This is a genomic window from Paenibacillus tundrae (assembly GCF_036884255.1).
Classification (GTDB): domain Bacteria; phylum Bacillota; class Bacilli; order Paenibacillales; family Paenibacillaceae; genus Paenibacillus.
Window position 1 is genome coordinate 5,512,672 of record NZ_CP145605.1, and the last position, 57,671, is coordinate 5,570,342.

A 57,671-nucleotide genomic window follows, 5' to 3' on the forward strand; every position below is an offset into this window, starting at 1 on the left:
TCCAGATATCGCTCGCGAAGTAGAACAGGAGCTTGAAGCTGCGTATCCTGCTGAACGATTGAATCAAGTGATCCAGCAAGCCATTGCGCACGGTACCAATGCCGAAGAATTTGTGGAACGTCGTCGTCAGCTCGAAGGTGCTGAGCTTGAAGAAGCTCTAAACAGCACAGATTGGAATGTACGCTACGCAGCGTTCGATGGTATGGAGCCGACACCGGAGCGATTGCCTCTGGTAGCTCATGCGCTTAAGGACGAGAAAATGCAAATACGGCGATTAGCTGTTGTATATTTAGGTGACATTCGTACACCAGAAGCCATGGAGCTGTTATATGAAGCACTACAAGACAGCTCCCCTGCTGTACGTCGTACCGCAGGAGATACCCTATCTGATATCGGAGATCCGGCTGCAACTGCAGCTATGACAGCGACGTTAACTGATAGCAGCAAGCTTGTACGCTGGCGTGCAGCCCGTTTCCTCTATGAAGTTGGGACGGAAGAAGCAGAAGAAGCTCTACGCCTAGCTGCTGAAGATCCCGAATTCGAAGTAAGCCTGCAAGCGAAGATGGCCTTGGAACGCATTGAATCAGGTGAACAAGCAGCAGGTACGGTATGGCAGCAAATGGCTGGTCGAAACAAAAAAACGGAATAGCCCAAAATGTCGTATCCAATATTTGTTATTGCACTAGGGAACATTGAGCGTTATACTGAGTCTCTGTTCAGGAAACCAAACAAAGCTTGTCATGTTTGGAATCCATAAAAATTTCATAGACATATAGATACACCTCATCCATTGATGATGAGGTAGAGGTCGCGGGTGCGATCAGTATGCTGAAGGAGGCGCTAAGGAGCCGCTTAAGATCTCAGCAGAAAGGTGCACCCGCCGAAGCTCATTGGACGCTTCCTTATTTTGTCCAGTGTCGCTGGGGCTGTTGCCGAAAGGTGCAGAACTGTCACGGTTGGAACATACAACGCTTCAAGCAAGTATGATTTCTACTGTGTTGAGCTATCTTAAACATCGGGGACAATGTGGTGCGGACTAGATAAAGAGACCGCAGGCGAATGCCTGTGGTCTTTGTTATTGTTACGTATCCCTTACCTATATGAACAACTCAGTAATTGAATGAAGGAGTGTTACCATGCAAGACCGCAACAATACTACATCAACTGGATCATCACTAAAAAAAGGGCTTCGCGCCCGGCACATGACCATGATCGCTCTTGGTGGATCGATCGGTACCGGACTGTTTCTTGCAAGTGGTACTGCCATCTCTACCGCTGGCCCAGGCGGCGCACTCATTGCTTATGCAGCCGTAGGAATCATGGTATATTTCCTTATGACAAGTCTCGGAGAGCTGGCTACATTCTTGCCTGACTCCGGTTCATTTAATACGTATGCCGCCCGCTACGTTGACCCTGCACTTGGGTTCGCGATGGGCTGGAATTTCTGGTACAACTGGGCTGTTACCATTGCCGCAGAACTTGCTGCAGCTACAGTGCTTATTAAATACTGGTTCCCTGATAGCAATTCTATGCTGTGGAGTTTGTTATTTCTCGTATTGATCTTCTCCTTAAATATTCTGTCGGTTAAGGGATACGGAGAATCGGAATACTGGTTCGCCATCATCAAGGTAGCTACCGTCATTATCTTCCTTACGGTGGGTGTACTTATGATCTTTGGTATTATGGGCGGAGAAGCTGTTGGGTTCAGCAACTTTACCATAGGCGATGCACCCTTCCATGGTGGATTCTTCACTGTACTTGGTGTATTTATGGCAGCAGGATTCTCCTTCCAAGGGACGGAGCTGATTGGTGTGGCTGCCGGGGAAAGTGAAAACCCTCGTGAAAATGTACCTCGTGCGATTCGGCAAGTATTCTGGCGCATCCTTATTTTTTACATTTTGGCGATTACAGTGATCAGTCTAATCATTCCATACACACACCCGAATCTGCTCAAAGGTGAGCTGAATAATATCGGTGTCAGTCCGTTTACCCTTGTGTTTGAGAAGGCCGGGCTAGCGATTGCCGCTTCTGTCATGAATGCCGTAATTTTGACTTCTGTACTGTCTGCAGGTAACTCAGGTATGTATGCCTCTAGCCGTGTACTCTACGCTCTCGCTCGGGATGGCAAAGCACCACGCTTCTTGGCACGATTGAACAAAAGAGGTATTCCTATGAACGCGCTGCTCATCACGACTGCAGTCGGAATGCTGGCTTTCCTTGCCTCCCTATTTGGAGATGGGATCGTGTACACATGGTTGCTTAATGCATCAGGTATGTGTGGTTTCATCACCTGGCTCGGTATTGCCATCAGTCATTATCGCTTCCGTAAGGCTTACGTTGCTCAAGGCAGAGATCTGAACGAACTACCTTACCGTGCACGCTGGTTCCCATTTGGCCCGATTTTTGCTTTTGTATTGTGCATTATCGTCATAATCGGCCAGAACTATCAGGCATTTACAGGCGATCAGATTGATTGGAGCGGCGCATTAGTTGCTTACTTAAGTGTACCGTTGTTCCTAATTTTGTGGCTCGGGTACAAATGGATTAAGAAAACCAAGGTGGTGCCTTTGCAAGAATGTGATTTCACCTCTACAACAGATTAAATTAAAGACAGCTTTCCTACCGTGCGGAGGGAAGGCTGTCTTTTGTTATATTGAGATTTGCGATCTGCAATTGTTTGAACCAACTGTTTCTCCTTCGGACATAAAAAAGAACGCTTCTGCATGAAGCGTCCTCGTTCGAATTAGTGAATCCGTTCTAATTCATATCGTTAGCAAATGATGGTCAGCGATTACAACGTCCATGTAATTTTCACACGCAAATCAGTGGTGTCTGCCATGTTCGAAACGTAATAGGATATCGACTTCATCCCTAGCTGATATAAATCCTGTAGATCCTGAACTAAACCTTGCTCTGTTCCTTTATATCTGAATGTTAGCGATGTCCCGCCGTCCTTCATTACCGTTTGTACTTTCTTCTTCAAGGCAGCATGTTCCCGAATCGCATCACTCTCGTTATACAAGGAATAATCCAGGGTATGGTACAGCTTCTGATAAGCAGCCGTTTTACTACCTCCCTCGGTAATTAGGCCATGCAGCACTTCACGGTATAACGTTGAAGCTGCGGGATACTTACCATTGTTCGTCCAGAAGTGGTCACGCGCCATTTCAGTATCACTCAGCAAGTAATAATTATAGCTAACCTTTCCTTTACGGTCAGGCGTAGGATCATCCCACGTTGTGTCCATGTGATACCATTTTCCATCCAGTTTAACCAGATTCCAAGCATGCAGCTGATCACCAGCTGTACCTTCAACGATCCGATTCTCAATGCCCACTTGCTCTAACATCCGGTAAGCCAGCAAAGAATATCCCTGACACACGGTGCTGCCCGTTACCAGTCCATCGTATGCTGTATATTTCTTTAGCGAGGTATCATAGGCGAGGTTAAGCACAATCCAGTCATGGATTACTTTGACCTTCTCATGATTGGACATGCCTGGAACGATAATCTCCTTCAGGACGCTTGTGACTTTTCGGTTCACATAGTCTGTCTGTGCCTTCGTTTCCCGATAGGACAATGTAATATGTACCTCTGCCGACACGTTGGAGCCTTTATAATTAAATGCGTAACTCTTCACCGTATATTGAATATAAGGGTCGCTCTTCATCGCTTCATCGATAGAGCTCTGCAACTGTTTTTTGAGGCCTTTCACATTACCCTTGTATGTAAAAACAAGTTCCTCTGTACGCTGAGACATCGCCGTTAACAACGTCTTGCGCAATTCTGCAGTCGTAGATATGTCCGTCGTTCCGGATGCAGCATATAATTGGTCCAGATCAACCGTCCGAGGTAAAGCCACAGCAATTAAGCAGCTAGCTAGCAAAATGGTGATGATTCGTTTCCCATTCTTGCCCATGAAAGGATACCACCTCTCTTCGCAAAGTTCTCATGCCTCATTGTATCACAAAAGCAACTGACATCAGGCTTCTAGTTTTGTCGAAAAGAATCAAAAGAGACCTTCCACAGAAGGTCCCTCTTATCTTCAGTAAAATAAACATCATTCCGTTATTTTTATCCTATGAACTTAACACGGATTTATGACATCATGCTCTCGTTTAATACAGGCGGTTACCACTCATAAACGTGTCTGTCTTGCCTTGCAGCTTCGCAAGTCGTTCTAATACCTGTGCAGCTTCTGCAACGGTTACCTTACGAGCCGGCATGAAGCGGCCTTCAATGGAAGGTAGCAGGCCTAGCTTCAGGCTGAGCGAAACTGCGCCTTTGTTCGTCACAGCTCCTGCATCTGCGATGTTAGGCAGATCAGAAGGTAGCGTGTAGAATCCAGCCAATTTCTCATACCGCAAGATCCGAACGAGTAATACAGCCAACTCTTCACGTGTCATTTCTTCTTGAGGGTTCAAGTTCTTCTCTGGATCAGATCCACCTAACCAACGTTGATCAAGCAATGTTCGAATCGCTGGATAGTAAGGACTATCGGACGTAATGTCAGCGAAAGGCTTGTCATCACTGTCTCCCCCGTAATACATATCCATACTCGGATTGATTGCTCTGGCCAAATAGTTGAACCAGTCCCCTTTTGTAATGACACGATCTGGAAGAATGCGCCCCTGCTCATCAGCAATGAATACACCATGCTCAATCATGCTTGTAAGAGCTGTCTCTGCAACATGCCCTGCAATATCCGTAGGCTGTGTCTTGGAGGATGAATTCAAGTCTCCATACATACTTCTCCACTCACCCGTGTTCGCATCCAGTACCTCATACAGACCATAGATCGAGTTTTCACTACGTGTTGGCACATATGCCAATTTGATTCCCATAGGGACTGCTTCCCCATTCGTCATACCATATCCACCATAACGGGAATAGGCCAGAATCAATTGAATCTCTTGAAGATAAGTTGCCTTGGCATCCTCATAACTGATGGCAGGCTTCGTATCTGTAGGTAACTGCTCTGGAGTTGCAGTTACTCTCGCATAATATTCCGTAATAGAACCATCCTTCGCCACTTGAACCTGTAGAGAATCGTCTTTTACTAAAATTTCATTCATATATCGTTTAAACAGGAACGTTCTTGCTCCATCCATTTCAATGACTGTGGACAGGCGGAACTGCTTCGCTGCATCTGGAGCAAGTGCAATAGCCGTATTGACCGCCAGCTTCTCCGCCTCTGCTTTGGTTACAGACTTACGGCTTGTCTCCTCCGTAGCTTCCACTTCTGTCGTTCCTGGCATGATGCGCTGATACACGTTAAAACTGTAGATCTGCCCTGTCACTGCATCAACCTGTGCCGAGATATCTCTCATGAACATGTATGAAGCACTCGCATTGCGATTACTCCAGCTCAAACTCCAGACCTGACTGTTAGGGCTTGCATAATAACCTTTGATCAGCTGGCTATGATCTAATTGATATCCTTTTGGAATGTCGAAATTCTTCTTAATTAAGCTCTCGGCTTGAGATGCATTCAATTTCTGTCCTGTATTTGGAACAAAAGCAGCCACACTTCCCTTTAAGGGTTTGTCTTGTTGCTCTGAATCGGACGTTATTTCTTCACCAGTCATCGGGTTAATTGGATTCAGCGTGTTAGCATCCAGCCCATTGCCTGAACTTTTGGGTAAATAACCAAGATAATACTTCTGCCCTTTGCGGGATGAGAAGCCATCTGGGGAAATATAAGCAAGCTCAACATCGAATTGCTCGTCGAATTTCTTCTTGGCCTGCTCGGCAGATAATTCCGGCTTCGATGAAGGGTAGTCGCTCTCAATGGTGCTTCGTGAGTAACCTGTGATTCTTCCCTGGTCATCAACGTTCACATAAGCTGTTTCAGCCTCTGATAACAGACCTTCATGCTTCAATTGGTACCGATACTGATATTCGGTTCTGCCGAATAACGATTGTTGTACAGCGTATGGATAGGATTCAGAAATAGCTAAAAATGCGCCTTTCTCTAAATCTGGTATCGCTTCATATAAAAATGCTTCAGCCAACTTCTCTGCTTCGGCCTCTGTAACCTGGCTGTCTGCTTCAGTACGCTGTTTGTCCAGCAGCTCCGAAGGCAGATGCACACTGAGTACCTCACCTGTGCCAGCATGTACGGTGGCGCTGAACCCCATGGAACTATTGCCTTCACGAATTCCAAAACCAATCTCCCACGCTTTATAATCTGGCGGCGGAAAAGAGTTCGGTGAATCGAAATTGGCAGATGTAATGGTTGCCTTTTGGAGCAACGGAAATAGTTTCAATATGTTATCACTGGCTTGCTTAGAGGAGATCTTAGCTCCTTCCGGCACATCACTGTTTACGACACTTAATACATCTTCCCCCGTTGAAGCTTCGGTTACCTGTTCCGCTGTTGCTGCTGACACGCTGCCTGCAAACCCTGGAGCTTGTGATGCCAGAAGCAAGGTTGCCATTGCAGCTGTTGCTGCTTTAGCGGTCATCATTTTGAATCGAACGTGAAAACTCAAATCTGTACCTCTCCCTTCAATCTCATACATGGACACACATCAAATAACCCCGCATGAATATTGCTAGTCTATTCTATGATACCATAAGCTTCCTTTTTAATCGTCCTTTTCCCAACAATTTTACAAATGTGAATTTTGGCAAATTATCCGAAAACGTTAGAAAAACACCTATCGACGTACTTTCAAAGAAGATATACTGCGCTTAGCTGAGATTTATTTTGCGATAATCGAATGGTTCAGGTCCGCTAAAAACTTATGAATTCTTTTAACTACAAAAAAACGCCAACATCGTTGGCGTTTCACTTTCATACTTTTATTAGTTCGTATGCAAAAACCTCTATATCATTGTCTGGGATATTAATCATCACTCGCTGCCGCTTGGGTCTGCTCTTGTACTTGAACATGCTTCTGCAGGAAAGGAATAACTGTCTCCCAGAATGCTGGATCTTCCTCTGAGCAGCTATGTCCACCACTGTTCACCCATAGATGCTCTACCGGGGGATCGGCTTTGGTCATAAAATACTCCAGCTCGCTAGGAGGGATAAAATTATCTCCTTTCGAATGAACCATAAGCAGTGGTAACTGCATCCCTTTACGTCGTTCATTCAACAACATTACAGGCTCGCGCTGTCGATAGGACTTCAGCGACTCTCCGAGTCGCCAGAACCAGATTCGCGGTATAAGCTGAGCCAGCGGAAATAATGGGAGGCGCCGCCGTCTTAGTTCCGAACTTACGATAACTTCAAATTGGGATGGCATTGAGTCCGTAATCACTGCAGAAACAGGAAGATTCTCCGTTACAGCCAGAATGGTACCTAATCCTCCAAGTGAATGTCCCAACACCCCGATGGCTTGCGGATCAATCTCAGGTCTCGTGGACATATATTTTAACGCCGAGAGTAGATCATCACGGAATAAATAGGCTGAAGCCGCTCGAACGGCATCACTCTCTCCATGACTGCGAACGTCATACATAAATAGAGCGTATCCCGCTTCCCAGATTGGGCGTGCATAGCGGAGTACCCGGGAGCGATTAGAGCCCCAACCATGCGCAATGATGACTAACGGCCACGGCTTCGGTACATGTGCAGCAGCAGGAATGAACCAGCCATGCACTCTCCCTCCACCACTATCAAAGGTTACATCTTCAAAGGGCATAGGTGGCGTCAACGTGATCGGAATTTTCTTGGGTGTCTGGCTGTTCACCGCGGCTTTCCACAGCCCTCCTGCAGTTAAGGCAGCAAAAGCAATCATTCCCCCAACCATCGTTCTCGTCTTCACAGGCATCTCTCCTCTCCGGCTCTTGGCATACCTTCATCATAAGATAGGATTATTATCTACAGATTAAGGGTCATCGGTAAAATGGATCATTTTTATCCACTCACATATTCTTTTGTCAAACTTATACTTACCCAATTTACGAATGGCTTGTCACTATTCTTTAATTTTAGCCGCGTCTACAAATGCACGTGTACATGCCGCAATCTGCTCATGATTACCACTTGCTAATGCCTCTTTAGGAAGAAGCGCGCTTCCCAAGCCTACCGCAGCTGCACCAGCAGCGTAATACTCCGCTATATTGTCTAAGTTCGCGCCACCAGTCGCAAGCAGTGGAATATGATTCAATGGCGCCTTGATCTCTCGCAAATACGGAATACCTAGACTTGCCATTGGGAACAGCTTCACGACCTTGGCACCTGCTTCATAGGCAGCAACAATCTCCGTGGGTGTCATTGCCCCAGGCCAGATCTCTACACCCTGTTCTACAGCATATTCAATAACGGATAGATCGACATTGGGCGAGACCAAAAATTGTGCACCTGCAGCAACCGCCTCTCGTGCCATCTGTACATTTAATACGGTTCCCGCTCCTACATAGGCTTGTCCTTCATGTCGTTCTCGCCAATCAGCAATAATATCATGTGCACCCGTCGTATTGAGCGTAACCTCCATCAGACGTATTCCACCCTCAGTCATTCCTTGCCCTGCAGTAACAGCAGCCTCTCGGCTAATTCCACGTACAATCGCGACCAGCCTTGATTCTAATAATGTTTCCGTCAAATTCATATTCCTATTCCCCTCACTTCATCAATTCGTCTCAATATCAACTCTAATGCCGATGAACCCATTAGGCACTCTTTATAATCAATGTAGACTTCTTACACAACCTCTTAGGAACTATTGTAAAACATATCTTCCCTTGGTTGAACTACGAAAAGAATAGAAAAACGATGATAACCGTTTCAACTCTTCTAGAGAGCTGTCCCGATCACCATCGTTGATATCTAACGTTATAAGGTTTGTTTACGCATTTTCTAACACACTGTCTTGATCCATCTCTCGAAAATACTTTTCGTTATACAGCATACTTGGATGTGTTGGATGGTAAGCCAGAGCAATCGTATTGTGCTCTTTCGCCTTCGTCCGATTACCCAGCCTGTCATAACACACACATAGCTGTAGGTGCGGCATCCAAGTCCAAGCGGCTTCATTCACGGAAACGATGGGGTCAGCGGGTCGTATAGCCTGAGTCGCCTGTTCATACCAGAACACCGCTTTGCGGTAATCCTCACGATCGGCAAAATATCCCCCTAGACGGCAGCATATTTCTGCTCTCGGTAAGTCATAAGCGAATGATCTTAGCAGTGCAGCAATCTCTTGATCTGGACGTTTCCGTGCAGCTTCGCAATCGGCCATCTTTTGACATGCAGCAATCTGATCCTCCACCCACCCTAATCCGGTATTCAAAAACTTCGTATAATATGCTACCGCATCCTCATACTGTCCGTGATCATTAAGCTCATTCCCAAAATAATATAAATCACGCGGAGAAAAGACCTCGCCTGCCTGTTCCCGCTTGCGATAAATGTTCAGGTTACGATCGGTATATACTTTATCTTTCTTATGGGTAACAGCCACATCGCTATGCAGCAAATACCCGCTCACTTCCAAATATTCATGCACTGCACCAATCCAGCGGAATTGGCGATCCCGACGAACCAATCGATTCCGCCGTAGACTGTATGCTACCTGGCCATCTGCTGTAAATGAAAGATTATAATTCATCGTCACACTGTCCACCGCTGGATCAAGAGAGCGCTTCAGGGCAATAAGCTTCTCCCGATCTTGAGGTTCAAACACATCGTCGGCATCGAGCCAGAGAATATATTCACTCGTCGCCTGATCAAAGGCAAAATTTCGCGCAGCCGCAAAATCATCCACCCACTCAAAATCTATAATATGCTCCGTATACCTTGCTGCAATCTGGCGGGTACGGTCAGTCGAGCCAGTATCCACAATAACTATCTCATCAGCAATGCCGTTAACCGAGTCTAGACAGCGCGCAAGGGAATTCTCTTCATTTTTCACAATCATACATAGCGTTATCGTTATCGTCTCTTCTGCACGTCTGACCCTCCGATTATAAGCGGCCACCCCTGGCAGTTCAGATAAACGATAGATGTGATAGGCAGGATGATGTGTATCAACAAACAATGAAAACCCTAGTGCTTGAGCTCGAATGCAGAAGTGACGATCCTCCCCCCAAAATGAAACATTAGGGATCTGATCAAACGTAACACCTGCCTCCAATACATTCCTGCGTATGAGCGTACATGCCCCCAGACCCCCAACTTCATAACAGCCTGGATGATGCAATTGCTGTAAAAAAACCTCTGTCTGAATCGTGTGATTATCCGCTTCCGTTCCCTCAGCTACCTTCACACCTCGGCGGTACAACTGGTACTCATCCTGTAGCCAAACTTGGGGCATCTCTCTTGCGCCTGGTTGCCAGCGCGTCCAAAAGATATTGGATACAATCTCTTTCTCCGTGGAAACGAGCTGTTCCAGTGTTCTAGGATGTAACACCAGATCAGAATCGATGAGAAATACAGCATCATACCGGTGTTCACACACGTATTTCAAAATCTGATTCTTCAAGCCAGCTACCCGCCAGACTTGTTCATCCTGCCAATAGTGTCCACCCTCATCCTTGGTGTATGAACCTTTCTGAAAATCTTCATCTTCATTCAGCACCGCGTCTACGGTAATAATGGTACCTTCATTTTCTGTTACAAAATCTCGAAGCATATCCGAAGAGGCAATTTCCTCATTATCGTCCACAAATAAATAGTCTGTTCTTACCGTGGTTCGCTCCAGTGCACATAGAGATTCAAGGAATTCTCGGAGCACGGGTGCAGTTTGACGCACTGGACTTGCAATCAGTATGTTTTGCTTAGTTTTTCCCTTCTTCAATCTTATTCCTCCTCCCTTATTCTAACCATGGCAGAAGTCTGGGCTCTGGGTCCAAAATAGACTCATACTGTTCCTTCCACCCATATCTCGCATCCGGATCTAGTGCCTGATAGCGCTCCACCTTACGAATTCGGTCTTCTTCCCTTGCCCAGCCATAATGCTTCACCCGAGGTACATGACAAGCGTAGGAAAAATGCTGAATCGTTAACGGGAAGCGGCCGCAATGCTGAGGTGTTTCCTTCCACTCATAGTCCCAGTCATGACGATATCGAATAAGAAATGGACGATAGTATGCATGAGCCTGCCAATACTGATCTTCTCGATATGAAGTCTCGTTCCACATATCAAACAAGCGGAAGTAGATCGCATCCTCTTCTCCACTTAACAGTTGGTCACGTATAACTCCAAAATCAGGTGTTAATATCTCATCAGCATCCAAATTCAGAATCCACTCTGGTTTGGTAGAGATGGTTGCCTGCCACTGCTGTTTCCGTAGGCTGACTTCATCCGCAAACTGGGGTGTAGAATTTTCTACTAATAGTAGCGGTATATCCTGGAGTACCTCCCGACACATTGCAACTGTCCCATCTGTACTGCCGTCATCAATGATAACTGCCCGATCAATCCAAGGCCGATGCGTCTCCAGTGCCTGCCTTAAATAACGGTGCTCCTCATTACGTACAATCATCGATAAGGTCATATGCGGTCTACTGTTGTCCTGATGCTCTGTCAAAGCTTCACCTCCACCCTTCAGATCGTGACATGTATGTATGCCCATTCATTAGACAATAGAATGGGGTCTAATCCTTAACGGGATGAATCATATATCAGATAAACCATTCATGTTGTACACCATCATCAATGCTCATTGGAACAGATCGTGCCCCCATAGCTACTGTATGCATAGGAGGATTAAGGTTATGTCAGGCATACTCATTTCGTACATGTGCGGTGTGTACTACTTGTTTATGTGCTATGCGATTGGCAAGTGTATATGGCAAAAAAGCACCCGCTTTCGCGGGTGCTTAAGGATATCGAAAAGGTTTAATGTATGAATTCACTCACTGATTCTTTGATTAGCGATATTGAGCCAAACGATCATTCAGACTGCGCGTCTGTCCATACACCTCTTGGTACAATGCGAATAACCCGTCATATACTGCAACTGTTTCTGGGTTAGGATCATAGGATTTCGCTGGACGAAGGAACGCTGTAGCACATGCTTGCAATGATGGGAACCAGCCACATCCATAAGCTGCCAACATCGCTGCTCCCATCGCTGGACCTTGTTCACTCTCCAACTTCACGATGGTTGCGTTGAAGATATCTGCTTGCATTTGCAGCCAAGCTTCATTCTTAGCACCACCGCCGATGGAGATAACTTCTGTCACGGTCTTACCAGACCCACGCAAAATATCAATGGATTCGCGAAGCGAGAACGTAATGCCTTCCATTACTGCGCGTCCAAAGTGCTCCAGCTTATGCCCAGCATCCATTCCAATAAAGCTACCACGAATGTTAGCATCAGGGTGTGGGGTACGCTCCCCTACAATGTACGGCGTGAATAATAAGCCTTGGCTTCCAGCGGGTACCTGATCAATGCCCTGTAAGAGCACATCAAATGATTTGTCCGCTGCAAATGTATCCTTAAACCAGGATAAGCTATATCCTGCCGCTAGGGTTACCCCCATAATATAGAAGGCGTCCTTCTCACCATGGTTGAAAAAGTGAACTTTTCCTTCGAAATCGAGATCTTTGCGCTCCTCGTAGGACAGAATCACCCCAGATGTGCCAATACTGCACATCGTCTGCCCTTCACTCAGGATACCTGCACCAATCGCGCCGCAGGCATTGTCAGCACCACCTGCAAATACTTTGGTCGCTGCTGCCAGCCCCGTTTGATCCGCAATCTCCGGCAACAGTGTCCCCACTTCCTCGAAAGATTCCACAAGTCGTGGACAGAGTGAGATCGGCAGTTCAAACGCTTCTGCAATCTCTTGGCTCCATTGCTTGCCTGCAACGTCAAGCAGCAACGTACCCGCCGCGTCGGAATAATCCATCGCGTAATCTCCGGTTAGGCGATAACGCACATAATCCTTCGGCAATAGGAATACAGCTGCTTGTTGCAACACCTCTGGCTCGTTTTCTTGAACCCACAAGATTTTAGGTAATGTAAATCCTTCAAGCGCACGATTCCGGGCGATGCTTAACAGCTTACTGTCCAGCACCTTCTCGATACGGCGGCACTGTGCCGTTGTGCGTGTATCATTCCATAGAATAGCATTGCGAAGTGGCTTGCCTGCGGCATCTACCAATACAAGTCCATGCATCTGTCCGGAGAAGCTCAAACCTTCAATTTCGGAAGGCTGTACGCCAGATACCTCCAACAATTTGCGAAGCGACACAATCGTCTGCTCTACCCAATCCTCTGGATTCTGTTCGCTGTATCCAGCCTTAGGCTGGTAGAGCGGATATGACTCAGATGCTTCAAATGCCACTTTACCTCTACGGTTAACCAGCACAGTCTTAACTGCGCTCGTTCCCAGATCGACACCAATTACGTAACTCATAAGTATACTCCTTTCGTTTGTAGCAGGATTGAATAAAAAAATTGGGCATGTAAGGTCACTCCGTAATCAGAAGACCCTTGGATCGCCGTTATCCCTGAATTTCCTTGATTCCCTTTTGAAAAGGGAGAAATTCCGGGATAAATGCGCACGCTTCGCTTCCTAGGGTTCTTTCTGATCACTCCGTTATGCATGCCCTTTATACATTCATTCAAACGGTACAACGTACTCGTTTTGGGCAGCTAGGACGCTCCAATGACATCACACCGTCATTGGTTGTGAACGATGTAAACCTCAGACATGTACGGTCACTCCGTGGTCAGAAGACCCTCCGATCGCCGTTATCCCTGAATTTCCTTGATTCCCTTTTGAAAAGGGAGAAATTCCGGGATAAATGCGAGCACTTCGTTTCTCCGGGTTCTTTCTGCCCACTTCGTTCCGCATGCCCTTTCTACATTTCATTGTGAGATCGCCATATCTCGTGCTACTCACATTTCAAAAAAAACCGTCCCCGCCTTCCCAGAGGAAAGCGGGGACGGTTTGAATGTCACGCTTATTCAACGTCCAGGGTGCAAGATGTTCCTGCACCGAGTAGGAAGAGGTATTCATGCTTTGCTGTAAGCTCGCTTATGATTTGCTCATAGGCAACGCCACTACCAGAGCATGAATCCATCTTGCTCTATGACTGTCTTAGTCAGCCAGGATGTATTGGTTGAGTTTTGCTCTCAGCAATTCCTGACGTCCAGATTGGTTTTTGCGTGGGCTTTCGTTGTTCAGTGCATACTCAGCAAGGGAAGCAAGTGTCGCTTTACCTTCAACCACTTCTGCACCAATGCCTTCGCTGAAGCTGCTGTAACGTTTTTCGATGAAGTCATCGAATACGCGATCTTCAATCAGTTTTGCAGCTACTTTCAGACCTTTTGCATATGTGTCCATACCAGCGATGTGTGCCAAGAACAGATCTTCAGGCTCGAAGGAACCACGACGAACTTTCGCGTCAAAGTTTACACCACCACGGCCGATACCACCGTTTTTCAATACTTCATACATCGTCAATGTTGCATCGTACATGTCCACTGGGAACTCATCCGTATCCCAACCGATCAGCAGATCACCTTGGTTTGCATCCAGGGAACCGAGCATGCCGTTGATACGTGCTACGCGGATCTCATGATCAAACGTATGACCTGCCAGTGTAGCGTGGTTCGCTTCCAGGTTCAGCTTGAACTGTTTGTCCAGATCATACTTTTGCAAGAATGCAATGGAAGTAGCTGCATCGAAGTCATATTGATGCTTCGTTGGCTCTTTTGGTTTAGGCTCGATCAGGAATTGCGCGTCGAACCCGATTTCCTTCGCATAATCAACAGCCATATGGAACATGCGAGCAATGTTGTCTTGCTCCAGTTGCATGTCTGTATTCAGCAATGTGTCGTAACCTTCACGACCGCCCCAGAATACATAGTTTTCTGCACCCAGACGTTTACCAACTTCCAGACCTTTCTTAATCTGTGCTGCTGCATGAGCATACACATCAGCGTTACAAGTAGATGCTGCACCAAACATGAAGCGTGGGTTGGAGAACATGTTCGCCGTGTTCCAGAGCAGCTTTTTGCCGCTAGCTTTCATGTGCTCTTCCAGCAGATCAACGATCGTATCGATGTTGCTGTAGAATTCGCGCAGCGTTGCGCCTTCTGGAGCGATGTCCACATCGTGGAAACAGAAGTACGGGAGATTCATTTTTTCCATAAATTCAAAAGCCGCTTCAACGCGAACCTTCGCTTTATCCAGACCGGAGTAGCTATCCCAAGAACGAACAGCGGTCTCCGCACCAAACGGATCACTGCCGCCTGCAGTTAATGTATGCCAGTAAGCCATGCCGAAACGGAAGTGATCTTCCATCGTTTTGCCTGCAACAACTTCTTCTGGATTATAGTGTTTAAAAGAAAATGGATTCGTGGAATCTTTACCTTCGAATGCAATTTTATTAACGGATTCAAAATAGGCCATGTGTAAAATGCCTCCTCAATAGTTTTAAAGAAATCGTTTACACCGTTATCCTATCACATCGATTATACTTTGTCTATCCATTAAACAAAGTTAAATAAAAATGTTTTTTGCACGTTTGTTTACGCTATAATAGTCGAATAGCTTGCTAGCGGATATCATTGTGAACTCTTTTAGCAGAGAGAATAGGAGTGCCTTGTTGATATGAAAATTACCGGAGACCAGATGCTGGTCAAAAAAATAAATAAATCGATCGTCCTCGATACCATTAGACGTCATGCCCCCCTCTCTCGTGCGCGAGTATCCGAGGTTACAGGGCTTAACAAAGCCACCGTCTCTAATCTGGTCGCTGATTTAATCAATGACGAGTTAGTACAAGAGATCGGCCCAGGGGAGTCTAGTGGCGGACGCAAACCACTGATGCTGCTCTTTCGAGGTACAGCCGGCTATGCGGTTGGATTGGAACTCAGTGTCACTCATTTGAAAGGTGTACTTACGGATCTGGAAGGCCATATTATTACCGAATATGCCGTGCAATTGGAGCAGCATGATGTATCGTCCGTATTTGAGCAGTTGAAGCTCGCGGCTGATTACTTAATCCAAACTGCACCGCCTTCACCTCATGGCGTAATTGGCATTGGCATCGGTGTACCCGGCATGGTTGATGAGGAAGGCACTGTGCTATACGCACCCAATCTACAGTGGGAGAAAGTTCCACTACGTGCCATGTTAGAAGAAGCATTCCAACTACCTGTCACGATTGATAATGAGGCCAATGCTGGTGCTCATGGTGAACTGAATTTTGGCGCAGGTATCGGCGTTCGGCATCTAATCTATATCAGCGCAGGCATCGGGATTGGTTCAGGCATTATGGTAGATGGTGAATTGTACAAAGGCGCTTGGGGTTATGCCGGAGAAACCGGTCATATGTCTATTGAATCTGAGGGAAGACCTTGCTCTTGTGGCAATCGTGGATGCTGGGAGTTATACGCTTCGGAGAGAGCTTATGAACATCCCGATAATCAACTGCATTTGCCTGCACACACAACCCAAGAGTTGATTGAATATGCCGCTCAAGGGCATGAAGCTGTATTGGCATTGTACGAAGGCATCGGTCGTAAATTAGGTGTTGGCATTACCAATATCGTCAATAGCTTCAATCCAGAGCGTATCATTATTGGTGGAGGATTATCCAAAGCACGACCATGGATCGAAACGGCATTAAGACAAGTTGTCGAGGAGCGAACCCTGCCATATCATCGCCGCAGTTTGCAGATTGAATGGGCTGCTCTAGGTAGCCGTTCAACAAGAGTGGGTGCAGCTTACTCTGCCATTTCCCAGTTTTTAGGGAGAATCAGAGTATCCGTCTAATAACTAATGAAATTGACATCATTTCGCCCCATTTCCTCCCTTTTTGTTAAAGAAATCCAGGGGTATAATGAATATATGTGATTTTTGTCATGGCGACATGTACGTCGTTATGTTATCCCCTATAACGAAACGGAGTGAACACCTGTGACCTACGTAGATACCTCAGATATCTCGGCGCAAATGTTTGTCACCGTACTCCTGTTCCTGATCGTGCTTGCGCCAATGTTCAGCCTTGGCATACTCCGATTATTTCAGAGCAAAAAAAAGGCTGGTTTCATGTACATGCTGTCAGGCTTAGTGGTGTATGTAATATTTCAGACCTTTATGAGTATCTTTTTCTAGATGAACAATAACTTGATGTAACACACGCAACGCAAAATCCTCTTCTGCAAGTCATTCATAGATCATGTGATCATGTCTCTGAATTGCTACTGGAAGGGGATTTTTCATGTAATCACCTGTTTAGAAGCAGAACGAACAAAAGAAGCCTTAATCCTAATCTGGACTAAGGCTTCTTTCGTATATTTATATTCAAACGGCTCGCGCGAACCGGAATAGCTATGGATTATCTTAAGTCTTCCATCCTATAACGCTCAGACGATTCGTCTGATTTATGCGTCCAATGCTTTAGCGAATTGTGTTTTGTTCATTCCCAGGATGCGATGTTCGCCGATAACAGTCAGTGGTACAGCACGTACGCCCATATCCCATACTTGTTGTGCGAATTCATCGCTAGTTTCAATGTTGCGCTCTTCATAAGCGATACCTTTATCAGCCAAGAAACTCTTAACCGATTTGCAGTTCGGGCAGTTAGTCGATGTGTATACAATTACGTTTTCCATGATCTATTCACCTCATATAGTTTAGTTATTTTTTTATTTATTGGTCTAGCGATCTGGCTTCATTCAGCAGACTTTTACAGGGAAACTGCAGTATGCTCTAGGCTCTCGATATATTTCTCTGTATCCATTGCCGCCATACATCCACTTCCTGCTGCTGTAATGGCTTGTTTGTAACGAGTATCCTGTACATCTCCACAAGCAAATACACCTGGGATGTTCGTCTCGGATGTGCCTGGTGTTGTCAAAATATAACCATGCTCGTCAGTCGTGATCTGTCCACCCAAGAAGCCTGTGTTAGGCGTATGACCAATCGCTACGAATACACCGCTCGCAGGGATCACTTCTTCTTCACCTGTTGCGTTGTTCAGCACTTTCAGACCAGTTACACCATTCTCACCAGCAAGTACTTCAATCGGAGTACGATTCAAAGCCATCTCTACTTTTTCGTTGCTGCGTGCACGATCCTGCATGATTTTGGAACCACGCAGTTCTTCACGACGGTGTACCAACGTTACTTTGGAGCCAAAACGAGACAGGAAGCTTGCTTCTTCAAGCGCGGAGTCACCGCCACCAATAACGATAATTTCTTTGTTACGGAAGAAGAATCCGTCACATGTTGCACAAGTACTTACACCACGTCCAACGTTGGTTTCTTCACCAGGAATGCCAAGATATTTAGCTGATGCGCCTGTAGACAAGATCAGTGTTTCCGATACGAGTTCACCCATACCTTCAACTTGGATTTTGAATGGACGCTCACTCATATCGATGTTATTAACCCAACCTGTGCGGAATTCTGCACCGAAGCGTTCTGCTTGTTTACGCATATTATCCATCAATTCAGGACCCATAATTCCATCAGGGAAACCTGGGAAGTTCTCAACTTCTGTTGTTGTTGTCAGTTGACCACCAGGTTGTGGTCCTTCAATAACAAGTGGGCTCAGGTTAGCGCGTGCCAGATAGATTGCTGCTGTCAGTCCCGCAGGACCAGTTCCAATAATAATTGATTTATACATGTATAGTTCCTCCCCCGGTTTCTACAAAAAGGTTCGACTCTCCAGCATCAAAAGCAAACGCCTTTGCATACACTAAAAATGAGAGCCCAGATCATGTCCACATGACTGGACAGTTATGACAATTGCCCTATGCAGAAACGGAATTCTAATTTATAATCATTCTAATCTGTTGTTCATTATGATCTCTTTTGTGTAAGGTGTCAATGCTCTGCAGCGATTATGAAGAAGTCTTCATCAGGAGGGAAAATAGAAGCATGAACGAAGCACTCATTGGCAGCTTTATTTCAGCCATGTCCACCGGCCTTGGTGCCATACCGATTTTATTTATGCGCAAAGTAACACATCGACTCCGTGATATTTTGCTTGCCTACGCAGCAGGTATCATGACCTCTGCCTCCGTGTACAATCTCATTCCTGAAGCACTCGGTCAATCGAACCTTTTTGTACTGGCTGTTGGCATTTTGCTCGGTAGTATGGTTCTACTCGTGCTAGAGATGAAGATTCCGCATGTGGATCTGGAGAATCCCGAGAAGATGCCATTCAAAATTGAAGCCAAAGCCTTCATGATTATCGCAGCCATAACAATGCATAACTTGCCGGAAGGACTATCCGTTGGTGTTAGTTACGCTAGTAACGATGCCAGTTTAGGTAACCTGATCGCGCTGTCCATTGGTTTGCAAAATGCACCTGAAGGTTTCCTGGTCGCGCTTTTCCTCGTTAATCAGAACATTGGCCGCTTCAAAGCGTTGGGTATTGCTACACTTACGGGAGCCGTTGAGATTATTACAGCCATGATCGGATACACGCTTAGCAGCCTGGTTGAAGGTCTTGTACCGTATGGTCTGGCATTTGCAGCAGGAGCAATGATGTTCATTGTCTACAAAGAGTTAATTCCCGAAAGCCACGGGGATGGCAATGCACGAGTCGCAACCGTCTCATTCCTACTCGGACTCATCACCATGATTGGTCTGACTGAACTTTTTTAGTTCCACACATAACACATCTCATAAACGTAAAACGTATAGATGAGATCACAAAAAGAGAACCCCATCCAACAGCTCACCGCTGCCGATGGGGTTCTCTTTTTGTCCATAAATGAAGATTCCATGAAATAGTTGGAATTCATTGTAAGTGATCACACATCATCGAATCAGGATTGAAAGGATAATACCGTTTGATGGCCTAACGCAGCAATCTAAGACCGTTCAAGATTACCAGAATCGTACTGCCTTCATGCCCCACAACGCCTAGAGGCAATACTACATCCTGAAGGAAGTTTCCGGCAATTAATGCAAGGATAACGGTAATCGCAAACACCATATTTTGCTTAATAGTCCGCTGCGCACGTCGAGCTTGCGCAATCACCCATGCAATTTCTTCAATACGATCATTCATCAACACAACATCAGCTACTTCTAGTGCCGTACCACTTCCCGATACCCCCATGCCCATTCCTACCGTCGCTGCGGCAAGCGCAGGGGCATCATTAACGCCATCACCAACCATCAACACCTGGCCATATTGCTTGCGCAAAATGTGAATCTGTTTCACCTTATCTTCTGGGAATAGATCCGCATAGACGATATCTACTCCAGTTTCACGTGCGATAACAGTAGCTGCCTCTGCACGATCACCTGTCAGCATCGCTACATGTACACCCATCGCTTTAAGCTTTCTTACGGCCGCTGCTGCCTGTGGACGAACCGTGTCCCGCATAGCTAACAATCCTACGATTTCTCCATCTGCTGTTACGACCGAGACTGTCTTGCCTTCACCCTCTAGACGAGCACGTTCATCATACCAATGGGTATCCGTATCTTTATCAATCTCATCTGTTTTGCCAATTCTCCAATGCACATCATTCACATTACCTTCGATGCCCCAGCCGGTTAGTGCGTGTACCTGCTCCGCTTGCGGAAGTGCAATGTTCTCTATTATAGCCTGATCTACAATTGCGCGAGCGAGTGGATGCATCGAGAGATTCTCAATACTTGCTGCCGCAGCAAGTACTTGGGCACGGTCGTAAGCTTCTGCTGTTATGATGTCCGTGACCTGAGGTGTACCCATCGTTAATGTTCCTGTTTTATCAAAAGTAACCACTTGGGTCTGTGCGAGGTTCTCCACATGTGCCCCACCCTTGAAGAGAATTCCTCGACGGGCACTGCTGGACATTGCGGATAACATCACTGGCATAATGGAAGAGACAAGAGCACAAGGAGAAGCTACAACCAGAAATACCATCGCTTTATAAAACGCATCCCCCCACGTCCAGCCAAGCAATAGCGGTGTTCCTCCGATAATCAATAATGTCACGAGCACAACGATGCGAGCATAAATCCCTTCAAATCGTTCTATGAAACGTTGTGAATCAGGGACTTCCGCTTGCGCTTCCTCCACTAATTTAATAATTTTGCCAAAAAGAGAACCCTCAGCCGATTTGGTAACTTCGACATACAATGCACCTTCACCGTTCACTGTTCCAGCATACACCTCGTCACCCACACTTTTGTCCACTGGCAACGATTCCCCTGTAATTGATGACTGATTAATAAAAGAACTTCCACGATACACGACCCCATCAGCAGGAACCAGTTCTCCTGGTTTGACTAACAGTAAATCGCCAGGCTGTAACTCATCAATCGCAACAAGATTCATTTGTCCTTCCTCAATGCGAAGTGCTGTTTCAGGTTTCAGCGCCAGTAAGGATGAGATATCCTTATGACTACGTTCTGTCGCATAACTTTCCAAGGCTCCACTAAGTGCAAAAATAAAGATGAGCATTGCTCCTTCATTCCAGTACCCAATCGCCGCAGCCCCAAGCGATGCTGCAATCATAAGCAAATTCACGTCCAGATCGCGATCTTTGACGAGTGTCTCTATTCCTTCTTTTGCCTTTGTCCAACCGCCCAAAGCATAAGCCGCAATGTATATCATGATGGATATTGGCTGAGACCACGAAGCCGTACTCCACGCAATTAACATCAAGAGCCCACTGCCTAGTGCTGCTTGCATCTCCTTGTTCTGGAGCATCGCTCGAAAGTTTGGCCTACGACTACGGTTGGGGTCAGGCGTATTGGTTGAACTCTTCTCTGCCTTAACTTGCTTATGAATAGGTTGATGTATAGCTTGCATGTTCATCACTGTCCTTTCTGAATGTTGGAACGAATAATCTGGCTGACTTCGCCATTTCGTGTTCCAAAGATGAGTTGTATTGAGAATGAGATCCATTGTTAATGCCCTAAAAATGACACATGCTGCTGCGGGAACCCCGCAGCAGCATGGTGATCAAATGAGAATGATAATCATTTTTGTACTTATGCAATTATTTTTACCTCAACCAACTTTTGATTATTATATGCCTGTGATCAAGATTTGTAAATGAGTATTTGTACAGTTCTATAAAAAAACAAAAAAGCCACCGATCCATAAGGATGGTGACTTGAGGGATTGTTTTTGCTCTTAGAGGTCAATAAGACATATTAGTTTATCTGACTTCCAGCAGATATCTTCTTCATATATATTCATCATGAGCAGCTAAACTTCAACCTAACCTAGACGCTAACGCTAGCTTGTTGACTTGCTTTGATTGCTTGCTCCAGATCATACAAGATATCTTGAATATTCTCTGTACCCACCGATAAACGAATCAGCTCTGGATTAACGCCAGCCGCCGTCTGCTCATCTTCTGACAATTGCTGATGTGTTGTACTTGCTGGGTGAATAATTAGAGATTTAGAGTCACCCACATTCGCAAGGTGAGAGAACAGCTTCACGTTCTCGATCAGTTTGCGCCCTGCATCTACGCCACCTTTGATACCAAAGGTTAGAATTGCGCCTTGACCTCTCGGTAAATACTTCTGTGCAAGTTCATACGATGCGTGACTTGGCAGACCTGCATAACTTACCCACAATACATCATCATGCTTCTCTAGATATTCCGCCACCGCCAGTGCATTGCTGCTATGACGTTCCACTCGGAGGTGAAGTGTCTCCAGTCCCTGCAGTAGCAGCCACGAGTTGAAAGGTGAGATCGTTGCACCGAGGTCTCTTAGCAACTGCACACGTGCTTTGATAATATAGGCGATTGGCCCAACAGCCTCCGTGTACACTACTCCATGGTAGCTGGAATCAGGCTCAGTCAAACCTGGAAACTTCCCACTTGCCTTCCAATCGAATTTCCCACTGTCCACAATAACGCCACCAATGGATGTCCCATGACCCCCAATGAATTTGGTTGCAGAATGCACAACGATATCCGCCCCATGCTCAATTGGTCGAAGCAGATATGGGCTTGGGAACGTATTGTCTACAATCAATGGAATACCATGCTCATGTGCAATCGCCGCTACAGCTTCAATATCTAGCACATTCCCTTGAGGGTTACCGATCGTTTCGGCGTACAATGCTTTTGTTTTCTCCGTAATTGCTGCCCGGAAGTTTTCCGGATTACTAGAATCCACGAATTTTACGTCAATTCCGAGCTTCGGCAGTGTCGTGGAGAATAGGTTGTATGTTCCGCCATAGAGACTTGCCGAGGACACAATCTCATCACCCGCGCCAGCAATATTGAGAAGTGAGAAGGTGATTGCCGCCTGACCTGAAGCTGTAGCCAAAGCCCCAGCTCCACCTTCCAGTGCTGCAATGCGTTGCTCAAATACATCCGTTGTTGGATTCATCAGACGTGTATAGATGTTGCCAAACTCTTTCAATCCAAACAAATTGGCAGCATGTTCAGTGTCACGGAAACCATAAGACGTTGTCTGATACAAAGGTACAGCACGTGCATGAGTTGTTGGGTCTATTTCCTGGCCTGCATGAATTGCCAATGTCTCAAATGAAAGCTCACGTTCGTTTGACATAAATCTGTATCCTCCCTTAGGTATACGTCGCTGAATCTCTGGATGTACTCACTTGGTGGCGTATGTTTTCCATATTCTCTCACAAGATGTCGCATTTGAAAAGAATTATTTCCGATTTTTCCGATAAGAAATTATAAATATAGTATTCATCGTCTTTGGTATGCTAAAAAACCTTTGCTAAAGCAAAGGTTCCTTAGTCATTTTCATTCACTTTATTCCTACTGCGAATCGAATCTACAAGAGCTAACGTTTACACTCGTACGCCATTCCATACTTCACGTAGATGTTTAGCCGCAGGCACTGCCTCTTCCGCAGTCACACCTTCTAATGAAATATCAATATGCGGCTTATATTGCTTCAACAGTTCAAAAAATAACGGATAATCTAAAATACCAGCACCGGGTACAGGATTAATCTTCTCCCCTTGGGCATTGAAAGCCACGTCCTTGGCATGAATCACAATGATGCGCTGATACAGCGTCTCCATGACTTCACGCAGGAAACCCGCCTGATCAGCTACATGATGTTGTTTAATCAAGTTACATGGATCGAACAACATTCCCAGATTGGAGGAAGGAATCTCTTCAAACAAACGCACCATATGTTCACGCGTATGCAATGTGTGCGTCGACACAGGCTCAATCGCAGCATGAACGCCCCACTTCTCAGCCTCTTCCGCGATCTCCTCTACTGTTTCTCGCAATACATTCCATGCATGTTCTTCATACGTATCCGGATGTGTACTGAGATACGTGTCCAAACCACCCGTTTCCGTTGCAACCATACTGCACCCGAAATCTCTAGCATACCTTAGATGTTCCTTGAATCGATCAATATCTGCACGCCGGCTCACCGGATCGGGATCAATCGGATTAATATAACAGCCTAGCACTGCAATTTTCACGCCACGCTGTGCAAATTGATCTCCAATTTCATTCGCCAGCCCAGGGCTTAGCTTGCCATTCGCAGAATCAACATCGGAGAGTGCTTTGGCAAGCGCAAGCTGCACCGAATTGAACCCGTTATCTGCGATCGTCTGCGCAAGCAGTGCTGTAGGCTGCTTACCGAACGTATGCGCTAGAATACCAAGTTTCATCATTCTTGTCTCCTTTATAATCGGATGGGTGGAAACTTAGCGAGCGAGCCAGCCACCATCGACATTAAGTACATGACCATTCAAGTAGTCCGAGGCTGAAGATGCCAAGAATACGACCGGTCCTTTCAAGTCTTCTGGTGTTCCCCAACGTCCAGCCGGGATGCGCGCTGTAATATCACGGTACCGATTCTCATCTGCCCGGATCTGCGTTGTATTGTCCGTTTCCATATAACCTGGTGCAATTGCGTTAATCTGTACACCTTTACCTGCCCACTCATTCGCGAGCGCTTTGGTCAGACCAGCAACACCATGTTTACTCGCTGTATATCCAGGTACATTAATTCCGCCCTGATAGGACAGCATGGATGCAATGTTTATGATTTTGCCGCTACCACGTTCGATCATATGTCTACCCGCCAATTGGCTTAGGAAAAATACGCTATTCAAATTAAGCGCAATGACATCATGCCAGTCCTGCTGCCCATGATCCGCAGCCGGGGTACGACGAATGATCCCTGCGTTGTTCACTAGAATATCAATTTTGCCTTGAAAGGATAGTGCCTCTTCAAACACTTTAGACAGTTCATCCTCAATACTCAGATCTGCTTCTATAACATAAGCTTTGCGTCCCAATGCCTCGATAGCACTGGCTGTTTCCACAGGTTTGGAATAGGACACCAGGACAACATCGGCTCCTGCTTCTGCCAGCCCGATCGCCATACCTTGTCCCAGCCCTCCAGATGTTCCGGTCACGAGAGCAACTTGTCCACTCAAATCAAATGAGTTCATATGTGATTCCTCCGCATGTTATGATATGCAAACCGTAATTAAGTTAACTTTGATAATCCACTTTGACACCGCTCTGACTATATAGCGCCGCTGTCTCTTCATCTAGTCGATGATCGCTGATAATGCAATCAAGCTCTGAACATTTCGCAAAGGTTCTCAAGGCAAATTGCCCGAATTTATGATGATCCACAACGCCGTACACTTGTTGGGATGCTGAGATCATTGCTTTTTTCAACGGTACGAGATCACCTGTATAGATGGATAATCCGAACTCGGGATGAAGTGCAGTAGTGGAGATAAATGCTTTATGGATATTAAGCCCTGAAATAAAGGTAGCCGTGTCGTCCCCTACCAGCATATTTCGAACTCGCGCTCCCCCTGGCACAACCAATCGAACCTGTTCCTTCTTCGTTAACTCGGCAATAATAAACAGGTCATTCGTGACCACGGTCAAGGAGAGATTATCCATACGTCTCGCCATCTCTAGCGTCGTACTTCCGCCGTCCAATGCAACAATATCTCCAGGACGTATATAAGCAAGTGCCCGTTCGGCAATTTCCGTTTTTTCCGGATGGTGTTTCTCAATGACTCCGCGGCTGTTCAGAATACCATATTGGTCGTTCTGAGCCAGCATTGCCCCACCGTGCACACGGACAAGTAAACCCATGCTCTCCAGCTTGGCAAGATCTTCCCTTACCGTCTTACCCGTAACCTCCAGCAGTTCACTTAGATCACTAACGGTCACTTCCTGGCGTTGTAACAACGCCTCCATAATTTTCTCATGTCGCTTCAATGGATTCATCACAATCAACTTCCTATATAACTGAATTAAAATGACTAACCTGTCTCACATACAGTGTATTACTTCAGATCTTTCATTGCTACGCCGTCCATATCTTCGAAGGTTTGGTTCTCACCAGCCATCGCCCAACAGAACGTATAATTGCTTGTACCTACGCCACTGTGAATAGACCAGCTTGGCGAAATGATCGCCTGACGATCACGAACAACCAGATGACGTGTTTCGTTTGGCTCACCCATCATATGGAACACTACGCCATCCTCTGGCAGGTTCCAATATAAGTATACTTCGGAACGACGATTATGGGTATGTGCAGGCATAGTGTTCCACATGTTACCCTTGTTGAGCTCTGTAATACCCATGACAAGCTGACAACTCTGAATGCCACCCTCGCCTTGGTGGATATAACGATAGATTGTACGTTCATTCGAGCTTTCGATGCTGCCCAGATGGTTAGGCTGTGCTTGCTCTTGTGTAGCTTTTACCGTTGGATACGTATGGTGTGCTGGTGTTGATACGAAGTAGAATTGTGCTGGCTGAGCATTGTCGCTGCTCTTGAACAGAACCTCTTTAACGCCACGTCCAATATATAGACATTCCTTCGCACCAATCTCATAGCCTTGACCATCAGCGGTTACCGTTCCATGTCCACCAACATTAATGATACCGATTTCACGACGCTCTAAGAAAAAGTCCGTTCCAATATCCTTCAAGTTCACTTCTAACGCAATATCCTTGCTCTGAGGTACAGCCGTTCCTACAATATAACGATCCACATGGGAATATACGGTTACTAATTCATCTACAGCGAATAGCTGCTCCATCAAAAATTCCTCACGTAGACGAGACGTATCATATGTTTTTACTTCATTAGGGTGTGCAGCGTAACGGTTTTCCATGTTTAATCCATTCCCTTCGTCATTTGAATGATGTTCATATATGTTCATTTTAGTTCATTTTATATCTTTTGTGTACCTTTTTTTCAAAATAAAACAACCAATGTAGCTAAATATGTACATTCATCTTAATATCCGTATCCATACAACCTCACAAGTTTGACTTGTTCAATCAATCGATCCGTTCGATGGAATCACATGAAGCTAGATAAAACGGTTCGAGTTTTAGGCGAAAAACTCCAAACCAAAAAAAGGGATTCCCACGGTCATAGATAGACCGGGAAATCCCTTTTGAATCTGAAACTTAATGTGCAACGGCGTTATTAAGCATGATCCAGATCGAGCCGATAACGATGGTCATCATCATCAGAAGCCCGAAAATGAGAGCCATAACATTCCAGCGTGGTTTCTCTGTTTCACGAATATGCATGAAGAAGAAGAGTTGAACCACAAACTGAAGTGCAGCTGTACCAAGAATAACAACCATTGTTCCTGTTTTACCCATCATGTCGTTCAGAACAACCACCAGCGGGATGATCGTTAGAACGATAGAGAGAATAAAACCGATGACATAGGACTTCAGCGAGCCATGTTGTTCATGGCCATGGGAATCATGTGTGTTGTGCTCTGCCATCTACATCACCCCCATCAGATAGACGATGGACAGAAGGAAGATCCATACAACGTCCAAGAAGTGCCAGTACAAGCTGATTACGTTGATTTTACCGCGAGTTACATCGGTAATTCCACGTTTTTTCAGTTGGAACATCAATCCAATCATCCAGATCAGACCGAGCGATACGTGAAGTCCGTGAGTACCCACCAAAGTGAAGAATGCGCCAGAAGCAGCACTCGTCGTGTAGCTGAATCCTTCGTGAACCATCTCAACAAACTCATAAATCTCCAGTGCAAGGAAGCCTGCGCCCAGAACGGCTGTAACGATAAGCCAGTTAATTAACTGTTTAACTTTACCTTGGTTCATTGCCAGAACAGCAAGTCCGCTCGTAAATGAACTTGTGAGCAAGAGGAATGTTTCAGCAATAACACCAGGCATTTTAATCAGTTCAGACAAAATTGGTCCGCCCGCCGTATTGTCGCGCAACACAATGAAGGTTGCGAACAATACGGAGAACAAGATTACGTCGGAAATCAGGAAGAACCAGAAACCGAGAATTTTCATTTCCTGTGGATCATGGTGGCCATGGTCATGACCATGTGCATGATTCTCACCGTGCTTAGCGGCTGCTTGAGCCATCTATACCGACCCCCTTAACGACGCTTCGGTACGCTTAATTTCGTCAACCGGAATGTAATAATCCGTGTCGTATGAGAATGAACGGGCGATCATGCAGATACCTACGCCGGCAAGTCCGAGAATCGCCATCCACAGCCATCCGAATACAAAGCCGAAGCCGGCGATGAACCAGAAGACAGACATAACGAACGGAATTCCAGAGTTTTTCGGCATATGAATCGGCTCGAGTTTTTGCTCTGGCGGATAGATGCCTTTAGCACGACGTTCTTTCTCTTCCCACCACTCATCAATATCATCTCCGCGAGGTGTAACAGCGAAGTTGTACTCAGGAGCCGGTGAAGGAATCGACCACTCAAGTGTACGAGCATCCCATGGGTCGCCAGAAGCTTTGAGTGATTTGTATTTGCGAATACCGTCTGCGATTTGTGCAACTTGGAACAAGAATCCGACACCCATCAGGAATGCACCAATCGTAGATACGAAGTTCAATTCCCACCAGCCAGTGTCCCAGCCGTAAGTGCTCAGACGACGTGTCATACCCATTAGACCGACAGCGTACTGCGGCATGAAGCAGACATAGAAACCGATATTCCAAGTCCAGAATGCCCATTTGCCCAGTTTCTCTTCAAGTTGGAAACCGAACATTTTAGGCCACCAGTAGTAAAGACCTGCGAAGTATCCGAATACAACGCCACCGATCAATACTTGGTGGAAGTGGGCAATCAAGAAGTAACTGTTGTGGAACTGGAAGTCTGCAGGAGCAACGGACAACAGAACGCCCGTCATCCCCCCGACAATAAAGCACGGGATAAAGGCAAGTGTCCACATCATTGGCGTTGCCATGCGAATTCTTCCTCGATACATCGTAAACAACCAGTTAAATATCTTAACCCCTGTTGGGATTGCAATCAACATCGTGGTTACTGCGAAGAATGCATTCACGTCCGCTCCGGAACCCATCGTGAAGAAGTGATGCGCCCATGTGAAGAAGGACAGGAAGCTGATGATCAACATCGCGAATACCATCGATTTGTAACCAAACAGTTTTTTCCGCGAGAACGTACTTACGATCTCGGAGAACACACCAAATGCCGGCAAGACGACAATGTATACCTCAGGGTGACCCCACATCCAGATCAAGTTGATATACATCATTGGGTTACCGCCCAGATCAAGTGTGAAGAAATGCGCCCCGGCAAACCTGTCGAGGAAGAGCAATGCAAGTGTCACAGTCAAGATCGGGAATGCAAACAAGATAATAATACAAGTGGAGAATACTGACCATGTGAACATCGGCAGCTTCATCCAACGCATACCTGGCGCGCGCATTTTAATGATGGTAACCATAAAGTTGATACCGGTAGCCAGGGAACCAATACCCGATATTTGGATACCCCATATATAGAAGTTCTGTCCTACCCCCGGACTGTGCGACAGCTCCGATAGAGGCGGATAACTCAGCCATCCTGCGTCAGGTGAGCCACCAATAACGAAGGAAAGGTTAAACAGCATTGCTCCTAGGAAGAACAACCAGAAGCTCAGTGCATTCAAGAACGGGAACGCAACGTCTCTCGCTCCGATCTGAAGTGGCACGATAACGTTAAATAAACCAAACATAAATGGCATCGCCATGAACAAGATCATGATCGTACCATGAGTTGTAAAGACCTGATTATAATGCTCAGGGTGTAAGAAATCCATATTAGGCATTGCTAGCTGAAGACGCATCATCAGCGCATCCACACCACCACGGAACAACATGATAATGGAAGCGATGATATACATAATACCGATCTTCTTGTGATCGACAGTAGTTAACCAGTTACGCCAGAGCCAGCCCCATTTTTTAAAATAAGTTAGCACCGCTACAATAGCAATCGTAGTAATACCAATTGCTACCATCGCACCATAGATGAGTGGATCACCGGTTACGAAAAACTCCGATGCAAACTCCTTAAGTCCCTCTAACATTGGGGGCCTCCTTTCGAATCTTTAGTTAGCACTCTTGTCCTCATCTTGATTGGACTCTTGAGTGGCTTGATTAGCTCCAGCAGCTTCACTTGAGCTTCCGTGCTTACTATGAGCTCCATTACCATCTACAACATACTTAGTTACGATATTCTGGAACAGACCTTCTGGGAAGGCTGAGTAATAAGCAACATTGCTTGTTCCAGGCTGAGTAAGTGCATCGTATCCTTCTTGTGTCAACTCTTGGGAATTTTGCTTCACTTCTCTTACCCAGTTCTCAAACTCTTCGTCTGATGTAGCATTCACATCAAAACGCATTTTGCCGAAATGTTCACCTGTAAAGTTGGCGCCTGAGCCCCAATACTGTCCTTCATGGTCAGCCTGCAGGTACAAGGTCATCGCCATACCCGACATTGTGTAAATCTGACCACCAAGTTGCGGAATCCAGAACGAGTTCATTGGTGAATCCGCGGTAAGTTCAAATTTCACGGGCCGGTCTGCCGGAATATTCAACGTATTGACCGTTGCAATCCCTTGCTCTGGATACATGAACAACCATTTCCAGTCCAATGACGATACTTGGATAGTCACAGGTGCTTTCTCAGAAGCCAGTGGCTTCGAAGGCTCTAGATCATAAGTGTAACGAACTGTTACAATAGCGAGTATTCCAATAATGATAATTGGAACGGTCCACCAAATGACCTCAGCTTTGGTACTATGAGACCAATTCGGCTCATATGCAGCTTTATTGTCCGGTTTGTCGCGGTAACGCCATACGATTACTGCAGACAAAATCAACACAGGTACGATAATGACAGCACACAGAATAGTTGAAATAACGATCAAATCTCTCTGTGAAGCGCCAATCGGTCCCTTTGGATCCAGAACAACGTACTGCCCGCCTGCCAGCATTGGCCAGACAATCAATGCGATGGTAACCAACGTCAGGACAACCGGAATAATAATCCGGGCTAGCGACCTAGGTTTCTTGTTCATCTTGATCCCCTCTCCTTAAATTCGCTCATACTGAAAAATCAGTATACTACTCTATTCCTTCTAAAGATATCAGAAATGAGCAACTTTTTTGTTCTTGTTAACAAATTTGTCGATTTTACACCCTAAATGTGTGAATTTTTTCTCACAAATTACTTGCACACTTGATATTTCCGTATGATAAAACATCACATGTCACGTAAAAAAATAAAGCCCTTTGCAGTCTCGTTGAATAGGTCAACGAATCCGCAAAGGGCTATATTGACTGGATTCTGATTACTTATCCAGTCTTAGTATGGACGAATAACCTGCAGATTATAATTAATCCGCACCTTCGTCTTCATGACGTGTATGAACTAATCCGATCGCTTTTGCAATAACGTAAATGAATACGCTACCAACCAGGAAACCAATACCCACCATCAAGCCAAGATTACGGTCATTAAATTCATTCAAGTTGATCAAGCACATAACTACGCCTGTAATCAGCGCGATCCAGGCCAAAACTGTCATCGTCAAGACTGCGCGCCGCATATTTTTATCCTTGCGCTCCAATTGGCTTACCATTGCTGTCTTCGATGCCATAGTAAACACTTCCTTTTCCCTTTTTGTAAGTTATTTACTGATACCAATATACCACATTAGTATGATTTTTAGTCAACAAATGTTCAAATTTTATTCTCAATTTGGACACTTTATTTATCATTTACCTGTTGACAAAATATATATTTAACCTTCTTGTTATGTATAACCCAAAAATCACTGCTTCATAACAGGAATTGCAAACAAGCTTTTGAAACATTCGTGAACGACCTATAGTAGATTTTTATGTACAACTTTTAAAAGAAATAAAAAAACGGTGACTCCGTCTGATCGGAGCACCGTTTCATATGATTGCTTATCAAGACTGAATCCCGTTCTATAGTCCAGGCTACTTCATGTTCCTTGCATTTAGCTACGCGTTTCCAGCCAGTTGTTCTTAATCACATTTTGGTACCAATAAAAGCTTTCTTTCGGTGTTCTTACAAGTGAGCGGTAATCCACATGAATGAGTCCAAAGCGCATACGGTACCCTTCAGCCCATTCAAAGTTATCCATCAGCGACCAAGCCATGTAACCTTTGAGGTTAATGCCATCATTGATGATCCGATGAATCTGAGCCAAATGCTGCTCATAATAGGAGATCCGGCGGTCGTCATTAATTTTGCCATTATCCAGATCATCATTGATGCAAGCACCGTTCTCTGTAATGTAGACATCGACATTTCCATACTTTTGCAGGTAATGCATAAATTCATACAGGCCGCGGGATTCGATTGGCCAGCCAATATCCGTCTTTGTCAGCCCCATATCTACTTCTTCCGATTGCAGCACTCCTGCTTCTGGATTGAAGCGGTTGAGTCCCATTGTGTAATAATTAATGCCAAGCAGGTCGATCGGCTGAGAGATGATCTCCATGTCACCTTCCTGGATTGGCACAGTTGCACCAGCTTCAGCGAACCAGTCCACCATAAACTGTGGGTAGCTGCCTTTGTAGATTGGGTCGAGGAACCAATCCGTATTCAGCGCAATGGAACGGTCACACGCAGCCTGATCTTCAGGAGACTTGCTATAAGGCTCTGCCCAACATACATTGGGAGCAATCCCAATCTGTCCGGTGATACCCAAGCGACGGAAGGATTGGACAGCTTTGCCGTGAGCAACGAGCAATCCATGAGCAACGTTGATTGACGTTTGCAGATCACGATTTCCTGGCGCATGTATCCCTAATAGATTGGACAAGAAAGCAATACACCACGGTTCATTAAAGGTCAGCCAGAAATTAATTTTTCCGGAAAACTCTTTAAAAATCACTTCGGCGTATTTCACAAAGGCGTCTACCGTTCTACGATTGCCCCAACCCCCGTCATCCTCCAGCGTTTGCGGTAGATCCCAGTGATACAACGTGCAGAACGGTTCAATTCCTGCTTCAAGCAGTTTATCCACGAACCGATGGTAGAAGTCTAACCCTTCTCTATTGATCTCTCCATCGCCATCCGGAATAATACGTGGCCAAGCAATCGAGAACCGGTATGTGTTAATGCCAAGCTTTTTCATTAGTTCGATGTCTTCTTCATAGCGGTGATAGCTATCACAAGCAATATCCCCGTTATCTCCATTAAAAACTTTACCGGGTGTACGGGCAAATGTATCCCATATGGATACCCCACGCCCACCTTCCTGTGCTGCTCCTTCGATCTGATAAGAAGCGGTTGCCGTTCCCCAGCGGAAATCCTTCGGAAATTGAAAAATAGTCATCGTTTATTCCTCCGTCTCTGTTGACACACGAACCGTCTGCCCGCTTGTCATCCGTATTGTCGTTACGTAATCACCTTGCGCCGTACTCTCTGACATGCTCTGCTCATGCCCTTCAATGCTTACAGGATAAGCACTACGAAGCGTTAGTGAACCACTGTGGTCTGCAGTAACTTCAGCTGTCACTAACTTACCGTTCTCCCATACCATAGCCACCGTATAAGCCCCTCGTGCACGTAAGCCCTTCACGCTACCACTCGCCCAAGCTTCAGGCAGTGTAGGCAGAAGGTGAACCTCTCCCATGTGACTTTGCAGTAACATCTCAGCAATGCCGGCCGTGCCTCCAAAATTGCCATCAATCTGGAACGGAGGATGGTCATCAAACAAGTTGGGGTGAGTGGATCGCGCAAGCAAAGTACGCACAAATTGATGTGCATGCTTACGATCCAACAGACGTGCGTATAGATTGATCAGCCATGCACAGCTCCACCCCGTATGGCCGCCCCCTTGTGAAATACGACGCTCAAGCGATACACGTGCGGCTTCAACAAGCTCAGGTGTATGCACTCGATTGATCTGATCCCCCGGATACAGCCCATATAGATGGGATACATGGCGATGTCCTGGCTCTGATTCGGCAAAATCCTGGAACCATTCTTGCAGCTGCCCCTCGCTACCAATCTGGAAAGGATATAGCTTGCTCTTCGCCTCTGAGAGCTCCTGTGCTAATTCCGAATCTAACCCAAGCTGCTTCGCAGCAATGATAGAGCGGTCAAACAACTCTCGAATCAAGCTCATATCCATCGTTGAAGCCATGGATACGCTTCGAGCATCCCCTTCCTCAGTCAAGAACTTATTCTCTGGTGAGGTAGATGGAGCCGTAACCAGATAACCGCCTGGCCCCTCAATAAGCCAATCTAAACAGAATAGAGCTGCTTCCTTCATGATTGGGTATGCACGATCTGCCAAGAATTGCTGATCTCCTGTAAACAGATATCGCTCCCACAGATGTGCGGTCAGCCATACACCACCCATTGGCCAGAATGCCCAGCTAGCATCGCCTCCTGTAGGCGTTGATGTTCTCCATATATCCACATTGTGATGTGCAGTCCAGCCACGAGCCCCATAGTGGATACGAGCCGTTCTACGTCCTGTCTGGCTCAAATCATCCAGCATTGCAAATAATGGGTCGTGACATTCACTCAAATTACAGACTTCGGCAGGCCAATAATTCATCTCCGTGTTGATATTCGTCGTGTAATCACTGTGCCACGGCGGCTCGACCTGATGGTTCCATATGCCTTGTAAGTTGGCTGGTTGCGTACCAGGACGTGAGCTTGCCATGAGCAGATAACGACCATATTGAAAATACAGAGCCTCCAGTCCAGGGTCTTCCGCCCCTTCTTGATAAGCTAGCAATCGCTCATCGGTAGGCAACTCTCCATTGCTTGTCATGCCTAGATTCAGATCAACTCTTGCAAACAACGCCCTATGATCCTGCTCATGGCGTTTCCTGAGCTGCTCAGGATTGAAGGACTTGGCTTTTGCGATGACCTCATGACATGTCTGCTCTAACAACACGCCTTCTTTCACTGGCATGACATCATAACGTTCAAATGACGTTGCAGCCGCCAGGTAGAACACAACCTGATCTGCTCCTAGTACACGCAGATTGCCCTCTTCAACCACAACCTGAGCCTTGCTGCCTACGGTACTCACACTCACACTGATAGCATAAGCGGTTCCGCGGTCATCTTCATAAATGACGGATTCAGGATGATCCCGGAAATAGTTCGATTCAACATGACTGGCACAACGACTGAACAATGTCACGCCCTCTTCTGAGATTTGGGAAGTATATGGATGTGGGCTGTCTAGTGAAAGGCTAACGTTCACTGCTCCCGCCTGGTCGGCTGAGAGCGTACATACCATTACATCGTCCGCAGCACTCGCATACACTTCACGTTTATAACGAACACCATCACAGATATAATTTGTCGCTGCAATCCCAGTTTCCAGATCAAGCTCTCGTTCGAATTCCTGTACAGGGCTTCCATTCGGCTGCTCCTGCTTCAATAGGAAGTGTCCCATTGGCTGGTAAGCTTCAACATCCCGCCCTAACATTTCACGGTTCAACAGTTCTTCTGCTTCACTATACTGTCCTGCCATAATGAACTCACGAGTCTTCTTCAGATATCGCTGACTGCTGTACTGTATTGTGTCGCGCGGGTATCCTGACCATAGTGTGTCTTCGTTCAGTTGAATGCGTTCTTCCACATCGCCGCCGTAGACCATCCCCCCAAGACGCCCATTTCCTATAGGAAGTGCCTCTTCCCAACGGGTTGCTGGCTGACGATACCATAAACGGTTCGGCTGTGTGTTCTTCGTTAGTGAGGTCATTACATAGCTCCTGTCCCTGAAGTAATGTTAATCTAGTTTGATTTCATAAAACGTTTTCGGAAATGCGTTAACGACACTAATCTATTCGTAAATTCGCCTTCTATGCTACTACATTCCAAGCTCATTTCAAATCAATCTGAAAGTGCTTACAATAACAAAATTATAGGAGATTTCACCTTTAGCGTCAATGTAAAACATCACAGTAAAATGAAGAAAAGACCCTTCATTCTAGGGTCTTTCCCTCGGTTCTTTGCCTTTCAACTAAGACGTATTATTTAACGTCTTTACCTGTCCAGAGTGCTACACGCTCTTTGACCCAAACCGTGTATTGTTGCTCCATTTCTACTGCACCTGCCCGATCAAGTTCTGCGAGGAAATCATCGTAAACTTTATCGAAGTTTTCTTTTTTAGCAAGCACCGCTTCTGGGATACGTTTACGGATGATGTCCTGTGTTTTCTGGTACTGCACGTTGTAATCTGTATCCGATGGAACTGGCATGTTGTACGCCGCGCCCCACTCTTTAACCTCGAACTCATCCTCAGAAGGGAAGAAATCCTTCCAGGTTGTAATTCCATACGCTTTTAATGTTTCTTTCTCAGCTGGAGTATAACCCGCGATGATCTGCTCCGGGAATCTCGTTGTGTAATAATTGTCCGTTGCATCCTTCACACCGTCTCCGTATCTTGCACTAAAGATCGAGTACAGCTCAACCCCTGTTTCTTTGGTGAATGCAGCATTATCGTTCGTTTTGCGATCCTGAATCTCTTCAGGAATGACACGTTTGCCATCAACTACGTTGTAGTGCTTACCTTCAATACCCCAGTTTCTAAGTACTTGGCCCTCATCAGAAGCAAGCCAGTCGAAGAATTTAATGATGCGAACTGGATCTTTCGCTGATGTTGAAATCCCGATACCATAACCATCAAATCCTGTTGGTTGGAACGTCGTATCTTTCAGATCCTTATTCAACATGACAGAGAAGTGAGCATAGGTACTATCATCTTTGCCTGCAGCTTTCAGAGCATTCTCAGCGTCTGAATATCCCCACTCTGCATCGATGAGACCCAGCACACGTCCACTGGCAATTTTGGATTTATATTGGTCTTCTTTTTGAACAAATGTATCCTTATCGAGCAATCCCTCATTGTACATATGGTTCAACCAACGGAAATATTCTTTTTCAATCGGACGTTTAACATGCAGCATCGCTTCATATGTCTCTGGATCGATGTAATATTCTCCATCATTGCTGCCACCCGTTGTTGCGGAAGCTGGGTTGGTAACTGTAATCATAATCTTCCAATCGTCCGCATTGAGCGACAGTGGAATGGTTGGTTGACCATCAATTGTTGGGTGTTTCTCAACATATGCACGCAGTACATTTTCATAATCCTGCAAGGTCTTCACTTCTGGGTAACCAAGCTCTTTCAATACCTTTTGCTGAATCTCGAATCCGTCTGTTGCGTCAAACGCAACGTTATCTACACCCATATTCGTTGGCAGCGTATAGATCGCTTGATCTTCCAAGCTATACTTTAGACGATTCATCTGTTCGCCATAGATCTTCTTCAAGTTAGGAGCGTGCTCTTCGATCAGATCCGTCAGATCAAGCATAGCCCCTGCATCAACAAGCTTGGACAAATTCCCTTTTGGATAAATGATATCCGGGTAATCTCCACTTGCTGCCATCAAGGCGATCTTCTGGTCACCACCATTGTTTACATCATATTCCGCATCAATCGTAACACCCGTCTGCTTCGTAATCTCCTGACCTACTTCGTCCTGCATTCTGTTCCAGTTAGGGCTGGCGTCAGCTCCGAAAAATGTAAATGTGACTGGATCAGTGCCTGTTGAACCCTCAGATGAAGCATCTTTACTGCCTGAGTTGCCACAACCCGCTGTAACCAATAGCGCACTTGCCAGCATCAACATTGCAAATGTCTTTGGTGTCTTACTCTTCATTTTGCCTCTCATCGTGTATATCCTCCTCGTTAGCCGAGCCTTGAATTGGTGCTGATATTGTTCTTATCTGATAAAAGCGTTTGCTGAAAGTGATTACAATAAATTATAGGTGATCTTAAATTTCTCATCAATCTGTAGAAGAACCCCTTCACAGGGGTTCTTCTAAGGTAATCCCTTATATCATTCGGTCTTCCATTCCGAATTACTTAACCTCTTCACCAGTCCACAGTGCTACACGCTCTTTAATCCACACGGTGTATTGTTGCTCCATTTCCACTGCACCATTTCTGTCAAGCTCAGCAAGGAAATCATCATACACTTTGTCGAAGTTTTCTGGTTTAGTCAGAATCGCTTCTGGGATACGTTTACGAACGATATCCTGTGTTTTTTGGAATGTCACGTTGTAATCTGTATCCGAAGGAACAGGCATGTTGTACGCTGCACCCCAAGGTTTCAATGGCAGTTCTTCCTCAGATGGATAGAATTCTTTCCATGTTGTGATTCCGTATGCTTTCAACGTTTCTTTCTCAGCTGCAGTATAGCCTGCTACGATCTGCTCAGGGAAGTTCGTTGTGTAGTAGTTATCAGTGGAATCTTTAACACCGTCACCATATCTTGCACTAAATACGTTATACAATCCAACACCTGATTCTTTCGTGAAAGCAGTGTTGTCATTTGTTTTGCGATCCTGAACATCTTCAGGGATTACACGTTTGCCATCTTCCACTTTATAATGTTCGCCTTCAATACCCCAGTTTCTCAACACTTGACCTTCATCGGAAGCCATCCAATCCATGAATTTAATAATACGTACTGGATCTTTAGCTTCTGTTGAGATCCCGATTCCGTAACCATCGAAGCCAGTCGGTTGGAATGTGTGGTCAACGATGTCTTCATTCAAGGATACGGAGAAGTGAGCATAAGTCGCATCGTCTTTACCCGCTGCTTTCAGCGCGTTCTCCCCATCTTGATAGTTCCACTCTTGGTCAATCAGACCCAATACACGACCACTGGCAATTTTGGACTTATATTGGTCATCTTTTTGTACGAATGTATCTTTGTCGAGAAGACCTTCAGCATACATGTGGTTCAACCAACGGAAGTATTCTTTCTCTTCAGGACGTTTGTAGTGAAGCTGTGCTTCATACGTTTCAGGATTGATATAGTATTCACCATCATCCGGACCACCTGTAGCTTGGAATGCTGGGTTGGTCACCGTGATCATAATTTTCCAGTCATCTGCATTCAGCGTCAGTGGAATCGTTGGTTGACCATCGATCGTTGGATGTTTAGCCACGTACTCTTTGAGTACATTCTCATAATCCTGTAGCGTTTTTATTTCAGGGTATCCTAATTCTTTCAACACACGTTGTTGAATTTCGAATCCACCCGTAGCATCAAATGCAACGTTACCAACCCCCATATTGGTTGGGATCGTATAGATCGCTTGATCCTCCAAGCTATATTTCAGACGGTTCATCTGATCCCCATATATTTTCTTGAGGTTCGGTGCATGCTCTTCGATCAGATCCGTCAGATCCAACATCGCTCCTGCATCAACCAGTTTGGACAGGTTGCCTTTTGGATAGATCAGATCAGGATAGTCGCCACTTGCTGCCATCAACGCAACTTTCTGATCGCCACCATTATTTACATCATACTCAGCTTCAATCGTAATGCCGGTTTGTTTAGTTATTTCTTTACCGATAGCATCCTGCATTTTATTCCAGTTAGGACTTGCATCTGCACCGAAGAATGTGATCGTCATTGGAGATGTTGTATCCCCTGTATCTACTGGTGTTTCTGATGCTGTACTGCCTCCGCAACCGGCTGTGATTGCTAATGCACTGGCTAACAGCAGCATTGCAAACGTTTTTGGTGTTTTGCCCTTCATGTGTAATCCCCCTTATGGATATAATGAAGCTATATTTTGTATAACAGGCTGCCCTGCACATACCTTTACGTGGCTGACTGCACTCGATGTGACCCTCTGACTAAACATTGTAAAAGCGCTTTCTGTTTTTTGGGTAAATGCCCGAACTGTAGATCGTTATCCCCTTAATCCAGTTTATTACCATTCACTCACTATCATGCTGGTTAGCAATCTAACAAGTCAATAATGAAAGTGCTTTCATATTTGAATCATAAATGTTGTTATTATCCTTGTCAATAGCGATTTTTTTTACAGAAAACGTTTTTCGGAAAACGATTTAATAGTTAAATTCCCTGGACATATTCATAAGATCTTTAACACTTTATTATTCGGATTATTAAAGTCGAACTTTGACTTCAACCCACTAGCTAACTCGGTTTTGGATAAATTACTAATGTGAAAATCACCGCAGGCTAATCCCCTCGATATGGTAAGCGCAGCCCCTCAGCCACGCCTACACTGCGTATCACAGGTCTTCTAACCACCAAACATTTCAAGTCAATGAATTATGCTTTAACAGCTCCGAGTGTCATACCACCTACAAAGTACTTTTGCAGGAATGGATAAACTAGCAAGATTGGAACTGTAGCGACGATGGTAATCGCCATCTTAATGGATTCCGGTGAAATCTGTGCCATCTGCTGCGCCATGTCATTGGCGTTACGTCCAGCGCTCGAGCCCTGTTGTGTACTTTGTAGTACCTTCATAAGCTCGTATTGGAGCGTTGTCAAGTTAGGTTTATTGTTGTTGTAGATGTACGTATCAATCCATTGATTCCACTGTCCTACCGCCAAGAACAACGCGATAGTAGCAAGTACTGGCTTACATAATGGAAGAATGATTTTGTAGTAAATGGTGAAGTCGTTTGCACCATCGAGCTTAGCTGATTCCTGCAATGCATATGGCAGACCGTCCATGAAGGAACGAATGACAAACACGTTAAAGGCAGAGATCATCAATGGGAAAATGTATACCCAGAACGTACCGATCAAGCTCAGGTCACGCATGAGGATATATGTCGGGATCAGACCACCCGAGAAATACATCGTCAGAGCGAGTGATACAGAGACAAATTTTCTAATTTTAAAATCAGGCCGGCTGAGCGTGTAAGCAATCATCGATGAACTCAGCAATCCGAGGAACGTACCAATTAGCGTACGGAGTACGGATATTTTCAAACCTGTCAGCAATCCTTCATATTGGAAAATCGTTTTGTAGTTCTCCAATGTAAATTCCCGCGGCCACAGATAAACTCCGCCACGCACTGTATCTGTTGAGTCATTAAACGAGATCGCCAGTACGTTCAGGAATGGATACAGTGTTACAATCAGCACCATGGTCATCGCGAGGATATTAAATATATTGAACACTTTATCGCCCCGTGTTGCATTGAATGCTTTGTTCGCCATAATGTCGTCCCCTCCCTACATGATGCTTTCTTTAGTGATTTTTTTGAACAATCCGTTCGCTGCAAACAGAAGAAGAATACTAACTACGGAGTTAAATATCCCTATGGCTGTACCGTACGAGAATCGTCCTAGATATATACCGTAATTCAGTGCGTATAGGTCTAATACTTCCGCATAGTCGGTGACAAGGCTGTTACCGAGCAAGAGTTGCTTCTCAAAACCTGTGCTAGTCAAGTGACCGATAGCCATGATGAACAGAACCGACATGGTTGTCCGAATACCAGGCAATGTTATGTGCCACATCTGTCTCCAGCGGTTGGCTCCATCGACACGAGAGGCTTCGTACAGCTCTTGGTCAATCCCCGTAATAGCCGCCAGATAGATAATGGCATTCCAACCGGTTTCTTTCCACATATCTGAAGCGGTTACAATGTACCAGAACAGGTTACCTTGCGCCATGAATTGAATTGGTTCGTTAATAATGTGAAGACCCATCAAGATGTCATTGATTACGCCTCCATCGGTGGAGAGCATTTTCGTAACGATCCCGGCAACAACGACCCAGGATACAAAGTGAGGAAGGTACGACACGGTTTGTACTGTGCGCTTCAAGAACACACCTTTAAGTTCATTCAAGAGAATTGCGAAGAAAATTGGCACGACAAAACCTACGACTAGACCCATGATGCTCATGGCTAGTGTGTTTCTTAGTACGAGATAGAAGCGTTCGTCACTGAACAATTCTACAAAGTGTTTAAAACCAACCCATTCTTGTTCACCGAACGATCTAGCTGGTTTATAGTTTTGGAATGCCATCGTCCATCCCCATAAAGGTAGATAGTTGAATACAAATACCCAAGCAACGAATGGCAATGACATGAGATAGAGAAACTTTTGTTGCTTAATGCTGTCCCAAATTCCGTTCCGGCCTTTTTTAGTAGGCGGATTGGGGTCACTGCTTCTTTTCGCGGAAGCGGATTTTTCTGTTAGCGTTTCCATCTCCGTTCCCCCTCCTCTGTTTTTATAAAACCATCATACTAGATAGAGCGTTTTCAAAATACCAGCTTGATTTTAGAGAAAATCATATAAAAATTAGATATACCCCTATAAAATCCGACATATTTGATTCAAAATCAGTTCATTTTAAGCATTTTAAATTCAATATATGAAATAAAAAGGAATTTACAAGCCAAAATTACAATTTCCGAAAACGTTTTTTCGAAATCGTTTACTTCCCATTTTTTCATAAAAAAAAGAGCCCTTTCAGGCTCTTCAAATTAGAGTGCAAAACGTATCGTTTGTAACTTCAATATGCCCAACAGTTCCCCCACAGAAATAGCCGATTCAGGTTCGAATCGATCACTCAGCAGGTACGATACGATCTCTTGAAACAAATAGGCTACCTCCGGGCGCTTCATCAGAGACAGATCGGTAAATGGTAATGAAGATACCAATAATTTCCCCTGTCCAACCCTCGCTTCAAAAGCATAGGTAAGACGTTTCGCTCTATGGAAGTGATCAATCACCTCAAGTAAGGGACTTACTCCGCGAAGCGTATCAAGACAGATCGCAGGTGTACCATTGACGAGGTGATACCACTGCCAATCCGAGGCATGATCGTAAGGGAAACGACCTAACATCGCGGTATGCTCCTTCAAGTTTAACCCCATCGTTGCCCCGGGTTGGGTAGCAAACATCAGATAATTCCAGAACACAGGCAAATACTTTGTCTCTACCGGATCATATAGCCCTTCTGATGGAGTCTGAATCCACACCTGTACTCCATTAACTAGATAATCTAGTACGTTCGGTGTAAGAGACTTAGCAATGACTAGCTGGAATTGCAAGCCTCTTCGTAATGTACTCCCATCTAGATGATCCACGTGATCGTGATGTGCCCCTAGCAGATGTGGCTGCAGCTCAGTCACACTGTTCCAGATGCGATGGGTCTGCTCATGTGTGCGGTAATGGGGAAATGACCAGCCATGCCATACATTCGCTGCAATCACCTTGTCATCTCCTGAACGAATCTCTGCTTCTAGCTTAAAGGCCGTCGCGTGGTCTGAAGGCGCATGTATCGTTACGTATCCAAGAGGCAACACCTCGCCTCGACCTACTTCTCCATAATGCCAATGTCCATCTTGTAAAACTACATGATTGCTTATCAGCTTCCAATGAACGATTGCATCCTTAATGGGCTGCTGTCCATAATGAGATACTCTCGCTTCGACTTGTATTGCTTCACCAGCATAAAACGTTCGCTCTCTACAGCTTAGGAGCAAGACTGTATTCTCGTTAAACTGTTGAAAATCTGCTGGCTCTGTAATCCCTTTACTGTCCCAGAACACATCCAGAATACCTGTCGTGGCATGCCCCTGTCCAGGAAAGTCACGGATATCCAGCAGCTGTATCCCCGCTGCATTCGGGGTACGACGCACTCGCTCCATCGCTTCTTTTAAGGAACGCACCAAATGTGCGCCACTCGCTTGCTGGAATTGCTCCAGATCCGCGGCTATGCCTTTACGAGTTAGAGACTCCTCAATCGGTGGCAACCAGCTAGGACGAAGAACGCCTGTATATTTCTCACGTTCCTCTGGACGCACGTACATCGTGTATTGTGCATGCTCATGACCAATTACCGGGCGATCAGTCAGCCGGGTCACCGCTTGATAATCAAGTGTTGTATCCGGCACGGCAGACAATTCGGATTCCAGTGGAGGATGCCAGTTCAAGGATTGGATATAGAAGTCCCCTTCCCGACCTTGAGCTGGGAGCTGACCGAAACCGGTATTATCTGTATACAGGCGAGACGGGTCAAGCGATTGTGCCTTTCTCACCAGTTCATTTAATTCCGGATGACCGTTAGATCCAATCAATTCATTTCCCATGGAGAAGAGTACAAATGAAGGATGATCGTGCAGCGACGATAACAGACCTTCGAGCTCGTGGGTTAGATAGGTCAACACTTCTGCTGGCGCAGGCTGTTCTCGATCTTCGAATAATCGTGACCAATGCGGAAGTTCAGCTTGCACCAACATGCCCTCTTCATCTGCTGCTTCCCAGAAAGGTTGCGGTGCGCTCCAGCCATGCAGACGTACATGGTTGAACCCGTAAGACTTGGCAATCTGAAATTGCCGGACATAGTGCTGCTTGTCCCAGACTGGATACCCTGTGAGTGGGAAAATACAGCAATCTACGTAACCACGCAGAAAAACCGGAATATCATTCAACATAAGCTTCTGTCCATGAGCCTGGAAAGAGCGAACACCAAATATTCGTTGTTGCTGATCAAGCTGTACCTCTCCATCATATAAACGAATCATAGCTTGATAAAGTGAAGGAGACTCATCTGACCACAAGGCAAGACCTGGTTCCTGTGCAAGGTTCAATTGCAATGGTTGAATCTTTGCGATCCGTTGCCCGTCTGCTTCTATTGCTTCTGTTCTTTCATCGTCCTCATGCTTCCTTAACTCCACCTGGAAGCTCTGATCATCGAGCCAGGTTCCATCAGGATGCCGAATCTCGACCTGTAACCGCAGTGCTGAGGACGTAATATTTGGGGCAATATTAATCGTTCCTTTGATCGTTAGGGTCTCCTGCTTGGCATCAGGAAATAGGCTCAATTGGTCGATGCGGTTCACCGGTATGCACTCCAACGTTGCTCCGCCTGTAATCCCACCCCAAGCAGTAGCTGTGTGCAAAGAGTGAATATGACTCCCCGCTAAAGGAAGCTTCATTGTGTTATCGACGCGCAGCTTCAATTCGTTCAATGATCCTTCTCGAATCCAAGGCGTAATATCCCATTCTTGTGCGTTAACCAGGCTGTCGCGTTCACCAACGTATTGACCATTCACCCAGAGATCCGTTGTCCAGCGTACCCCCTTTAATCGCAATATATAAGCACAATCCATATCCGTGGAAGCGATCTCAAAATTTCTTGTGTACCAGGCAGCTCCTTCGTACTCACGTACCTTCGTCCACGTATCCACACGTTGATAGCTTGGCTCTGCACCGTACCCCTGTTCTTCCCACGAGCCTGGGACTTGAATCTCCCCCCATGCAGGATCACCAGAGGATGGTGAAACTAGACTGTCTGTATTATCGGTAGCAAGGCAGAATTGCCAGGTTCCGTTCAGGTTATATGTTTGACGAACAGTATTAGGATCGAATGATTGCATCTGCTTGTCGCTCCTCGCCTTATCATTTACATTCAGTTTAAAAGGTACGTTCTGGGCTGTACCATTGCATAAACACGGAAGAGCATGGACTATCTCATGAAATGATAAGAACACCTACAGATGATCTACAGGTGTTCTTGTCAATATTCCTGAAAACGTTTTACAAAAACTGAACACGTACTAACCTCTCTATGTCTAACTATTACTCGCTCGGGTTTTCTCCAGGCTTCTCTTTGGATTGTAATTTAGTATGTTCTCTGGCGTGTTTGTACGCTGACGGAGATTCACCTACATATTTTCTGAACTTTCCGTGGAAGTAATCCACATTGGCATATCCTACTCTCGCGGCAACTTGATGTACCTTTAACCCCTCGTTCAGCAATTCCTTCGCCTTCTCCATCCGCACCTTATCCAGAAAAGCATTAAACGACTCTCCTGTATGATTTTTGAACAGTTTCCCCAGATAACTACTATTGTAGTTGAATACATCAGAGAGTACTTCTAGTTTCAAATTCTCACCGGGATTACGCCGGATAAATTCAATCATTTGTTTTAACACGGTATCCGTACTGCCCCCACCCATGCGCTGAATAAGGCGGTTCAGATGCTCAGCAGCCATCACTTGCAGGTCCCGCAGTGTATGCTGATGATATACCTCGGTAATTAACATCGAATGCTCCTGCAAAATAGACTGCATCTGCTGATTGGCAGCAGCAAGTTTATTAATCGCCAGAGAGAATGTCTGGGAGAACGCCGTCTTGATCGCTTGTTCTGTTCGATGATAGGGCACAATTCGATCCTGCATCTCACCAAGAACCCGCATCACCGATTCATGACTTCGAATATCGAGTGCATAGTACAGTTTGTCTGCGAGTTCAGCTTCATCCGGTTCATAACCGTCTGGTCTGGAGTCTTCAATTGAATGGATGTGATTCTCACCAATGACCTGATCATTCCAGAGCATCATTCGTTCTTCGGAGAACAAGAACCGATCAGCCAACATGGCGTTTGCCTGACGATAGGACTTCGAGATCTCTGCTGTAGATGGGACAGGCTGACCTGCTGCCACATACATGTGAATATTCCATTCCCCTAATAGACTCCTAAGTTCATCATGCACATTACGGGCTCCGTCGATAGAAATAATCGGCTCTTTGTACAGCAGCCCTAATCCCGAATGGAACGAAAATACGATCCCCCGCTGCTGCTGATCAAAGGCTTCAACCAGCTTGCGCTTAAGGGCACTCCCCCGCTGCAGATCAGGTGCAGCATGAATCTCCAGCAATATAATCTGATATTGAGGCCACTTTAGCCCAAGTGCATCTTCTTGAGTGGTGACAGCACCTTCATGATTATCAAAAAGCAGCGCTTCAATCTGATGCTCTCGATATGCCGTATCCTCACCGGCATGACGCGCATTCGTCTCTCGTTCTCGTGTCAGCACGACAGAGATACGCTGAAGCTCGCTAATGATCTCTTCCTCATCTACCGGTTTAAGCAGATAACCATCTACACCGAAGCTGATCGCCTTTTTGGCATAATCAAAATCCGCATACCCGCTCAAGATAAGAAAATGGGCATCTGCATGATGTTGGCGCACATCTTCAATGACATCCAAACCTGTCATGCCAGGCATCCGGATATCGATAATCGTCAGATCTGGCTTGAGCTCGTCAAAACGTTCTATCGCTTCACGACCGCTTGCTGCGGTACCGATGACTTCAAATCCATATTCTTCCCAGTTAATAATCGTCGTTAATCCCTCTCGAATACTGGGTTCATCATCTACCAAAAACACTCTATACATGCTGGTTCCCTCCTGCTGGCAAGGTGAAAGAAACCTCTGTTCCTTCCCCGTACACACTCTTGATCTGCAATCCATGAGGCTCGCCGTAAGTCAGCGTCAACCGCTGGTGTACATTGCGTAGACCGATTCGGCTCTTCTCCTGTTCCTCAGGTCCACAGATGAACTGCATAACCTCACCCAGCCGTTCTGGGGTAATGCCTGCTCCATCGTCCTTTACATGAACCTGAATTACTTCATCCATCGGATAGATGCTAATGTTCACACGCACCGTACCCTCTTTATTTTCTAGACCATGCACGATGGCATTCTCCACAAGGGGTTGGATGATTAATGGAGGTATAGAGATTTTCTCTACCTCTGGATGAATATCAATGACGAATGCGAGACGATCACCATAACGAAATTTCTGAATTTCCAAATAAGAACGTACCATTTCAAGTTCTGCCTTAAGGGTTGTTTTGCCGCTACCAATCTCTAAACTCTTACGCATAAGCTTGCCTAACAACCGCACAATATTGGCGATCTCCGCTTCCCCTTGAATATGGGCTTTCATACGGATGGATTCCAAGGCATTAAATAAAAAATGAGGGTTGATCTGGCTCGCCATCATTTTCAGTTTAATCTCTTTTTGGGCGATTTCCAATTGTGTATTCTGCTCAGAAGTCTCCACAACCTGGGTCATCAGATCATTAATACTTTTTACCATATAATTGAATTGTCTAGAAAGTTGCCCAATCTCATCATTCCCGTCAATACGTGATGTGACATTCAGATCTCCTAGAGCAAGCTTGTTCAGATGTCTACTAAGCCGCAGTAATCGGTTAGAAGTGAGAAATGAAATAATATACACCAGCAACAGTGCAATTACCAATACCAATATCATAAAACTCATACCAATCAAGCTTATTTTATTGGCATCCTTCATTATATTTTTGGTCGCAAATACTGAAATGACCTTCAGACTATTAATACTAGACGAGGGATTAAGCTCATCGATAACGATATTGGAAGGCTCGCCTTGAAAGTCAGCCTCTAAGGTGCCCTTCACTTGATTCTGCAGATCAATACCAAAATCGAGTTGATTCAACGTTTGACCCACCAGTTCGGTATTTTTGGCCGCAACAATATAACCCTGCTCGTCCGTAATCAACGTCTCAAATGGCTCTTGGCGCAATAACTCATTCAGCTCATCCTGATTAATCCCTATCATAAGAACACCTTCGGTACGGTATTCGGGAAAGGGAACCTTACGAACTAAGCTCAGTTTGTGTACTGGATTGTCTTCCTTATTAGGAATGTAAAACCATCCAATGCTCGTTGAAGTGAGTGCCTTCTGATACCAGTAGCTGTCCTTCGTTTGTTGATCCACCGGAATAATTTCCAAATTGTTAATCAACGTGGGGTTGGTAGAATAGAAACGGATTCCAGCAATTTCACGGTACTGACGCTTGTACTCCTGAAAATCCTTATATGCCAAATACGCCCTCGTTAGCTCCATGACCGATTCATATCTTGTATTCACAATTTTCTCCAAATCCTTGTTGAACATCAGGATGTTAGAGATATCCGTTGGCACACGTAGCAATGTGGCTGTCTGACTCTTGATTTTGTCCACGTTATTAATGGTCTGTTCGATGGCATTATTCAGTGCCTGCTCTCGAAAATATGCCGTGACAGCAAGACCAACGATTAAGACGGGAACCATGACGACGAGTACGTAGGAGATCAGCAATTTATGCTTCATTTTGAGATTATTCGATACTTGTATTAGCCTCTTTAACATGTCTGCACCTTCCGTCATCTTGTACAAGCGCTTACATATATAAGGGCAGGCTTACGACACCTTGCCTTCTTATATATCTTATCATACCACGGAAAAAGCCCTCATCAGGGCTCAATCTTACTTTTCAACCCAAAGAAAGTTGCTCGGTCTTCAAAATAAGGTCTGATAGCTGCACCTCGGAAAAGACCACATGGGTCACCGTAACAGCATACGAAGTGAGCTCTGTAATACAGGCTTCCACCTCGGCCATACTCGGTGTACACAACATAACCATAAAGCACGCCTTGCCTGCCACACGATATGCAAACTCTGTCCAAGGCAACTGACGAATATAATCAGCGAAGCGTTCATGCTCGCCGTTGCGTAGGGTCACCTCAATCATGCATCGAACCGTACATCCCAGCTTGGCTCGATCAATTTCCACTTGGTATCCCTTAATGACGCCTTCATCCTCCAGCCTGCGTACCCGTTCACTCACTGAGGAAGGAGATAAGTTAACCTGTCTTGCTAGTTCCCGCATGGAAAGTCGAGCATCTTCCCGAAGTTTTCTCAATATATGATAATCTGTGCGATCCAGGTTCATTTGTCTACCCAGGCTCCTTTTTCAAGACATTTGTCTTAGAGTATCATACATTCGCAATCATTTGCAGTGGAGAGCCACTTCAACCATACGATAAAATTTAGTTACAGCAATAAATCATCAGTATTTGTGCGTGTACAAAAACTTTGGAACAACCTCTATTCGTACATGTACTGTGTAAAACAAGTTTCTTATGAGGAGCGATCACATCATATGCCTATGATTTCTTATTCATCTAATGGCGAAACTGCCTTTCAACGTTTACTCGGTCACAATCCATCCATCATGCTACACTGGAACGCATTGGGAGATACCCTGGCTGGGGATCATTTGTTATCCGCCCAGCTCAAGGAGCAGGTAAGGCGAACGCTCGCTCATCGGAACGGCTGTATGTACTGTCGTGCCAAAGGGGCTCCTGATCCGAAACCCGAAGAGGCCGCCATCAGTATGGCGACCGGACTTGCGGAGTTATTTGTCCAGACGGGGGGCAATGTGGATTCTGCCGTTTTCCCCGTTCTGCGTGAACACTTTACCGACGCTCAGCTCAGTGAGCTCTGTGCCTGGATCTGTTTTACCATCGCATCCCAATGGTTCGGCGCGGCTCTTCAGCTTGAGGCACCGAATGAATCCGAGTAATTATGGACGTGGCGTCTCTACACCATTGAGAATCAATTGTGGATGAATGTCTGCACTTAGTGAGGCGGATACCGCACAATACTTCTCTTCTGCCATCTGGATCGCTTTCCAGATCCGGTAATCCGGGATATCTCCGTCGACTTTGAAGATCAGGTCAATGGAAGTGAAGCCTTTGGGCATCCCTTCACTGCGTGTACCTTGTGCCTCAATTTCAATAGACGTAATTTTGTCTAAGAAAGCGTCCAGAATCATCGTAATATCGATGCCCATGCAACCACCAAGACCTGCCAGCAGCAGTTCCATTGGTGTCGCTCCTTGGCTATCTCCGCCATAAGCAGCCGTTGCATCCATACCTACAGCGTAGCCAGACGGACCTTCAGACGTAAACGCGCGTTTGCCTTTCCATACCGTAGTTACATTCATGATGTCATCCTTCTTTCTTCATTAAAATTCAGTGATTTGTTGTAAAAACTTGCGTGTTCGTTCTTGTTCTGGATGTTCAAAGAACGCCTGAGGACTTGCTTCCTCCACAATCGATCCGTCCGCCATGAACACAATTTTGTTCGCTACATTACGGGCGAATTTCAATTCATGGGTCACCACAAGCATCGTCATGCCTTCCTGAGCCAGCTCCTTCATGACAGACAACACTTCACCTACGAGCTCAGGATCAAGAGCCGATGTAGGTTCATCGAACAGCATCACCTCAGGCTCCATCGCGAGTGCACGAGCAATAGCAACACGTTGCTGCTGTCCACCGGATAATCGGGATGGATAAGCATCCTGCTTATCGGACAGACCGACACGGTCTAGCAGAAGCTTGCCTCGTTCGGCTGCTTCATCACGCTTGATCTTTTTGACTGTGACCAGCCCCTCCATCACATTACCCAGCACGGTCTTATGCGGATAGAGGTTAAATTGCTGAAATACCATGCCCGTCTGACGACGTATTTCTAATACTCTCGCACGCTGTACACGCAGAGAATCCGCACTGTCTACCACAGTACCGTTCACTTCAATTCGTCCACCAGACAACTGCTCCAGACCGTTCAAGCAGCGCAGCAATGTACTCTTGCCTGAACCACTTGGTCCGAGCAGTACAACGATATCTTTGGCGTTCACATGTAAATCTATATTTTTAAGTACTTCATTATTCTCAAAACGCTTGCTAAGCCCTGTCGTTGTAATCATCGGTTCTCCTCCTTCGATCAGTAAGCCCGAGCGAGTCTGCGCTCCACTTGTTCCAGAATGGCCGAGAAGCCGATGCTCATGATCCAGTAGATCACACCGATCGCTAGATAAAACGGCATGTTCAGTGCATATTGAGAAACCAGTAATTGTGCCGAACGCAACAACTCGGTTACCCCGATTGCGGCCACAAGTGATGTTTCCTTCAGCATACCAATAAACGTATTACCCATCGGTGGAATAGCGATCCGGACAGCCTGTGGGAACACAATGCGTCTCATCGTCTGAGCCGGTGTCATGCCTGTCGCATAAGCTGCCTCTGTCTGCCCTTTGGGAACAGCTTGGATTGCACCACGGAAGGTTTCAGACAAAAAAGCACCTGCATTCAAGCTGAGTGCGAGACAAGCAGCGGTAAGTGAGCCTAAGGTTACCCCGTAGTCCACTAATCCGTAATAGATAACGAATAATTGCACGAGCAACGGTGTTCCTCGCATGATGGATACATAAAATCGGGCAATCAACCGAAGCCACATTGGCCCTTTGAGACGAGCTACGGCAACGATTACCCCAATGATAAAGGCAAAAAACATTGATATCACAGTTACATATAGAGTGTAATACGCCCCCTTCAAAAAGAAGGGGACATTTTCAAGTATCAAATCAAGTTCCATGGATCAAACTTCCCTTCGCCTTGCAGGTTCATTATTGCGCAGGCTCTTCATCAAACCATTTTTTGAAAATGGTGTTGTATGTGCCATCGTCCTTCATGCCTTTTAGTGCCTCATTCAGTGCAGCTACGAGTTCCGGATTGTTTTTACGAACTGCGATTCCGGCTTGGTCACTCTTGATTGGTTCGCCTACAGCTTTGATCTTGAAGCCATTTGCATCCACAATAGGTTTGAGCGCATACAGGTTATTGATTGTTGCATCGATACGACCTGCATCCAGATCTTTCAGGGAAGAGATAACATCGTCATACGTTTTGATCGTGAAATCGCCAACTTTGGGCAGTACTTCATTACGCAGATACGTTTCATCATTGGTACCCAAACCTACGCCGATCGTTTTTCCTTTGAAATCCTCTAACGTCGTAATATCGTTATTATCATTTTTCACAATGATTTTTACGGAGTTGGTAATGTACGGATCACTGAAATCCAGTGCTTTTTTGCGTTCATCGGTGATTGTCATTTGGCTAATGATCGCATCCAGTTTCTTGGATTGTAGACTTGGTGTCAGTCCAGAGAACTCCTGGGATACAAATTCAACCTCAACTCCCAGACGCTTCGCAACCTCACGTGCGATATCTGCATCAAAGCCATCCATTTCCTTCTTATCATTCAGGAAGTTGTATGGACGATACGTTCCCATCATCCCCACTTTGATAACGCCAGCCGACTTGATCTGTTCCAGTTCATTGCTCGCTGGTGCCGCAGCATCTCCGCCATTATCAGTTGTAGCTTTGCTGCCGCAAGCGCTAAGTACCAGCATGGTGATTAGTAGCAATGCCGTTAGCGTCCAGCCTTTGCGAGTTTTATTCTTACGAATGTTCGATCCAGTATTCATGTTGTGTTCTTCCTCTCAAGTCGTTATGTGGTTGTGCATACAGGAGCATGGTTATATGTGGTACTTAATGTATGGTGATACAACAGTTATCCCCATTATTCCCTGCTCGTGGCTGAAACATGTGATAGGACGTACTTTCATTTTCCTAATCAGATGCTCATCCTTATTTCAAAGTAAATGCTTCGGAATCAGGCGATGTCTTCATGTGCCTAACAATCCGTAAAATTCAAAGCTTGCTGCCTCCGCCGCGAGCGACGATGCTGTCATGGAAGAGAACGCGTTGTGCAGATCCTCTGAACCAAATAACCAGCGCGTTATCATGCCTTCAATCATGCTGACAAGCAATGCTGCTCTCAGCGGAATATCCATTGATTTTGGCAACATTCCCAGCTCCATGGCTCTCTCCATGTTGTGACGAAATGCCGTTTCCACCGCATTGCGTGTCTCCTCAACCAGACGGCGAACTGCATCTTCCGTAACGATGCCTTTGAGAAGTAGCTCCATGAAGTAACGATTGTTTGCGGCAAAAGAGAATAAATCGGTAAACAGTCGTTCCGAAGCCTTCACCATATCCTCTACCGTTCCGGCATCCTTGCGATATCCTTGTCCAATCGCTTCAAGAAGTTTCTCTCTGCCTGTGAGTACAATCTCGGAGGCAATGGCTTCCTTGCTTTTGAAGTGCCAATAGAAGGTTCCCTGAGCGACACCCGCTTCCCGAACAATATCGGAAATTTTGGTCTGATGATAACCCTGCGTTGCAAAACGCTCTAGTGCTATGCGTATAATCTGGTTCCGGCGGTCTTCGCCAGGTTCCAAAGTATTACCTTTACTCATACGTTTAACCCTCCCGATTGATCAGTCAGTCAGTTAATGTATATCCTATGGGATAACTAGGTTTTTGTCAATATAGTTTTAAACAATAGATTCATGAGAGAAGTTGAAGTTGTATGCATTTCTGATCATAATAGAGCATAGCCATGTTCTAGAGGACAGGCATTGTGAAGCAGGGCAGCTCACTTCTGCCATCTGCATTTCAAGGAGGAAGAGAATTGGACTTTATATCATCTATTATTATGGGCATCATCGAGGGTTTGACTGAGTTTTTGCCCGTGTCCTCAACAGGACACATGATTCTGACCGCCCACCTGCTGGGTTTATCGGAGGACAACGAGTCAGTCAAAACGTTTGAGGTGGTTGTTCAACTCGGAGCTGTACTTGCAGTTGTGGTGTTGTACTGGAACAAGTTTATCGACATGTTCCGCTTCACTGGGGGAAAACGAAGTTATTCCCGTCGTCTAAACCTTGGACACATTTTTCTCGCAATGGTTCCTGCTGTAGTCATTGGACTAGTCTTCCGGGATTGGATCAAAGCCCATTTATTCGGCCCTGAGACGGTACTGTACAGCCTTGTCATTGGGGGCGTTCTGATGATTGTAGCTGAACGCTGGAGCCACCGTAGTGAGCGCATCACTACCCATGATGTAGACGATATTTCGTATAAACAAGCCTTTGTAGTCGGGCTATTTCAGATTTTGGCACTGTGGCCTGGCTTCTCTCGTTCCGGCTCAACGATCTCTGGCGGTCTATTCGCAGGGATCAGCCGTGTAGCTGCAGCCGAATTTACGTTCCTCGTATCTGTGCCAATCATGATTGGTGCTACAGGATACGATCTGTACAAAAGTATCGATCATCTGAATGGCAGTGACTTCCCGATCTTCGCTATCGGTTTTATTGCAGCCTTCATCGTTGCGATGCTTGCAATCAAAACATTCTTGTCCATTCTCAAACGTCTGAGTCTTACGGTCTTTGCGGTATATCGCTTCGTTCTAGCAGCCGTATTCTTCATCATTCTAATGTAACGTCAAACATCGTAGCGAAATATAAATGGCGGTCTCATGTTCCTCTGGAACTGAGCCGCCATTTTATTTATGTGTTACATGTGCTAAGTGCTAAATCCAATAAATCGAGTCCTATGTATAGATGACATAGAAGCTTTTTTTACTTTTGGTGAACCTATAGATCTAGATTTAGTACCACTGCTTCACTTGAATTTCTCTTAATTTCTTCCGATATCTCATCTGCTCAATCAAATTATATCTATTCTGCTTCTGCTCCTCTAGCCGTCTTCTCACTCCTCGCATCAATAATTGATATCTTAGTTCATCATTACGACTCAGTTGATGCATTTCTTGAAAGATAGCTTTACTCATAGTAATCTCTGTTCACTCCAGTATTAGGTTTATACTACATGAGTTGAACCTATGTTCATCTTATGTCGCTTTAACATTGTACTGCTAGGGTCTAAACAAATTCTGAACACCTTTGGGAAGCAATGAATTGGAGTAGAACATTAAAAAAACACCTTCAAATCATGGATATGATTGAAGGTGCCTTATGTGTGTAGATCAGCTTTAGTTATACTTTGGATTCCAAGGTAGTCAGATATTCCGAAATTTGAGCAGGAGTCTTAGCCCATTTGCTGTGTAGGTGTGCGATTTTCTTGCCATTTTGGAAAACAAGCAAGCTTGGAATACCGCGTACCCCATTCTCCTCAGCCAAAGGCTGTAATTCTTCCGCGTCCATAGCATAGAACGTTTTGTCAGCGTGCTGGTCGACTACATCTCCGATAAAACGATCCAGGTTTTTGCAGTCAACACACCAGGTTGTATCAAACTTAATAACGGTTAGACTGTCTGAATTGATGGTATCGCGATATTGCTGTTCACTAAGAATTCTTTCCATAGATGTTCTCTCCCTTGTCTATATATGTTCAGCCACAGCATAATCATGTGTACCTGAAACGGAATAGTTAATATTTTAACTTTATTTCATTGTACCTTGAATAGTTACATTTGAAAATAGGACTTCCTATTTCTTCCTGTCTCAGCGATGCTGCTTGTACAGGTTAGCCGGATTCGATTCCTTTATTTGTTGGATCTCCGCTGTTGTGAGCGGTGCTGATGCTGAAGCAGCAATATTATGCAGCAATTGTTCTCTAGAACTCGCGCCAGGTACAACCGCAGCTACGGCTGGATGAGACAAGGCATATCGAATTGCCGTTTGAGTTAAACTGCGCCCGTCCGTAACATAACGTCCCAGCGTGTCCCGAATACTGTGAAGCTCAGCTGGCGTATAGTCTAGATAGCCTTTATCAACCTTAGCTGCGCCAGAATCAGCGAGTACTCCACTGGCGACTGGCCCGCGGGCGATCACACTAATTCCCTTTTGCTCCAATAAAGGCAATACCTCTTCCTCCGCACGGCGATCCACTAGGCTATATTGGTTCATGACACTTACAATCTGAGCTCTTCTCACATATTCCCGTATGACATTAGGCCGAATGGAGGAAATACCGTAATAGCGAATGAGCCCCTCTTGCTTAAGTTCTTCAAATGCCTCGATGGTCTCTTCCATTGGATCTTCAATGGTACCGCCATGCAGCTGATACAGATCAATATAGTCAGTCTGGAGACGTTTGAGACTGTCATGTACCGCCTGTTTGATATACGCCTTGGATGGATCCCATGCCCAACCTTCTTGACCTTGTATTCTTCGGTTCCCAACCTTGGTAGCTACAATAACCTGATCCCGGCGTCCCTTAATCGCTTGCCCTACGATCTCTTCATTGCGCCCCGCGTCATACAGATCGGCTGTATCGAGCAAATTCACACCGTGATCCAACGCTTCATGGATCAGGGCTACGGCTGGATTCACATCAGTTCCGAGCGACATACATCCTAGACCAATCTCTCCTACCATCAATTCGGATGAACCTAGACGATTTTTTTTCATATCTGCACCACCTCCCATAATTTCTGCAAGTATCCATTGTATCATTCTTCATTGCAAAAATCGCATCCTGCTTCTTGAAAAGTAACATCTATATATATCGAACTAAAGAATGTTCACACTTGCCACTCCGATGACAGAATAACCTTTGCGCTGTTATCGTGTAAATGGTTAGTTCAAGATCTAGCTCAGCAACTAACGTCGAAAAGAAAGTAAAGTGAACAGGCAAAAACCCGGACTAAGAAGCTCCGGGCTTAACATTGCGTGCTGATAGGATGAATCTATTTTATATCTATACGTTGTGGTCTTTTGCCAGTAGACGAACTTGAACCTTTCATCATGCCTGAGACTGTCGAAAATAACTTATCCCTTGCCTGCTTGTTCCTCATCAGATACGTTACGCCTGCACCGATAGCTGTCATGATAATTCCTTTACGTTTAGACATGTGCTCTTCCTCCTTTAAGGATAAATGTACATCGTGTCTTGTTTGAAATTTACCCGTTGTGCCGAAATCGAAACGTCCTGAATAAGCCATTGAATAAATAAAAAAATACGGTACATTCATCTCATATCTCACTTCAGACATAAATTATGCAAGTAATTATATAGGCTAATTGAACGGGTATGATCCACCATAACTTGTCCCGATCTAAACCCAGCTAAAGTGTTATGTTATGAAATGAAGTTGATTCGCAAAACGCACAAAAATTAACCCCCACATATGAATGCAGGGGTCATTTTGGACGTTAATCTGATGGCGTAGCCACATGAGTCATTTCTTCATGCTTATACGTTGAACCATCGGCTGTCAGATAAAAGTGTCCGATCGGATGAAGGTCTTCATCCAATTCGTAGACAAGCGGAATGCCCGTTGGAATGTTAAGCGCCATCACATCGGCTTCAGACATCTGATCTAGGTGCATGACCAATGAACGGA

48 protein-coding genes and 1 riboswitch (2 of these 49 only partly in view) are annotated in these 57,671 nt (G+C 45.5%); of the genes, 7 read left to right on the forward strand and 41 right to left on the reverse strand.

Annotated features, from left to right (window positions below; genetic code table 11):
* Positions 1–649: the 3' portion of a virulence factor gene (locus V6W81_RS24760; RefSeq protein WP_338540685.1), read on the forward strand. It extends 494 nt beyond the left edge of the window; only the last 649 of its 1,143 coding nucleotides appear in the window; its start codon lies beyond the left edge, outside the window; the stop codon is at positions 647–649.
* 145 nt (positions 650–794) lie between these two features.
* Positions 795–1,014: riboswitch (Lysine riboswitch) on the forward strand.
* A 122-nt stretch (positions 1,015–1,136) separates the two neighbouring features.
* Positions 1,137–2,603, forward strand: coding sequence for an amino acid permease (locus V6W81_RS24765; protein WP_145051713.1), 1,467 nt, complete (start codon positions 1,137–1,139; stop codon positions 2,601–2,603).
* Positions 2,604–2,791: 188 nt separating this feature from the next.
* Here the strand turns inward: V6W81_RS24765 and V6W81_RS24770 are convergent, their stop codons facing one another.
* The 8 genes from V6W81_RS24770 to xylA all read right to left on the reverse strand — a co-directional run bounded on the left by V6W81_RS24770 (position 2,792) and on the right by xylA (position 15,322).
* On the reverse strand, positions 2,792–3,919 hold the full coding sequence (locus V6W81_RS24770) for a transglutaminase domain-containing protein (protein WP_145051716.1): 1,128 nt from the start codon (positions 3,917–3,919) through the stop codon (positions 2,792–2,794).
* Positions 3,920–4,118: 199 nt separating this feature from the next.
* The gene (locus V6W81_RS24775; RefSeq protein ID WP_338540687.1) at positions 4,119–6,494 is read right to left on the reverse strand and encodes an S-layer homology domain-containing protein; all 2,376 of its coding nucleotides are present in this window, start codon (positions 6,492–6,494) and stop codon (positions 4,119–4,121) included.
* A 357-nt stretch (positions 6,495–6,851) separates the two neighbouring features.
* Positions 6,852–7,775: an alpha/beta hydrolase gene (locus tag V6W81_RS24780; RefSeq protein WP_338540688.1), complete on the reverse strand. Its 924-nt coding sequence runs from the start codon at positions 7,773–7,775 to the stop codon at positions 6,852–6,854.
* Positions 7,776–7,928: 153 nt separating this feature from the next.
* Entirely contained in the window at positions 7,929–8,561 is a 633-nt protein-coding gene (locus V6W81_RS24785; RefSeq protein WP_338540689.1) for a bifunctional 4-hydroxy-2-oxoglutarate aldolase/2-dehydro-3-deoxy-phosphogluconate aldolase, read from the reverse strand.
* Positions 8,562–8,798: 237 nt separating this feature from the next.
* Positions 8,799–9,869: a glycosyltransferase family 2 protein gene (locus tag V6W81_RS24790; RefSeq protein ID WP_338544066.1), complete on the reverse strand. Its 1,071-nt coding sequence runs from the start codon at positions 9,867–9,869 to the stop codon at positions 8,799–8,801.
* Positions 9,870–10,764: 895 nt separating this feature from the next.
* Complete coding sequence (locus tag V6W81_RS24795; RefSeq protein ID WP_338540690.1) at positions 10,765–11,481, reverse strand: glycosyltransferase family 2 protein; 717 nt, start codon at positions 11,479–11,481, stop codon at positions 10,765–10,767.
* Between the two features lie 343 nt (positions 11,482–11,824).
* Complete coding sequence (gene xylB, locus V6W81_RS24800) at positions 11,825–13,318, reverse strand: xylulokinase (RefSeq protein ID WP_338540691.1); 1,494 nt, start codon at positions 13,316–13,318, stop codon at positions 11,825–11,827.
* Between the two features lie 687 nt (positions 13,319–14,005).
* A complete protein-coding gene (gene xylA, locus V6W81_RS24805; RefSeq protein ID WP_056693316.1) occupies positions 14,006–15,322 on the reverse strand; it encodes a xylose isomerase in 1,317 nt (438 codons plus the stop codon).
* A 201-nt stretch (positions 15,323–15,523) separates the two neighbouring features.
* On the opposite strand from xylA, the gene V6W81_RS24810 reads away from it, so the two are divergent.
* Both V6W81_RS24810 and V6W81_RS24815 read left to right on the forward strand, forming a co-directional pair.
* On the forward strand, positions 15,524–16,690 hold the full coding sequence (locus V6W81_RS24810) for an ROK family transcriptional regulator (protein ID WP_338540692.1): 1,167 nt from the start codon (positions 15,524–15,526) through the stop codon (positions 16,688–16,690).
* A 144-nt stretch (positions 16,691–16,834) separates the two neighbouring features.
* The gene (locus tag V6W81_RS24815; protein ID WP_056693310.1) at positions 16,835–17,032 is read left to right on the forward strand and encodes a hypothetical protein; all 198 of its coding nucleotides are present in this window, start codon (positions 16,835–16,837) and stop codon (positions 17,030–17,032) included.
* Between the two features lie 269 nt (positions 17,033–17,301).
* On the opposite strand, the gene V6W81_RS24820 is transcribed toward V6W81_RS24815, so the two are convergent.
* Entirely contained in the window at positions 17,302–17,532 is a 231-nt protein-coding gene (locus V6W81_RS24820; RefSeq protein WP_056693307.1) for a glutaredoxin family protein, read from the reverse strand.
* A gap of 74 nt (positions 17,533–17,606) precedes the next feature.
* Entirely contained in the window at positions 17,607–18,548 is a 942-nt protein-coding gene (gene trxB / locus V6W81_RS24825; protein ID WP_307220039.1) for a thioredoxin-disulfide reductase, read from the reverse strand.
* A 254-nt stretch (positions 18,549–18,802) separates the two neighbouring features.
* Between trxB and V6W81_RS24830 the strand changes: the two genes are divergently transcribed.
* A complete protein-coding gene (locus V6W81_RS24830; protein WP_145051729.1) occupies positions 18,803–19,534 on the forward strand; it encodes a ZIP family metal transporter in 732 nt (243 codons plus the stop codon).
* 196 nt (positions 19,535–19,730) lie between these two features.
* On the opposite strand, the gene V6W81_RS24835 is transcribed toward V6W81_RS24830, so the two are convergent.
* From V6W81_RS24835 to V6W81_RS24935, 21 genes are all read right to left on the reverse strand, one after another.
* Positions 19,731–21,680: a heavy metal translocating P-type ATPase gene (locus V6W81_RS24835; protein WP_338540694.1), complete on the reverse strand. Its 1,950-nt coding sequence runs from the start codon at positions 21,678–21,680 to the stop codon at positions 19,731–19,733.
* Positions 21,681–22,099: 419 nt separating this feature from the next.
* Positions 22,100–23,407, reverse strand: a complete 1,308-nt coding sequence (locus V6W81_RS24840; protein WP_145051734.1) for a homocysteine synthase — start codon at positions 23,405–23,407, stop codon at positions 22,100–22,102.
* Positions 23,408–23,657: 250 nt separating this feature from the next.
* On the reverse strand, positions 23,658–24,506 hold the full coding sequence (locus tag V6W81_RS24845; RefSeq protein WP_338540695.1) for a sugar phosphate isomerase/epimerase family protein: 849 nt from the start codon (positions 24,504–24,506) through the stop codon (positions 23,658–23,660).
* A gap of 33 nt (positions 24,507–24,539) precedes the next feature.
* Entirely contained in the window at positions 24,540–25,292 is a 753-nt protein-coding gene (gene kduD / locus V6W81_RS24850) for a 2-dehydro-3-deoxy-D-gluconate 5-dehydrogenase KduD (protein WP_145051738.1), read from the reverse strand.
* Between the two features lie 43 nt (positions 25,293–25,335).
* Positions 25,336–26,094, reverse strand: a complete 759-nt coding sequence (locus V6W81_RS24855; RefSeq protein WP_338540697.1) for a DeoR/GlpR family DNA-binding transcription regulator — start codon at positions 26,092–26,094, stop codon at positions 25,336–25,338.
* A 59-nt stretch (positions 26,095–26,153) separates the two neighbouring features.
* Positions 26,154–26,993, reverse strand: a complete 840-nt coding sequence (gene kduI, locus V6W81_RS24860; protein ID WP_338540698.1) for a 5-dehydro-4-deoxy-D-glucuronate isomerase — start codon at positions 26,991–26,993, stop codon at positions 26,154–26,156.
* A 301-nt stretch (positions 26,994–27,294) separates the two neighbouring features.
* Positions 27,295–27,624: a cytochrome o ubiquinol oxidase subunit IV gene (gene cyoD, locus V6W81_RS24865; RefSeq protein WP_056693282.1), complete on the reverse strand. Its 330-nt coding sequence runs from the start codon at positions 27,622–27,624 to the stop codon at positions 27,295–27,297.
* Positions 27,625–28,245 carry a cytochrome o ubiquinol oxidase subunit III gene (gene cyoC, locus V6W81_RS24870; RefSeq protein WP_110898411.1) on the reverse strand — a complete coding sequence of 207 codons (621 nt, stop codon included), beginning with the start codon at positions 28,243–28,245 and terminating at the stop codon, positions 27,625–27,627.
* A complete protein-coding gene (locus V6W81_RS24875; protein ID WP_145051744.1) occupies positions 28,246–30,216 on the reverse strand; it encodes a cbb3-type cytochrome c oxidase subunit I in 1,971 nt (656 codons plus the stop codon).
* Positions 30,217–30,237: 21 nt separating this feature from the next.
* Complete coding sequence (cyoA, locus tag V6W81_RS24880; RefSeq protein WP_307220059.1) at positions 30,238–31,209, reverse strand: ubiquinol oxidase subunit II; 972 nt, start codon at positions 31,207–31,209, stop codon at positions 30,238–30,240.
* 318 nt (positions 31,210–31,527) lie between these two features.
* The gene (locus V6W81_RS24885; protein ID WP_145051748.1) at positions 31,528–31,791 is read right to left on the reverse strand and encodes a hypothetical protein; all 264 of its coding nucleotides are present in this window, start codon (positions 31,789–31,791) and stop codon (positions 31,528–31,530) included.
* 366 nt (positions 31,792–32,157) lie between these two features.
* Positions 32,158–33,504: a GH1 family beta-glucosidase gene (locus V6W81_RS24890; RefSeq protein ID WP_056693266.1), complete on the reverse strand. Its 1,347-nt coding sequence runs from the start codon at positions 33,502–33,504 to the stop codon at positions 32,158–32,160.
* Positions 33,505–33,507: 3 nt separating this feature from the next.
* Positions 33,508–35,901 carry a glycoside hydrolase family 95 protein gene (locus tag V6W81_RS24895; protein WP_338540699.1) on the reverse strand — a complete coding sequence of 798 codons (2,394 nt, stop codon included), beginning with the start codon at positions 35,899–35,901 and terminating at the stop codon, positions 33,508–33,510.
* Positions 35,902–36,172: 271 nt separating this feature from the next.
* Entirely contained in the window at positions 36,173–37,876 is a 1,704-nt protein-coding gene (locus V6W81_RS24900) for an ABC transporter substrate-binding protein (RefSeq protein ID WP_260985521.1), read from the reverse strand.
* Between the two features lie 190 nt (positions 37,877–38,066).
* On the reverse strand, positions 38,067–39,758 hold the full coding sequence (locus tag V6W81_RS24905) for an ABC transporter substrate-binding protein (protein ID WP_338540700.1): 1,692 nt from the start codon (positions 39,756–39,758) through the stop codon (positions 38,067–38,069).
* A gap of 545 nt (positions 39,759–40,303) precedes the next feature.
* Positions 40,304–41,206: a carbohydrate ABC transporter permease gene (locus tag V6W81_RS24910; protein ID WP_056693260.1), complete on the reverse strand. Its 903-nt coding sequence runs from the start codon at positions 41,204–41,206 to the stop codon at positions 40,304–40,306.
* A gap of 15 nt (positions 41,207–41,221) precedes the next feature.
* Positions 41,222–42,205: an ABC transporter permease gene (locus V6W81_RS24915; RefSeq protein ID WP_056693257.1), complete on the reverse strand. Its 984-nt coding sequence runs from the start codon at positions 42,203–42,205 to the stop codon at positions 41,222–41,224.
* A gap of 278 nt (positions 42,206–42,483) precedes the next feature.
* The gene (locus V6W81_RS24920; protein ID WP_338540701.1) at positions 42,484–45,384 is read right to left on the reverse strand and encodes a glycoside hydrolase family 2 protein; all 2,901 of its coding nucleotides are present in this window, start codon (positions 45,382–45,384) and stop codon (positions 42,484–42,486) included.
* Between the two features lie 202 nt (positions 45,385–45,586).
* Positions 45,587–47,191 carry a response regulator transcription factor gene (locus V6W81_RS24925; protein ID WP_145051758.1) on the reverse strand — a complete coding sequence of 535 codons (1,605 nt, stop codon included), beginning with the start codon at positions 47,189–47,191 and terminating at the stop codon, positions 45,587–45,589.
* Positions 47,184–48,974, reverse strand: a complete 1,791-nt coding sequence (locus tag V6W81_RS24930; RefSeq protein WP_145051760.1) for a sensor histidine kinase — start codon at positions 48,972–48,974, stop codon at positions 47,184–47,186. The genes V6W81_RS24925 and V6W81_RS24930 overlap by 8 nt, the downstream gene beginning before the upstream one ends.
* A gap of 124 nt (positions 48,975–49,098) precedes the next feature.
* The gene (locus tag V6W81_RS24935; protein WP_338540703.1) at positions 49,099–49,557 is read right to left on the reverse strand and encodes an Lrp/AsnC family transcriptional regulator; all 459 of its coding nucleotides are present in this window, start codon (positions 49,555–49,557) and stop codon (positions 49,099–49,101) included.
* Positions 49,558–49,767: 210 nt separating this feature from the next.
* On the opposite strand from V6W81_RS24935, the gene V6W81_RS24940 reads away from it, so the two are divergent.
* Complete coding sequence (locus V6W81_RS24940; RefSeq protein WP_338540704.1) at positions 49,768–50,190, forward strand: carboxymuconolactone decarboxylase family protein; 423 nt, start codon at positions 49,768–49,770, stop codon at positions 50,188–50,190.
* Here V6W81_RS24940 and V6W81_RS24945 read toward each other — a convergent pair whose 3' ends face one another.
* The 5 genes from V6W81_RS24945 to V6W81_RS24965 form a co-directional block, all read right to left on the reverse strand.
* Positions 50,191–50,613, reverse strand: a complete 423-nt coding sequence (locus V6W81_RS24945; protein ID WP_145051767.1) for an OsmC family protein — start codon at positions 50,611–50,613, stop codon at positions 50,191–50,193. It lies immediately after the preceding gene.
* A gap of 21 nt (positions 50,614–50,634) precedes the next feature.
* Positions 50,635–51,381, reverse strand: coding sequence for an amino acid ABC transporter ATP-binding protein (locus V6W81_RS24950; protein WP_056693238.1), 747 nt, complete (start codon positions 51,379–51,381; stop codon positions 50,635–50,637).
* Positions 51,382–51,398: 17 nt separating this feature from the next.
* The gene (locus V6W81_RS24955) at positions 51,399–52,049 is read right to left on the reverse strand and encodes an amino acid ABC transporter permease (protein ID WP_056693229.1); all 651 of its coding nucleotides are present in this window, start codon (positions 52,047–52,049) and stop codon (positions 51,399–51,401) included.
* A gap of 31 nt (positions 52,050–52,080) precedes the next feature.
* Complete coding sequence (locus V6W81_RS24960; RefSeq protein WP_338540705.1) at positions 52,081–52,944, reverse strand: substrate-binding periplasmic protein; 864 nt, start codon at positions 52,942–52,944, stop codon at positions 52,081–52,083.
* Positions 52,945–53,145: 201 nt separating this feature from the next.
* Positions 53,146–53,778 carry a TetR/AcrR family transcriptional regulator gene (locus V6W81_RS24965; RefSeq protein ID WP_338540706.1) on the reverse strand — a complete coding sequence of 211 codons (633 nt, stop codon included), beginning with the start codon at positions 53,776–53,778 and terminating at the stop codon, positions 53,146–53,148.
* A gap of 239 nt (positions 53,779–54,017) precedes the next feature.
* Between V6W81_RS24965 and V6W81_RS24970 the strand changes: the two genes are divergently transcribed.
* Complete coding sequence (locus V6W81_RS24970; RefSeq protein WP_056693502.1) at positions 54,018–54,803, forward strand: undecaprenyl-diphosphate phosphatase; 786 nt, start codon at positions 54,018–54,020, stop codon at positions 54,801–54,803.
* A gap of 168 nt (positions 54,804–54,971) precedes the next feature.
* On the opposite strand, the gene V6W81_RS24975 is transcribed toward V6W81_RS24970, so the two are convergent.
* From V6W81_RS24975 to gpmA, 5 genes are all read right to left on the reverse strand, one after another.
* On the reverse strand, positions 54,972–55,154 hold the full coding sequence (locus V6W81_RS24975; RefSeq protein WP_056693213.1) for a hypothetical protein: 183 nt from the start codon (positions 55,152–55,154) through the stop codon (positions 54,972–54,974).
* A gap of 205 nt (positions 55,155–55,359) precedes the next feature.
* Positions 55,360–55,686, reverse strand: a complete 327-nt coding sequence (locus V6W81_RS24980; protein ID WP_056693209.1) for a thioredoxin family protein — start codon at positions 55,684–55,686, stop codon at positions 55,360–55,362.
* Positions 55,687–55,827: 141 nt separating this feature from the next.
* On the reverse strand, positions 55,828–56,736 hold the full coding sequence (locus V6W81_RS24985; RefSeq protein WP_145051779.1) for an aldo/keto reductase: 909 nt from the start codon (positions 56,734–56,736) through the stop codon (positions 55,828–55,830).
* Positions 56,737–57,014: 278 nt separating this feature from the next.
* A complete protein-coding gene (locus tag V6W81_RS24990) occupies positions 57,015–57,179 on the reverse strand; it encodes a hypothetical protein (RefSeq protein WP_164848570.1) in 165 nt (54 codons plus the stop codon).
* A gap of 301 nt (positions 57,180–57,480) precedes the next feature.
* Positions 57,481–57,671: the 3' end of a 2,3-diphosphoglycerate-dependent phosphoglycerate mutase gene (gene gpmA / locus V6W81_RS24995; RefSeq protein WP_145051782.1), read on the reverse strand. The gene runs 553 nt beyond the window's last position; only the last 191 of its 744 coding nucleotides appear in the window; its start codon lies off the right edge, out of view — the gene reads right to left on this strand; it ends in the stop codon at positions 57,481–57,483.

Excerpts from the sequence above, each read along its gene's own strand:
- V6W81_RS24765 (WP_145051713.1), top strand. The coding sequence starts at position 1,137 with ATGCAAGACCGCAACAATACTACATCAACTGGATCATCACTAAAAAAA.
- V6W81_RS24770 (WP_145051716.1), bottom strand. The coding sequence starts at position 3,919 with ATGGGCAAGAATGGGAAACGAATCATCACCATTTTGCTAGCTAGCTGC.
- V6W81_RS24785 (WP_338540689.1), bottom strand. The coding sequence starts at position 8,561 with ATGAATTTGACGGAAACATTATTAGAATCAAGGCTGGTCGCGATTGTA.
- V6W81_RS24790 (WP_338544066.1), bottom strand. The coding sequence starts at position 9,869 with ATGATTGTGAAAAATGAAGAGAATTCCCTTGCGCGCTGTCTAGACTCG.
- xylB (WP_338540691.1), bottom strand. The coding sequence starts at position 13,318 with ATGAGTTACGTAATTGGTGTCGATCTGGGAACGAGCGCAGTTAAGACT.
- xylA (WP_056693316.1), bottom strand. The coding sequence starts at position 15,322 with ATGGCCTATTTTGAATCCGTTAATAAAATTGCATTCGAAGGTAAAGAT.
- V6W81_RS24810 (WP_338540692.1), top strand. The coding sequence starts at position 15,524 with ATGAAAATTACCGGAGACCAGATGCTGGTCAAAAAAATAAATAAATCG.
- V6W81_RS24820 (WP_056693307.1), bottom strand. The coding sequence starts at position 17,532 with ATGGAAAACGTAATTGTATACACATCGACTAACTGCCCGAACTGCAAA.
- trxB (WP_307220039.1), bottom strand. The coding sequence starts at position 18,548 with ATGTATAAATCAATTATTATTGGAACTGGTCCTGCGGGACTGACAGCA.
- V6W81_RS24830 (WP_145051729.1), top strand. The coding sequence starts at position 18,803 with ATGAACGAAGCACTCATTGGCAGCTTTATTTCAGCCATGTCCACCGGC.
- V6W81_RS24835 (WP_338540694.1), bottom strand. The coding sequence starts at position 21,680 with ATGCAAGCTATACATCAACCTATTCATAAGCAAGTTAAGGCAGAGAAG.
- V6W81_RS24840 (WP_145051734.1), bottom strand. The coding sequence starts at position 23,407 with ATGTCAAACGAACGTGAGCTTTCATTTGAGACATTGGCAATTCATGCA.
- V6W81_RS24845 (WP_338540695.1), bottom strand. The coding sequence starts at position 24,506 with ATGATGAAACTTGGTATTCTAGCGCATACGTTCGGTAAGCAGCCTACA.
- kduD (WP_145051738.1), bottom strand. The coding sequence starts at position 25,292 with ATGAACTCATTTGATTTGAGTGGACAAGTTGCTCTCGTGACCGGAACA.
- V6W81_RS24855 (WP_338540697.1), bottom strand. The coding sequence starts at position 26,094 with ATGAATCCATTGAAGCGACATGAGAAAATTATGGAGGCGTTGTTACAA.
- kduI (WP_338540698.1), bottom strand. The coding sequence starts at position 26,993 with ATGGAAAACCGTTACGCTGCACACCCTAATGAAGTAAAAACATATGAT.
- cyoD (WP_056693282.1), bottom strand. The coding sequence starts at position 27,624 with ATGGCAGAGCACAACACACATGATTCCCATGGCCATGAACAACATGGC.
- cyoC (WP_110898411.1), bottom strand. The coding sequence starts at position 28,245 with ATGGCTCAAGCAGCCGCTAAGCACGGTGAGAATCATGCACATGGTCAT.
- V6W81_RS24875 (WP_145051744.1), bottom strand. The coding sequence starts at position 30,216 with ATGTTAGAGGGACTTAAGGAGTTTGCATCGGAGTTTTTCGTAACCGGT.
- cyoA (WP_307220059.1), bottom strand. The coding sequence starts at position 31,209 with ATGAACAAGAAACCTAGGTCGCTAGCCCGGATTATTATTCCGGTTGTC.
- V6W81_RS24885 (WP_145051748.1), bottom strand. The coding sequence starts at position 31,791 with ATGGCATCGAAGACAGCAATGGTAAGCCAATTGGAGCGCAAGGATAAA.
- V6W81_RS24890 (WP_056693266.1), bottom strand. The coding sequence starts at position 33,504 with ATGACTATTTTTCAATTTCCGAAGGATTTCCGCTGGGGAACGGCAACC.
- V6W81_RS24895 (WP_338540699.1), bottom strand. The coding sequence starts at position 35,901 with ATGACCTCACTAACGAAGAACACACAGCCGAACCGTTTATGGTATCGT.
- V6W81_RS24900 (WP_260985521.1), bottom strand. The coding sequence starts at position 37,876 with ATGAGAGGCAAAATGAAGAGTAAGACACCAAAGACATTTGCAATGTTG.
- V6W81_RS24905 (WP_338540700.1), bottom strand. The coding sequence starts at position 39,758 with ATGAAGGGCAAAACACCAAAAACGTTTGCAATGCTGCTGTTAGCCAGT.
- V6W81_RS24910 (WP_056693260.1), bottom strand. The coding sequence starts at position 41,206 with ATGGCGAACAAAGCATTCAATGCAACACGGGGCGATAAAGTGTTCAAT.
- V6W81_RS24915 (WP_056693257.1), bottom strand. The coding sequence starts at position 42,205 with ATGGAAACGCTAACAGAAAAATCCGCTTCCGCGAAAAGAAGCAGTGAC.
- V6W81_RS24920 (WP_338540701.1), bottom strand. The coding sequence starts at position 45,384 with ATGCAATCATTCGATCCTAATACTGTTCGTCAAACATATAACCTGAAC.
- V6W81_RS24925 (WP_145051758.1), bottom strand. The coding sequence starts at position 47,191 with ATGTATAGAGTGTTTTTGGTAGATGATGAACCCAGTATTCGAGAGGGA.
- V6W81_RS24930 (WP_145051760.1), bottom strand. The coding sequence starts at position 48,974 with ATGTTAAAGAGGCTAATACAAGTATCGAATAATCTCAAAATGAAGCAT.
- V6W81_RS24935 (WP_338540703.1), bottom strand. The coding sequence starts at position 49,557 with ATGAACCTGGATCGCACAGATTATCATATATTGAGAAAACTTCGGGAA.
- V6W81_RS24940 (WP_338540704.1), top strand. The coding sequence starts at position 49,768 with ATGCCTATGATTTCTTATTCATCTAATGGCGAAACTGCCTTTCAACGT.
- V6W81_RS24945 (WP_145051767.1), bottom strand. The coding sequence starts at position 50,613 with ATGAATGTAACTACGGTATGGAAAGGCAAACGCGCGTTTACGTCTGAA.
- V6W81_RS24950 (WP_056693238.1), bottom strand. The coding sequence starts at position 51,381 with ATGATTACAACGACAGGGCTTAGCAAGCGTTTTGAGAATAATGAAGTA.
- V6W81_RS24955 (WP_056693229.1), bottom strand. The coding sequence starts at position 52,049 with ATGGAACTTGATTTGATACTTGAAAATGTCCCCTTCTTTTTGAAGGGG.
- V6W81_RS24960 (WP_338540705.1), bottom strand. The coding sequence starts at position 52,944 with ATGAATACTGGATCGAACATTCGTAAGAATAAAACTCGCAAAGGCTGG.
- V6W81_RS24965 (WP_338540706.1), bottom strand. The coding sequence starts at position 53,778 with ATGAGTAAAGGTAATACTTTGGAACCTGGCGAAGACCGCCGGAACCAG.
- V6W81_RS24970 (WP_056693502.1), top strand. The coding sequence starts at position 54,018 with ATGGGCATCATCGAGGGTTTGACTGAGTTTTTGCCCGTGTCCTCAACA.
- V6W81_RS24975 (WP_056693213.1), bottom strand. The coding sequence starts at position 55,154 with ATGAGTAAAGCTATCTTTCAAGAAATGCATCAACTGAGTCGTAATGAT.
- V6W81_RS24980 (WP_056693209.1), bottom strand. The coding sequence starts at position 55,686 with ATGGAAAGAATTCTTAGTGAACAGCAATATCGCGATACCATCAATTCA.
- V6W81_RS24985 (WP_145051779.1), bottom strand. The coding sequence starts at position 56,736 with ATGAAAAAAAATCGTCTAGGTTCATCCGAATTGATGGTAGGAGAGATT.
- V6W81_RS24990 (WP_164848570.1), bottom strand. The coding sequence starts at position 57,179 with ATGTCTAAACGTAAAGGAATTATCATGACAGCTATCGGTGCAGGCGTA.